The sequence below is a fragment of the Herbidospora mongoliensis genome (genome assembly GCF_001570545.1).
Lineage (GTDB): Bacteria > Actinomycetota > Actinomycetes > Streptosporangiales > Streptosporangiaceae > Herbidospora > Herbidospora mongoliensis.
The window spans coordinates 115,343-173,013 of the sequence record NZ_BBXD01000011.1 but is presented as its reverse complement, the minus strand read 5'-3'; the positions used below and the strand labels follow the sequence as shown (position 1 = coordinate 173,013).

The following is a 57,671-nucleotide window of genomic DNA, read 5'->3' as shown; positions in this document are numbered from 1 at the left end:
CGGGGGCGCGAATCTCCAGGCTGCGGTGAGCGACGGGGAGCTGTGGGCGGGCTGGTTGCGGGTGCTCGGTTATGGGGCGCTCGTGCTGGTCGTGATGCTGGGGCTGGCGTTGTTGTTCGCGTTGTTCCTGGACTCGGCCCACGTCAGGCTGGCGCGGTTCAGCCGGATCGCGATCTTCCTGCCCTACGCCGTGCCGGGGGTGGTGGCCTCGCTGCTGTGGGGGTTCCTCTACCTGCCGAGCCTCACGCCGATCGGCGGGATCGACTTCCTGGGTGCGACCGCGGTGACCTATTCGATGGCCAACGTGGCGGTGTGGGGTGGGACGGGGTTCAACATGCTCGTCCTCTACACGAACCTGCGGGCCATCCCGCGTAGCTACTACGAGGCCGCCCGCATCGACGGGGCCTCCGAACTCGCCATCGCGCTGCGGATCAAGCTGCCGATGCTGGTGCCGGCGATCGTCCTGACCACGGTCTTCTCGCTGATCGCCACCATTCAGGTCTTCACCGAACCGACCACCCTGCGGCCGCTGACCAACACGATCAGCTCGACCTGGAGCCCCTTGATGAAGGTCTATCGGGACGCCTTCGTGACCGGCGACCTCTACTCGGCGGCGGCGACGTCGCTGGTGATCGCGGCGGTGTCGATGGTCGTGTCGTTCGGGTTCCTGCGCGTGGTGCGCGGGCGTGCGTTCGGGGAGGCCTGATGACGCCTCAGCGTCTGATTCCGACCGGGATCCTGCTGATCGGGGCGCTCTACTGTCTGCTGCCGGTGAGCTGGGTGCTGGTCTCGGCGACCAAGTCGCCGGGGGAGTTGTTCACCCTCGGCACCTTCACCCCCGGCACGGGACTGCTCGACAACCTGGCGGAGCTCAATTCGTACAGGAACGGGGTTTTCTGGAAGTGGATGGCCAACACCGCGTTCTACGCGGGCGGTGGCGCGCTGCTGTCGACGGTCGTGTCGGCGGTGGCGGGGTTCGCGCTGGCCAAGTATCGGTTCCGGGGACGGAACCTGATCTTCAACGTGCTGATCGGCGGGGTGCTGGTCCCGTCGGTGGTGCTGGCCGTGCCGCAGTATCTGCTGTTCGCCAAGATCGGGCTCGCCGACACCTACTGGGCCGTGCTGCTGCCGCAGATCCTGCATCCGTACGGCATCTACCTCGCCCGCATCTACGCGGGTGCCGCCGTGCCCGACTCACTGCTCGAAGCCGGCCGGATCGACGGCGGTAGCGAGTGGCGGCTGCTCGGCAGGGTCGGCGTGCCGCTGATGGTGCCGGGGATGGTGACGATCTTCCTGTTCCAGTTCGTCGCCATCTGGAACAATTTCCTGCTGCCGTTCATCATGCTCGGCGACGACGGCAAGTTCCCGCTGACCGTCGGCCTCTACACCCTGCTCGCGGCCGGGGCCAACCAGCCCTCGCTCTACAACCTGATCGTCACCGGCGCGCTGCTGTCGATCATTCCGCTGATCGCGCTGTTCCTGACGATGCAGCGCTACTGGCGGACCGACCTCTCGGGCGGAGCCGTCAAAGGTTAGTGGAGAATAACGGCGTGAAACGGCCCACCATCCACGACGTCGCAGCGGCGGCGGGCGTATCGCGCGGGACCGTCTCCCGGGTGCTCAACGGCGACCGATACGTCAGCACCGCCGCCCGGCTGGCCACAGAAAGGGCCATCGCCGAGACGGGCTACGTGGTGAACCGCAACGCGCGCAGCCTGGTCACCCAGCGCGCCGGTTCGGTGGTCATGGTCCTGTCGGAACCCAACGAGAAGATCTTCGAAGACCCCAACTACAGCACCACCATCCGCACCGCGATCCGCCGCCTGGCCGCCCGCGACCTCTCCCTGGTGATGATGATCGCGGGCGACGCCGGCGACAGAGACCGGGTCCTCCGTTACGTCAAGGGCGGCCACGCCGACGGGGTCCTGCTCCAGTCGACCCACGCCGGAGACCCGCTGGTCGAGGCCCTCGAAGGGCTGCGCATCCCGGCCGTGTCGTGCGGCGCGGTGATCGGCATGGAGAACGTCATCCCCTTCGCCGCCTGCGACGAGCGCGGCGGAGCCCGGCAGATGACCCGCTACCTGGTCGAACAGGGCCGCAAGAAGATCGCCATCATCACCGGTCCGATGGACACCCCCGGCGGCATCCAGCGCCTGGAAGGCTTCACCGACGAACTGGGCCGCCGGGCGTCCAAGAAACTGATCGAACACGGCGACTGGACCCGCCTGTCGGGCGAACAGGCGATGGCCCGCCTCTTGGAGCGCTCCCCTGATCTCGACGCCGTCTTCTGCGCCTCCGACGTCATGGCCGGGGGAGCACTGGCGACCCTGCGCGCCGCCGGCCGGCGGGTCCCCGACGACGTGGCCGTCGGCGGCTTCGACGACTCCGACGTGGCCATGTCGACCCACCCGCCACTGACCACGATCCGCCAGCCACTGGCCGAGATCGCCGAGGAGACGGTGCGGATCCTGCTCGACCTGATCGACGGCGCGGAGCAGGTGGAGTCGGTGACGGTGCCGACCCGGCTGGTGATCCGCGAGTCGGCCTAGAGGGCTAACCCCGTGGCGTGACCATCCCGTTCCGAGGCGCAATGGACCCATGTGGATGTGGGTGTGGCTCGACATGCGACGCCGGGCCCGGACCCTGGTCGCGCTCGCGGTGCTGGTCGCTGTGAGTTCGGCCGCCGTGACCGCCGCCGCGACGGGCGCCCGGCGGGGCGGCTCCGCCGTCGACCGGCTGAGCGCGGTGACCCTGTCCGCGACCGTCCTGGTGCAGCCGAACCGGCCCGGGTTCGACTGGGACACTGTCCGGCGGCTGCCCGGGGTCGAGGCGGTGGCCACGTTCCTGATCAGCGACATCCTGTTCGAGGCGCTCCCCGAGCCGGGGATCAACTACGCCTCACCCGACGGGAACCTCCTCGTCACCGTCGAACGTCCGGTTGTGATCGCGGGCCGCGTCGCCGACGAGAACCGCGTCGACGAGGCCGTCGCGACCTCCGACTTCATGGCGGCCAACCGGCTGCGGGTCGGCGACGTCGTCGTCGCCACCGCCGGTGGGAAGCGGCAGCCGGTGCGGGTCGTCGGCGTCGTCCGCTATCCGTTCGCCCTGATCATCCCCGCGATCACCACGACCCGGGCGTTCGGCGAGCGCTACCGCGCCGACCTGGAGAACCTCTCCGACGGGGCCATCTACAACGCGATCGTCCGCCTGCGCGGCGGGACCGCCGCCATTCCTGAGTTCCAGCGCGCCTTCGCGGCTCTGACCGGTCGCAACGACGTCGAGATCCGCGACCTCCACGAACTCGCCGGCAAGATCGATCAAGGCGCCGAGTTCGAGGCGCTCATCCTGCTCGCCATCGCCGCGGCCGCGCTCGTGACCGTGCTCGCCCTGCTCGGTCAGGCCGTCGCCCGCTACGCGGCGGGCTCGGCCACCGACCTGCGCGTGCTGCGCACGATCGGCATGCGTCCCCGGCAGGCACTGGTCGCCGCCGTCTGCGGCCCGGCGTTCGCGGTGCTCACCGGTGCCCTGACCGGGTCGGGGCTCGCGGTCGCCGCCTCGCCGATCTTCCCGATCGGATCGGCCGCGCGGGCGGAACCGCAACAGGGTGTGTACGTCGACCTCCCGGTCCTCGCCGGAGTCGCCGCCCTCGTGGTGATCGTCCTGACCGTGACGGCTGCCCTGGCGGCCTGGCCCGCCGGAAGGACCACGGGACCGGCCCGGCGATCGGTCGCGGCCGTATGGGTGTACCGATTGGGACTCCCGGTCCCCGCCGTCGTGGGAGTGCGCCTGGCCCTGGAATCCGGCACCGGACGCTCGGTCACCCCCGTGCGCCCCGCTCTCGCGGGGGTCGTGATCGGAACGGCCGGAGTGCTGGCCGCGCTGACCTTCCAGGCCGGAGCCGCCGACGCGGATGCCTCCCGCTTCGGCCAGACCTTCCAGCTCTGGGCCATGACCGGCTTCGACGGCCGCCAGACGACCCCGGTCGCCCTGCCGGGACAATGGGCCGCCGACCCCGACGTGGTCTCGGTGACCGACACCCGGGTCGGTGTGGTGACCATCGGCTCGACCCCCGTCACCGTCTTCACCCGCACTCCGGTGGGCGGCACCCCGCTCCGGCTCGTCGCGACCCGGGGACGCCCGCCGTCGGTCCCCGGCGAGATCGCGCTCGCCCCCGACGCCGCCCGTACGATCGGCGCCGACATCGGCGACACCGTGCGCGCCGCGGCCTACGGATCCGCGGACCTTACGGTGACGGGCATCGCGTTCGTCCCGGAGAACCCTCACAACGGCTACGCCGACGGCGCCTGGCTGACCGAACCCGACTACGCCCGGCTCTTCCCCAACGGCTTCTTCAAGTTCCGGGAGTCCCTGATCGCGCTGCGCCCGGGAGCCGACCCGGCCGGGGTCGCCGCACGGCTCGGCGCGGGATCCATGCCGTCGATGGAACCGGGCGCGCTCGCCCAGATCCGCAACGTCCAGGCGATGCCGCCGATTCTCGGGGGATTCCTCGCCCTGCTGGCCATGGGCGCGATCGGCCACGCCCTGGGCACCGCGACCCGGCGCCGCCGCCACACCGTCGCCGTATTGAGGGCCGTCGGCATGACCCCACGTCAGAGCCGTGCCATCGTTTTCACCCAGGCAGGCACGCTCGCCGCCGTAGGCCTGGTTGTGGGCGTCCCGCTGGGCCTGGCCGCCGGACGGCTGGCCTGGCGGGCGGTCGCCGACCTCACGCCTCTGTTGTATGTGCCGCCGCTCGCCACGCTCGCGCTGGTGCTGGCCGCCCCGGCCGCGCTGCTGGCCGGGGCAATGCTCGCCGTCCTGCCCGCACGCCGGGTGGCCCGGTCGAGGCCGGGTGAGGCACTGCGGGAGGAGTAGCGGCTAGTCGGAGTCGATCGAGTCGGCCAGCTTCACCAGTTCCGCCATCGCCTCGCGGAGATGGTCCATGATGCGCCATACGTCCGGCACCCTGGCCGGACACGCGACGACGCCGAAGTCGAGGCTGCCGTCGTAGGAGAGGCACGTGATGGACAGGCCGCCGGTCACGTCGGTGAGCACCGACATCGGGTAGTAGGCCATCAGACGTGCGCCGCACATGTAGAGCGGCAGCTGCGGGCCCGGTACGTTCGACACGATCAGGTTCACGCCGGGCGTCACCCGGCCGGCCAGCCGGAAGAAGTGGGGCGTGGCCAGGTTCGCGATCGGGGCGGGCAGCACCGAGCAGATGTCGTTCAGCCAGCTCGTGCGTGACTGCGCGAAGCGGCGCTTGGCGGTGGACATCAGGCCGCGGACCGTGGAGAGACGCTCCTCGGGGTCTTCGACGTCGGTGGCCAGCGGGGTGATCATCGCGGAGATCTGGTTGCCGATGGTGTCGGAGCCCTTGCTGGTCCGCACGGCCACCGGCACCGCCGCCACCAGCGGCTGGCCCGGCAGCGCGGCGTGCTCTTCGAGCCATGACCGCAGCGCGCCCGACACGACCGTCATCACGACGTCGTTGACGCTCATGCCGTAAGCGCGGCCGACGTGCTTCACATCGGAGAGTGCCACAGAGCCGTACGCGAAGGTCCGCATCCGGGTGATCGGGCCGTTGAACGGAGTGCGCGGCGCCGCCAGCGAGGGCAGCGGCGGCAGGGGCTTCTCGCCGAGCAGCCGGCGCGCGACCGTGGCCAGGCGATGGGCGCCGGGCAGGCCGCCGGAGACGGGCATCGCGTCGAGGTCGGCGACGGCGCGGGCCAGCGACTTCACCGCGTCACCGGGCTGGGACAGCATGCGCCCGAACGCCCCGGCCAGCATCTCGGCCTGGTTGGGCGCCTTGGCGCGCGGCGCGTCGTCGGCGGGCGGCTCGACCTGCCGCTGTTCGTGGCTGAGGTCGAGGAAGGCACCAAGGATCTCCGACCCCGACACTCCGTCGATGGCGGCATGATGAACCTTGGTGTAAACGGCCACGCGGCCTTCGCCGAGGCCGTGGATCAGGTGCATCTCCCAAAGCGGTTTTCGCCGGTCGAGCCGGCGCGCGTGGAGCCTGGCGACGTGGACGGCGAGTTCGTCTTCGTGCCGCACCGTCGATTCGTGGACATGGTCGGCGACGTCGAAGTCGTCGTCTTCGGTCCAGTAGGGCCGATCGAGCCCGAAGGGCACGTCGGCGAGCCGCATCCGCAGTGGCGGTGCGAGGTGGACCCGTTCGCGCAGCAGCGCGACCAGGCGGTCCCGGGTGACGCTGCCGTCCAGGACGGCGACGCCGGCGACGTGGGTGACCGTAGTGTCGGACTCCGTGCTGAGGAACTGCGCGTCGAGTGCCGTGAGCTGGGCCATGGGCAACCTCCCCTGTCGTTCTCCGCCGGTTTCCGCCCCCATCCTCGCCAGGAGCGGTTACCGGGGCGTTACCAAGACGTCTCCGGGAGCGATTCTGACAGCGCGGAATCGCCTACCCGTACTTCCCCCATAGGCGGCCAGCCCCCCGCGAACCCCCGCGAGCTGCACGAAAAACCGGCGAACCTTCCGCAAAGGTAACACTTCGCTACTCGACGATCACCGGGTGCGCCACGATTGCGGCGTGTTCGATTTCTGACTGCCTGTACCCATTGTGATCTACCGCCCTGGCGAGGAGCACGCCGGGGCCCTTCTCGCGCGGACACCATTCGACGTGCCAGGGCGTCCAGGCCCGGGTGCCCCGCCGGTAGAAGGCCTTCTGCCACGTCTGGCCGCCGTCGGTGCTGACCTCGATCTTCGCGATCCCGGCGGCCCCCGACCAGGAGCGGCCGCGCAGGACATGCCGTCTCCCGAAGGCTACCTTCGCGGGCCAGGGAAGCTCGAACGCGCTCTTGACCGGCGGGGTGGTGACCGCGGTGGCGAACGGGCTGGTGAGAGGCCGGGTGCCGACCTCGATCTCGCCGAGCCACTTGATCGACGCGATCCCCGCCCACCCCGGCACGACGAGCCGCGCCGGATAACCGTGATCCGGGGGAAGCGGAACCCCGTTCATCTCGTACGCGATCAGCGCGTCGTCCAGGGCCTTGGTCAGCGGAATGGAATGCCGCACGCGGCCCCGCCCCTCGACCGGGTCGTCGAGGCCGGTGGCCAGCACGTCGAGGGCGCCCGGCCGGACCCCGGCGAGCGTGAGGACCGCCTTCAGCGGCACCCCGCGCCAGCGCGCGACCCCGATGCCGCCCAGGCCCCACGGAACGCCGTCGGTCCGCTGGGCGGGGAAGAGCGACCGCCCGTTGTCGGCGCACTCGATGGCCACGTCGAGGGTGCGGGCGGGGAGTCTGCGCAGGTCGGTGTACGTGAGCGACCTGGGGCCTTCGAGGCCGTCGCCGTGCAGGCGAAGACGCCAGGAACGGGCGTCGATGAACGGGGTCGCGGTGTGGCTGCTGACGAAGAACCGGTCGTTCGGCGTGTGATAGCCCTGGCCCGCCATGGCCTCCCATCGGGTCTCGGCGCACGTGCCGGTGCCGGTGTCGTGGACGGTGAACAGGTCGCCGGGGAGCGGTTTGACGATGGGGTTGAGGTGCGCGGCGAGGGGGGCGACGTCGCCCAGGGTGCACAGAGCGGTCCGGTTCATGAGGAGCCCCTTCCCTTATGGGTATTTCCTACCAGGAAAGTTGCAAATACTTCAATGGCCCAGGTGGGGACTGCTTGATTTGTCCAAGCGGGCATCCTGGACATCTGGGTTTGTCCAGAACGTGAGCGGTACTCGGGTCGGCCTGATCTCCGGCCGCTACCGATTCTTCAGCGTGGTGGCCCGGGGCACGCGGGGTTCGACCTGATTCGTGCGTATTTGGGGTTGTCCAAAGACTCTGGCCGCACGTCACTCGTGACGGTGGGGGCCGGGAGCGGGTGGCCGGCGCCGGATACGGTGCGGGCCGGAGACGGTGGCCGGTGCCGGCCAGGCGGGAGCCGTAACGGAAGCAAAAAACCATGGCCGGAGATCAACTCATCGGCGGCGCGGAGCTATCGGCGGCCCAGGAAATGGAGCAGTTTGTCGATCGGCCAGGTGTTGATCACGTCGTCGGGGGTCAGCCAGCCGCGTTGGGCGATGCCGACGCCGAACTTCTGGTTGTCCAGATGCGGGATGGCGTGGGAGTCGCTGTCGATGGAGAACTTGACGCCGTGGTGGCGCGCCAGGCGCACGAGATCGGAGGGGAGGTCGGCGCGGTCGGGGTAGGCGTCGATCTCCAGGGCGGTGCCGGTGCGGGCGGCGGCGCGGAAGACCGCGTCCCAGTCGGCGTCGACGCCCGGACGTTTCCCGATTTTCCGGGTGGTCGGGTGGCCGATGATGTCGACCCCGGGGTTCTCGCAGGCCGCGATGAAGCGCCGGGTCATCTCGTCGCGCGACTGGTTGAAGTGGGAGTGGACGCTGGCGACGCAGACGTCGAAACCCGCCAGGATGTCTTCCGGCCAGTCGACGCCGCCGTCGGGCGCGATGTTGAGTTCGCTGCCGTGCAGCAGCCGCATGTTCGGATAGCTCTTCTGCAACTCGTCGAGCCGGGCCCGCTGCGCGAGCGCCTTCTCCAGCGTCATGCGCTGCATGACCAGGTCAGGAGCATGATCAGTGACGGCATAGTAGGCGTAACCGCGCTTGGCGGCGGCGGCCAGCATGTCTTCCAGCGTGGCGATGCCGTCGGTCAGGTCGGTGTGGGTGTGCAGGTCGCCCTTCAGGTCGTCGAGGGTGACCAGCTTCGGGAGTTCGTGCTTGAGTGCGGCCTGGATCTCCCCGCCGTCCTCCCGCAGCGTCGGCGGGATCCACTCCATCCCGAGAGCGGCGTAGATGTCTTCTTCGGTCGCGGCCGCGATGACGTTGTCGTCGGCGTCGAACAGGCCGTATTCGGAGAGCTTCCAGCCCTTCTTCACGCACATCTCGCGAAGGTGGACGTTGTGCTCCTTCGATCCGGTGAAGTAGATCAGCGCGGCGCCCCACGACTCCGCCGGCACCAGCCGGAGGTCGACCTGGATGTTCCGGTCGGTGCGGACGGACGTCTTCTTCTCGCCGCGCGCGATGACCTCGGTGACGAAAGGCTGATGCGCGAAGGTCTCCATCAGCTCCGGCGAGCCGACGGCCAGGATGTCGATGTCGCCGATGGTGTCGCGCATTCTCCGAAGCGACCCGGCGAAGGCGATGCGGTCGGCGTCGATCGAGGCCATGACCTTGTCGGCCAGGTCGGCGGCGATCCCCAGGTGAACGCGGGTCTCGGCCATCTGCGCGATGCCCTTGAGGATGTTCTCCTCGGTCTTGGCGCCGAACCCCTTCAGACCCTGGAGCCGGCCTTCGCCGATGGCCGTCGCCAGGGCGTCGGGGGAGTCGATGCCGAGCTCCTGGAAGAGGAACAGCGCCTTCTTCGGCCCGAGCGTCGGGATCTTCGTCAGTCGCCGCACGCCGTCGGGGACCTTCGACCGCAGGTCGTCGAGCTGGCGGAAGCTGCCCCGCTCCAGGAACTCCTCGACCTTCTTCGCGATGGCCTCGCCCACGCCGGGGATCTCGCGCACCGGTGTCGCGCGCAGGTCCTCCGGGTAGCCGGCGATCGACTTGGCCGCCTTCTGGTAGCTGCGCACGCGGAAGGCGTCGCCGCCGTTCAGCGCGAACAGTTCGGCGTACTCTTCCAGGGCCGCAGCGGCCTCGTCATTCGCCCGTGCCATGTCGATCAGCGTACATAGCGGTGCTTGACGCCGGGCGGGAAGTCGGTGGGGTCGGCGTAGGGGCGCAGGGTGATCAGCGGGAGCTGTTTTCTCTCGGGGACGTAATGGGTGAACTCGCTGTTCAGGCGCCTGAGGTGGATGAGGATCCGGGCGGCGATCTCTTTGGCCAGGTCTTCCGACGGCTCCTGCCGCCGGGCCAACTCGACGGTGACGTGGAGACCCTCGGCGCCTTCTGGTGCCTCCAGGACGAACTTGCCGGTCACGGCCTTGTTGACCTCGGGCTGTTCCAGGCCCACCGAGATGTTCTCGGCGTAGACGTTGGCGCCGTAGAAGGAGACGGCGAAGCGGCTGCGGCCGAAGACGTACACGAAGGGGAGTTCCGGGCCTCGCTGCTTCGGCTGGAAGCCGATCTTCTCCAGCATGTCGGCGTAGGGGATCAGGCCGCCCTCGTCGGCGATGTGGTAGCGGATCAACGGGACGCCGTTGTCGCCCGTGAAGAGCAGGGTGCCGTCGGACTCCTCGAAGTAGCGGACTGCCGGGTCGTATTGGACCAGCGTGGGGAGCCGGTCGGCGCCGAAGAGTTCCCTGGCCTTCTCCGGATGGGCGGCCAGATGCCTTCTGATCTCGATGGACAGCGGCGTCTCGTTGCCCAGGACGCCGGCGTCGGCGGTGCCGTACAAAGATGCGAAGGATGTTTCGGGGTCGGCGATGCCCGCGCGGTCGGCGACGAGCGTGCGCCACTCCTCGGAGAAGACCTCGCCCGCGGTGACGATCTTGATGTTGTACTGGTCCCAGGGGACGTCCGGGGTGTCGATGACGTCCTTGATGAAGGGCGGATATCCGAAGAGGACCGTCTGCTCGGCCAACGGCGCCAGCTTGGGGACGACCCGAAGGATTTCGGCCGGGTTGTTGCCCGGTGCCACGACGGTGATCGGGTAGCCGCGGTCGGCCAGATGCCTGACGCAGGCAAGCGTGAACAGCCCGCCCACCCAGGTGCCGAGCGAGAAGCAGATGACGGCCAACGTGGGTTTGCGGCCGAAACCGTCGAGGACCTGGGCGAAGCGGTCGGCGATGACCTTCTCGTCGTCGGTGGTCCTGGCCCAGAACGACGGTTCGCCGGTCGAGCCCGAACTGACGGCGATCATCCCCTGGAGCGTGCCGTCGCGGCAGAGGTCGTTGAGAGGATGGCGCCTCGTGTAGTTGTCTTTGGTCGTGAAGGGGAGCGTTTCCCAGTCGGCGGCCGTCTGGATGGCGGCGGGGTCGATGCCGTGGTCTCTGAGGAAAGCGGCATAGGCCGGGACGGTTTCCGCGACGCGGTGGAACAGCTCGAGGGGCGCCATGAGGGCGACTTTAGCGGGAGGCTTGCGGTGGGCGTTCGAGGTGTAGTGCGGGAGTGGAACGCCGACGAGGGTTGGGGAGTCATCGACTCACCGGAGACGCCCGGGGGGTGCTGGGCGCACTTCAGCCATATTCGTGCCGAAGGATATCGGGCGTTGAAAGCCGGCCAGGAAGTGGACCTCGAATGGGAGTCGCCGGGTCAGGAAGGATATCCGTTCCGGGCGGTGTCCGTTGTGGAAGCAGGCTGATCCGGCCGGCGTGGTCGCGGATCTCAGGAGAACCGCCGCATGTCCGCGGCATACGGCGGCCCGGTGCATCGCCGGTCAGAAGCGAGCTGACCTGGGCTGATAGGGATCCTGCAGGGTGGCCAGTTCCTTCTCCGACAGGTCGAGGCCGACGGCGGCCAGGGCGTCGGGGATGTGGCTGTCCTTGGTCGCGCCGATGATGGGGGCGACCATGCCGGGCTGGTGGAGCAGCCAGGCCAGGGCCAGTGTGGCGGGGGCGACGCCGCGTTCGTTCGCCAGTTCGGCGACCTTGGCCAGCACGTCCTCGTCGCCGGGGCCGCCGTAGAGGAAGCGCTGGCGGTTGCCGTCGCCGTCCTGGCGGGTGGTGTGCTGGTCCTGTCCGGCGCGGGCGAGGAGGCCCCTGGCCAGAGGGGACCACGGGATGAGGCCCACGCCTTGGTCTGCGCAGAGCGGGATCATCTCGCGCTCCTCCTCGCGGTAGAGGAGGTTGTAGTTGTGCAACTCATGCATGATGAGGCGTATGCAGAAGCTCTCGGTAGCGCTGACCAGCGGGATGATCCCTGTCGTGTCCTACGCTCGCGCCTCTGCCGACATTCGGCGGGATGAGCACAGCGTGGAGGACCAGCACCGCATCAACCACGAGACGGCGAAGAAGAACGGCTGGGTCGTGGTGGCGGAGTTCACCGACAACGACAAGTCGGCCGCGAAGATGGACGTGGTTCGCGACGACTTCGAGCTCCTGCTGAAGGTCCTCAAGGCCGGCGGGCTCTCGGACGGCACATCTGTTAGCGGCCTGGTGGTCGTCGCCGATGACCGATTGGTGCGGCGTCCCGGTGACTATCAGCGGGTCGTGGACGCCTTCACCCACCGGGACGGGCGGGTCTACGCCGACAAGCGGCAGGTCAAGGACCTGTACAGCGAAGACGTGGAGAGCATGGGCCTGTTCGGGGCGGTGATCTCCAAGATGGAGGTCCGCAAGATGCAGCGCCGGATGCGCACCTCTCACCAGTCGCGCGCACAGCGAGGCGTTCCAAGTGGCGGACCTCGGCCGTTCGGGTGGAACGAAGACCGGCGCACCCTCAACACGGCTGAGGCTGACCTGGTGCGTAAGGCGGCTCAGGACTTCATCGGTGGCCGGTCCGTGCATTCGATCGTCATGGAGTGGCAGCGCCTCGGCGTGAAGACCAGCCTCGGCAACGAATGGATCTCGCGGTCTCTCAAGGTGGTGTTGACGAACCCACGTCTCTGCGGGTGGCGGGAGATCGGCGGGGAACTCGTCAGAGGTCCTGACGGCAATCCCGTGACGGGCGTGTGGGAGACGATCATTTTGCCGGAGGAATGGCAGGCCATCCGCGACATGTTCGACGCGCGAAAGGGGCGCTTCGTCCTCCGGAACGGCGAACTGGGCCCGGCGCACTCGCCCGACTATCGGGATGCGCGCTACCTGCTGGTGGGCATCCTGCGGTGCGGGAAGGCCAAGCCGGACGGCGTTCGGTGCAACACCAAACTGCGGGTGACACGGCAGAAGGACGTCGAGCACCACCTGTACTCCTGCCCGTCCAAGTCGGAGGGCGGTTGCGGCGGCGTCGCGCGGCGGGGTGACCTGGTGGACGAGTTCATCTCTGAGGCTCTGCTGGCGAGCCTGGAAGACAAGGAGATGGCCCGGCGGCAGGGAATCCGGTCTCAAGAGTGGACGGGCGAGGAAGAACTGAACGACGCCCAAGGGCGCCTGAAGGCGCTCTCTGTCCAGTGGAGTTCAGGCGGCATGTCCAATGACCTGTTTTTCCAGTTGGCGGGTGATCTGGAAAAGACGATCGCCCGCCTTCGTGGTGAGTCGAAGAAGCACACGGCGGCGGTGGAGCGGGATGCGGCCCGGCAGGTCATCGACGTGGAAGACTTCCGGCGGCGCTGGTACAAGTCGGAGGAGGAAGGCGGTATGCCGCTGTCCACGAAGCGGGCCTATCTTCGCGAGGCGTTTCGAGCGGTGATCGTCTATCCGGGAATCAAGGGGAGCAAGGTGTTCAATCCCGACCTACTGGACCCCATTTGGTCTGAAGGCTGAATCACGTTCGGGAACTGTCGGTGTGGCCTGGTAGTTGTAGATGGCACGGAGACACGCGAGTGGCTCTCAGGCAACTACGAGTCGCATGCCGGGGTGGCGCCTGGCGCGGGGTAGCTCCCCAGCGGGGTATTCGACCGCGAACCGCTGACCTAAGCCAACATACAAAAAATAAAAGATGAGGCTGGGGTGGGCTCTCGGCCGCCGGGTGGCGCCAGTGGAGAACGTTTCCACATCAAATAGCCAATACATGATTGCCTCCAAATAACTCTCGATGAAGCGACTCGTCGGGGCTTGTCGTCGGTGCCGACACTGCTGCGCGCGGCGACGGCCTCACCTGTGAGCTTGCTTTCTGGCGTGCCTCCACTCCTTCGAGAGTTAGGAGGTCACCGCTTGACTATGCGCCCTGCAACCTCAGCTCGTGAGTGGGGCAGGAAGAAAGCCGCCGAACGCCCCCGGTGGTCAGATCAGAAGTGGCAGCGAATTGGCTGCATCCTTGGTGTCGAGATCAGTGGCGACATCGACGAACCCGCCTCCTCGTCTTCTGGAGAGGAGGCGATGGCCTCATGACCGGACGCTTGACCGCCGACATGTACGCCGCTGCCGAACGGGCGGCACTGCCGGACTTTTCTCGCTGGCAGCAGATGGTCAAGGCCACGGGCGGGTGCGCCCAACCGATCCGGCTGCATGGTGAGCGGTACGTCGCCGACGCACAGACCGGCGAGATCGTCGAAACCTACCGGACGGCTGACGAGCCGACCGGCTACCTGCTGACCGCCTGCGGGAACCGGCGGGCCTCCCGGTGCCCGGCCTGCTCGGAGGTGTATCGGGACGATACCTTCCACCTGATCATCTCTGGGCTGCAGGGCGGCAAGGGCGTGCCGGAGGAAGTCAGCGTGCACCCTCGCGTGTTCGCCACCTTCACTGCGCCGTCCTTCGGGGCGGTGCACTCTCGACGTGAGCGGGCAGGCAAGGCCATGTCGTGCCGTCCTCGGCGGGGCGACCCGCTCTGTGTGCACGGACGCCCGGAAGGGTGCCGGGTGCGTCATGGCGAAGATGACACACGGCTGGGGCAGCCCATTTGCCCCGACTGTTTCGACTACTCGGGCGCGGTCCTGTGGAACGCCCACGCCGGGGAGTTGTGGCGGTGCTTCACCCGGGACGTGCTGACCACGCTTGCGCATCAGCGCGGGGTGTCCCGGGCCGAACTGCGGCGGAGCCTGCGTGTCTCCTACGCCAAGGTTGCCGAATACCAGACGCGCGGCCTGGTTCACTTCCACGCCGTGATCCGCCTCGACGGCCCGGCCGGTCCTGGCGACCCTCCGCCGTCGTGGGCAACCGTTCCCTTGCTGGACGAGGCGATCAGACGAACTGCCGAACGGGTGAAGGTGACGGCTTCGACCGGAGTACGGGGCGACGAGGAGCGTCGTGTCGTTCTGCGGTGGGGTAGGCAACTCGACGTGCAGCCGGTCTACGTCGGCGCGGAATTAGGCGGGATGACGGATGGCCGGGTGGCGGCCTACATCGCCAAGTACGCCACCAAGGGTACTGAGTCGGCCGGAACGGTGGACCGGCGGGTGAGACATCCCGAACAGATCGACCACCTCAAGGTGAGTGAGCACGCTCGGAGGATGATCTACACCTGCTGGGCGCTGTCGATGATGCCGGGCTTCGACCACCTGCGACTCAAGCAATGGGCGCACATGCTCGGCTTCCGGGGCCACTTCTCGACCAAGTCACGCCAGTACTCGACGACCCTGGGCGCTCTCCGCCAGGTCCGTGCCGACTATCGGGCGTCGTTGGCTCGCGAGTCCTTGGGACTAGCAGACGACGACCGGGAAACGGTCACCATGTCGCAGTGGCGGTACGGGGGAAGCGGGCATGGCAAGGGCGAACACTTCTGGGCGGAGATCGCTCGGCAACAGGTGTCGACGGCTCGGCGCATCAAGCGGGAGAACGAACGGCGGCAGGCTGCTCAAGGTTGAACGGTGGGAGTGGTGGGCCGGCGGAATGCCGTAGGCACCCGAAGGGGGAGCGAAGCGAGTTCGGACGACGACGTTCGGCGAAGCTCTCTATCCCGGCCGAAACTCCTCCGATGGCACCTGGGCCGCTGGTAAAAATATCCCATGCGCTTTCAGATTGAAGTGGACCACGACATCGTTCTCATGTTTGAGCCGACCGCGCGGGAGTATTCACTCCGCGCAGGCGAAATAATCACGGTGGAATGGTTCGACGGGACCGAACAAGGTATGGTTCGACTGACTGAAGGAGTTATAGAAGTCTGCGCCACGGTGGGCGGATATACGCGAGCTTGGGATTCGCAAGGAGTCGAAATATACGTCGGGCCGGAGTCGGGGGATGAGTCCCGTATTTAGCTGAAAGAGTCGGCGCCCCATGGTCTTACCGGGAGACAGGCCACGCTCGGGCGCGGCAGATCTCCTCCGACAGGTCGAGCAGGCTCCCTGATGGTCCTCCTTGAGGACTTGCCGAGAAGACGAGCCTGACGGCTGTCTTCAACATCACCTCACTGCGAGCCGACACCACTTCGCGGGTGAACTCGGTGACGGTCGCGGCGATCGGCTCGGCATCTGACCACGCCTCGGCCATGGCAAGCGCCAGGAAGAGATGAATCAGATCGTTGTATGCCGCGCGGCCCCATTCTTCGCCGTGCGCTGTGATGCTTGTGCCATTCGCTGGGGCGTAGGGGTCGCGGCGTATCCGGCCGTGCGCGGCGTCGTTCAGGTGGGGCATCGCCGCCGAGTATTCGCCCAACTCCAGATAGAGCAGGCCTCTTTGAACGGCCATTTCCGAGGAGTCCAGCCACCACGTCCAGTGAGGGTCACGTGGATGCACCGAGTCGAGCAACGCGCTCTCGGCCTGGGCGAGAGTTTCGAGTGATCGGCGCCGGTCTCCTGATTGAGCCAGTGCGCGTGCTGCCCGGATCTTGAATAGTGCTCCGAGCCGAGGGGCGACAACTCCCGGATCCATGACGCTCTCGGCAATGCGCAAGGCGTCGCGTGAGTGTCGCTGGTGTAGGTCGATCAGGGCCAGGTGGGAGAGCGAGAAGAGTTCCATGGCCCGATCACCTGCGAGCCTGGACATGAACATCGCCTCGTGGGTGACCGCGCGTGACTCGTCCAGTCGGTCTCCGTCGTACAGGCACCATGCGGCGATCTCGCCGGTTTCGCCTGCGGCGGCCTGGAGATCGGTCTCGCTGGCGTTGTGTGCCCCGGTCGCGATCGTGCGCCTGGCGGAACGGAAGGCTTGAAGCGCGACGTCCGCGATTCCGGTTCCTCCGTACCGTGAGTCGAGAGCGATCAGATGGAGGTTCGTGTCTCGGATCTCTGAGACGTAGTCGGCCGTTCGCGGTGGCTCTGCGGGCACTGGGTAATGCGGTGCAACGGAGATCGATCGGGAGTAGAGCGAGAGTAACTCGCCGTTGGCGGAAAGCGCCTTGTCGAGAGCTGCGGCGACTTGTGCGCTGGGCGCGCGTCGGCCGGTCTCCAAATCGGAAATGTGGCTCTTGGACACGGCGGCCCGGCGGGCGAGTTCGCGAGTCGTGAAGTCACCACGCAGACGGCGTAATGCTGCGCCGAATGTCTCCAAGATCGGCTCCTCGATCGTGGCGGATTTGTTTGTCCGCAGTGTGCGGACGCCATGCGGACAAGAACCCGTGGTCATCCAACTACGAGTCTAGACATGCTTGCCGCAGATCCCGAGTAAGTGGCAGACGATCACTTTCGTCGCAATTGCCGGAAAAGTCGGACCCGCCCAAGTGCGAGCACACAAGGGCGGATCCTTGATCGCACATGTGGAGGTGCGCGACCCGTGCAACATGCTAGAGGCGTACGGTACCGGGACATAAACGGTCCACCGGGAGTAGTGACTGATCTCGGGGAACCCAACTGGGATGCGGCGATGAGGGCGACGGCTGCGGGTCTCGACCTCGTCGAACCGGCCTGGGTGGTCTTCTACGGTGTCGCCAGTCGCCGGTTCTGGGCGTTCGCGGCTTGGCCCGCCGCATGCCCCGTCATCGTCGACTCGGTCAACGTCGATGATCTTCGTAGTCAGATGCGCGCGGCCGAAATGGCTGGGGGCACTTTCACGGGCGGTTTGGTGGCGCGCCGGTGAACGCCCGTACGGCTGGAGAGCGCCTCATTGCCGAACTGGCCAGACGTAACGTGCCCAGCTATCTCGTCGAACTCAACAGTGGCTTGGTGGCGGTGTGTATCTGGCACGGTCTGATCGCGCGTGCCGATGGAGCGGTGATCTGGTGGCAGGCTCCTCGCCTCAGTCGTCGCGGGCATCCTCTTGCCACTTACGCGCACAGCGTCACGGGGGCCGCTCATCGTCTCTGTGACCAATACATCAGGGCACGTGAGAGCCACATCGTTCCGCCGATCTATGGGGACTTCCGCGCGTTCTGGGGACCGCTGAACATGGCTACCGATCAGGTCAATACCGGATGATCGTCGGCGATTGTCTCGGTTATCCCGATGGCAAGTGGACCCGTACCGCAGGGAGCGCCAGCGACTGAGGAACGGAAGCCACGCGGCAGCCAATGCCCGTATGACTCCTCCGGAACGGCATGGCTCCTCGGGGCGCGGACGGGGAGCGCCGGGTGATAGCCCCCGCTTGCTCGGTCCGATTCGGAGGTTCAGAGGGTGGGTCGGATTGAGCACTCGTCCGGTGAGTGTTGTCCGGCCCACCCTCGACTTAGAGCGGCAGTGCTCCGGGGTGCGGCGAGTGTGCGCGGTGTGGCGGCCGGCCGGTGCGGCGAAGCGGCCCAGAGCTGCCGCCGCCGGGACCGGCCCCCAGGCCGCAGCCCGGCGAGTGGCAGAGCGGAGGGCCGCTTACGGCGGCGCGGAGCACTGCCGCTACGCGGGCTGAATCGTCAGTGCCCGACGAGCTTCATGTGTGCCTCGGAGTATCGGTCACCGGCTACGCCTACTCGGGCGGCCAATGCGTCGAGGTCGGCTCGTTCATCGGCGGACAGCCCGATCTCGGTTGCGCCCGCGTTCTCCTGGAGCCGGGACAACTTGCGGGTTCCGGGGATCGGTGCGATCCATGGCGCCTGGGCCAGTAGCCATGCCAGAGCGACTTGTGCCGGAGTGGCACCCTTGCCATCGGCCAAGTCGCGGACGTGGTTGACGAGCGACTGGTTCGCGGAGAGATTCTCAGCCTGGAAACGCGGGATCGTGGCTCGCATGTCGCCCTGCGAGAAGGAGGCGCTTGAGTCGAGGGCTCCGGTGAGGAATCCGCGGCCGAGGGGGCTGAACGGAACGAAGCCGATGCCCAGTTCCGCGCAGGTGGGGAGAATCTCGGGCTCGGGGTCTCGTGTCCACAGCGAATACTCCGACTGCACTGCGGTGACCGGGTACGTCGCGTGCGCCTTGCGGAGTGTGTCGGCTCCTACCTCGGACAAGCCGAAGTGCTTGACCTTGCCCGCCTGGACGAGCTCGCCGATCGTTCCGGCGACGTCTTCGATGGGGACCTTGGGGTCTACCCGGTGCTGATAGAACAGGTCGATCGTCTCGACTCCCAGACGCTGCAAGCAGGCGTCGGCGACCTTCTTGATGTGCTCGGGGCGTGAGTTTAGACCGACGGACTTGCCGTCCTGGATGTCCCAGCCGAACTTGGTTGCCAACTGGACCTGATCACGGATGGGGCCGATGGCCTCACCCACGAGTTCTTCGTTGACGTAGGGGCCGTAGTACACCTCAGCGGTGTCGAGGAACGTCACTCCGACGTCCACGGCGGATCGGATCACGTCCACCATGTCTTCGCGGGAGCCAGGGTTTGGCCCATAGCCCTGAGACATACCCATACAGCCCAGACCGATGGCCGAGACCTGCATGCTCTGCCCGAGTCTCCGGATGTGCACCACTACCTCCGTGCTTGATGGCGACGCCAGTCGGATTTGATAGAGATGTTGAAGATCGATTCGACCTCGCGGTCCATGCAGAATTAACTCTTTCACGTGCATGATCGCGACGCCTAGGCCAGGGTGTCGCACCAGCTTGGGCTCGGGTACGTCGACGATGCGAAGGCGAGCAAAGCGAACTCAATAGATGCTGACGTAGTGAAGAGTCACTTAGGGTCTGGTCCAGAACGGCTGGTATGGGTCGGGCTGAACCGCAGCGTCGGCGTCCATCTGCTCCAGCATGGCTTGCGCCTCCGCCGCATGCACCGGCCCAAGGCATTCGGAGTTGTTCACTGAAAAAATCAGCGCAGCGCGAAGTGCAAGCCTCTTCTCGTCTTCGCCGTTCGCAAGCGTCAACTTGTCCGATAGTTGGGTTAGTGCATCTGCGACCTCCATGCACGGATCAGGGGCTGGCCCGAAGAACGCCTCGAAGTTACGTCCGATTGTGAACGCCCCTCCGACGAGGACTCCGACGAGGACGGCCAAGCCGACGAACCAAGGCCACCTCCGGCGTCGGCGAGCAGACGAAGGCGGCGGGGATTGCACCGTTACTGGTGTGAGGGGGTTTATCATCGGGGTCCACCTGTCAGAGGGCGAAGAGGGGGGCACCAGTGTGACGCCTGAGTCGGGCGAGAGGACGGCACAGGCAGGGGGCACAAGAAGGCTGCCAGGCGGCCCGAGAAGGTGGCGAACGGTTCGGCGGTGAACTGTCCGTGGTCGCCGATGATCGGCAAGCCTGCGCCCTGGCAAGTACGGATAGCATTTGCACAGACCGAGGGCGAGAAAATCGGACGACGGGTCCATCATCACCAGCATGATCAGAAAGTCATCAGAGCCATTCACTGAGGCTGAAGCGCTGCCCTATCGGCCTTCTTCATGAGGCCGAGAGCCGCGCGTTGTCGCCACTCAGGGCGGCGACATACGCCTTGCCCATGATTGCTTTCAGCCGTGGACGTCCATGTAACTCGTCTTTGACAACCCCGAACGCCCTGATGCTCTGCTCCATCAACCGACATCGAGTATGGCAAAACGTGTCGCCCAATTCGGACCATCAGACGCGGCGCGGTTCGGGGTGTGATCTGGCCTGCTCCTGTTGCTACGCTTTGAGGGCACCATCTGAGAGGCTTACTGCAATCCTCCGATACGCGTACTGCGTTACCTGCAGCCGCACTGCAGTCTTGATTGCCGAGTGCCTCCCTCCTGCTAGGGCCTGGGTGGGGTGGGAAAGACGCAGATAGCAACGAAATCTTCATAGGTTGGTCCGCAACGAAACTCAGTCGGATCGAGATCGTGCGACCAGTGGTGCATGAGGCGGGATGGATAGCCATCCCGCCATTTGGTGTTTCTGTCGTATTGCTTTAAATCACACATCATGTACTCGTAATACAGAAATGGAATTTTCGGCATGACCGAAATTTCTACCACGAGTTCTTAGGGTGCCCTAAGGGACCGAAATTGTGACCGAAATTGCTTCATGATGACGGAATGGCATCTGCGAGCACTCGACGTGCCGTGGAGGTCGCTTATGCGCCAATATGAGTGCCGTCCCCGCGAGCGCCGCCGATGCAATGGCCCATCACAGCTCAATGACGTCGGCGGCGCTCACCCACCAAAGGCTTCGTAACCGCCTCTGGCAGGAAGGCAAGTGAGTGACTTGGATCATCCACCTACCAACCCCCATCCTTGCGCATGTGTGCGGGTGAGGGGTATAGGGAAGCAGTTCGGGAGGTGGTGTCGCGCGAAGGTGCGATACCTGATTGGCCTCCCGCTTGCGGCTGCGACTGCCGTCTGCGCGGTGTGCGTTTGGGGTGCAGCCCCGGTCCTTGCGGTTGTCGCGGTCGTCACCCTGGTCTACACGACCTTGAAGGGCGGGAATGACGCAGGGGACGGTGGCGACGGGCCGAATGGCAAGGCCAGGCCGGCAGCTCTCCACGATGGCGGGTCAAACTCGCCCGAAGGTCAGTTGGCTGGCTTCGATGCAGCGCACGACGACCCCCCGCAGCGATAGCAAGATCATCTAGCTGCACAAAGGACGGCACACGGACCGGGCCCGGTACTTGCTGGGCCCCGTCCGTGTGCGTTCACCCTTAGGGAGATCAAGTGCCTGCGTCTGAATTCCTGGATGAGGGCTCGATCTCATTTAGTAATTGGTCAGCCGCCACTTCCGGCATGGCCGAGCGCCTCACTCAGGGTTCGGACCCTACCCGCCAGTACGAGCTCCATCATCAACGAACCGACGAACTATTCCGCCTCAAGCACTACTAGATGACGCAGGCGGTTTGTGCGGCGACCGGCCAAGTACTGGCGGCTGGGCCGCGTCACATAGCGCGCAGCACGCCGGAGGCGGGGTGCCTTGACCGTGTAGAGAAACTCGTCGCCGATCAGTCTTGGCTTGAAAGATCGTTTGGATGAGAATCTTGTGCCAGACGGTATGGCTGGGAGCATTGCAGCAGCTCAACCGGCCTTCGTCGTCTCGTCGAGGCGATCTGGGGCGATGCTATGCGGTCCCGGTTTTCTTCCCGCGACAAGTGAAGTACTTGTTGTAATGGTTCTGCATCGCGACGAACTTGGTCCAGCCGTTCTTCTCCGCTACGTGCTGGGCCTTGGCGAACTGCCACGCCCTCATGCTGGAAGCGCCGATGTATCTCGCCTTGCCGGCCTTCACGACATCATAGAGGGCTTCCATGGTTTCTTCGATGGGGGTTTCGTCGTCCCAGCGGTGGATCTGGTAGAGGTCGACGAAGTCGGTGCCCAGGCGGGTGAGTGAGTCGTCGATGGCGGCCATGATGTGCTTGCGCGACAGGCCCTTGTCGTTGTGGCCCTGGTGGACGGGGAAGAAGACCTTGGTCGCCAGGACGTAGTCGTCGCGCCGCTGGAAGAACTTCCTCAGCAAGTTGCCCGTCACGACTTCGGACGCGCCTGCGGAGTAGACGTCGGCGGTGTCGAAGAAGGTGATGCCGCCTTCGACGGCCTGGCGGACGAGGGGTTCGGCCTGGTCTTCGGGGAGCATCCACTCGGAGCCCTCACGGGGTTGGCCGTAGCTCATCATGCCGAGGCAGAGGCGACTGACCTTCATTCCGGTGGTGCCCAAACGTACATAGTCCATGACCTGCAGACTAAGTCCTGTGCCCGTCCGCGCCCGCTGTGACGGCTTCCTCTGATGTGCGGGGCCGCCACGGGGGCTTCTCGCTGAGGACCTTTTGGCCTGGTCGGGCTGTCGGCACGGGTGGGAATAGGGCGGTGGGCGGATCAGCGGGGGAATTGTCCGGGACTCCGATGGCAATCCCGCCAAGGCGTGCAGGAGACGATCATTTCGCCGGAGGAGTGGCAGACCATCCGTGAATGTTCGACGGGTGACAGGGCCACTTCGTCCGGCTGAACGGCGAACTGGGTACGGCTCATTCGCCGGACTACCGAGGCGCGTGTTACCTACTGGTGGGCGTCCTGCGGTGCGGAAAGCCCGGGCCGGACGGCACAGAGTCGCGAACTGCAAGTAAAGGTATCGGGCTCAGTTGGGCAAGAGTGCGAGCAGCCCCATTTCGAGTAAGTGCAACTGCAGGCTATGAGCATTATTGCCACACGGACGAGATCGGGGAGATTATCTGGAGGGCCTCCCATAATCAATGCAAGGCCCTCCTTCAGGTTGTTCTGATTCGCTTAGCAATTGGCCATTGACAATGCAGGTGGTGGCCAAGACCACCGAGTGGACCTCAGGGTTGGCGCGAGCAAGCGTGCGCCTGACGTCCTTCGAACGCCGCCCGCCGGTGACCGGGCTCGCGCTCGACGTGTGGCGGACTCCTGTCTCCCCTTGCGGCAAGCGGCGTAACCATTTGCCGCGGTGCCCATCGCCGTGGCCGTGACCGCCGGGGTCGAGATGAACCGTCGATTCGACATTCTCGAATGCCGGTGAGGAATCCGTCGATCGGCCGGGAAAGTCCACGAATCGAAACCCTTGACAAGGTGTATCGCATTTATCAAGGCTGTGAGCAGGTACTAAAATCGAAGAGGATTCGAGTTATTCGAATGGTGACGACAGGAATGCCGACGACGAGGAAGTCGCCGAGTGCGATTAAGGGGTTCGAGCTGCCGGAGACGGCGGCGTCCCCCGGCACTGCGGGTGCGAGCCCGTACGATCTGGCGGCCTCGTCCCCTGTCGCGGTCAGCACGGCCCCCCGCTACGCCGCATCCCTGCTTGAGCTCGGCGTCCTGGAGAAGGACGGCGGCGGCCGTTACCGGCTCGTCGACATCACGATGACCAAGAAGGACACGATCGACCACCCCGACCGGCCCAGCCCATTCGCGTACGGGGTCGAAGCCGAGGTTCCTCACACGGTGTTCAAGGACAGCCCGTCCATAGACATGTCCGTGGGCGAGGAGTCGGCCTGGGGTTCGCCTGCGATGGACATCGTCACGGCCGTCGACACCTTCCTCATCTGCCAGGACGTGACGGCCGCCCTGGTCGGCGACTCGACCGGAAGCACGCTGACGAGTGCGACTCACAGGTGACGCGCACGTCTCGCACGAACTCTCGGCACCCGTCGAGTCCGGTGCGACCGCGACGCTCGTGCTCACCGATGGAGGCGGGAAGGAGTTGCTGCGCGCGAGCGTGACCGACGAGTGAACCGAACCAACGCACATCGGCACCCGTGACGGGGGCCGCGCCTCACGCGCGGCTCCGAGGCCCAAAGCGGCACGAACGGACGCCTTGCTCAACGGAGAAGGAAGCGCAATGAGAGCAACAACTCGCAATCTCGGACGTCGCTCGGCTGTGGCGGCCCTGAGCGCGGTCACCCTGGGGGCATCTCTGCTCCTCGGGGCGATACCGGCCGCCGCGGACGGGCCCGTCGCCTCGATCACCTTAGGCGAGGTCAACGAGGAGAACGGTCTCCGCCAGATCGAGCAGGGCGACGGCACGACCGCGCCCGTGACGGTCGGCGGGCTGAGCGCACGCAAGACCGTGCAGACCTCGGCGCCGGCGCAGCACATGTACTTCCAGGTCGACGACGCGGTCGCCTTCGACGGCGCGTACGTCGCGTGCCTGCAGGTCGAGTACTTCGACGAGGGCGGTGCCACCTTCCGCGTCCAGTACGACTCGACCAGCAGCGCGTACGCCGGGACGGGTTCGGTGAACCGCACCGGGTCGAACACGTGGAAGACGGCGGGCTTCGAGCTGATGGACGCCCGGTTCGCCAACCGCGAGAACGGCGGCGCCGACTTCCGCGTCGAGGCGGGCACGACCGGGGTGACCTTCCACAGCGTGAAGCTGACGATCATCCAGGAAGACGACGGCGTGACCCCGCCGTGCGCGGCCGCCGACCCCGACCCGGAACCCACCCCCATCCGCTGGCGGCTCAAGTACGACGAGCCGTTCAACAAGAAGATCCGCACTGAGGCCAGCCCGTGGGTGCTCGACGACTACAGCGAGCCGGTCGACGACTTCAACGACGACAACGGCGACCTCTACCGCCTTCAGCTCGGTCCCGAGTTCGACGCGTCGATGGCGACCATGCGGACCTACCGGCAGGAGACCGAGTTCGGCAATGACGGCTGGCTCACGGCGTCCCTCTCCACGCGCGAGAGCGCTGGGCGGGTCGACGACAGCTACACCGACACCGCCGAACGTCCGTCGATCAAGACGGAGAAGCTGGACACCGTAGGCGCCGTCGCCAACATCACGGTGCCTCACTACACAGGTGGCGCGATCATCCGCAACACCGAGCCACTGCCGAAGTATTACCGCATCGAGTACGAGCTCAAGACACTCGACTTCGGTGGCCTGCGTAACGGCTCGCTGTTCTACGACGGCAAGTACAACGGGTACACCCTCGGGGAGTGCAAGACGTTCTACCCGTGGGTCAGCAACCCGAACGACATCGACCCGGCCGACCCCTGCGCCACCCGCTCGGTGCGGGAGGACAGCAACGAGGCGTACAACGCGTTCCACTTCATGTCGATCCTGGACTTCCCGGCGATGCCCCGGAACCTGGCGATGTACCACTGGCACCGCAAGGTGCTCATGGACCAGTTCAGCCCGGCCCCGTCCCGGAACACCAACGGCTACGACGTCTGCAACTCGCTGACCGGTCAGAAGTACCCCTGGGACACGAGCAACAAGACCACGGTGAACATGCTCTACTTCACGGGTTCGCTCGGCCAGTCGCAGACGTTCGTGACGAGCTGCGACCGCCGGCCGGTTTCCGGCGTGCAGAAGTCGGCCGTGGAGCTGCAGCCCGAGCTGATGCCCCACAAGGACTACGCGTTCGCCATCGAGCGCACCCCGGCGGGTTACACGATGGAGGTCAGCGGCGTCTTCAAGAACGTCGGCAAGCAGACCTACCGGTTCACCCGGGGCTTCATCGACGACGACGCCGGCGTGATCGGGGCGAACGTGCCGATCTTCCACTACAACACGGACGCCGGGGAGTACAACGGCCAGTTCAACACGTCGCACCGCGCCACGGGCGCATTCGGTTCCAAGACGTGGGACAACCAGTGGCCGGCCGGCTCGGCCTACCCGGACTACTTCGTCATCGGTGAGCCGTACACGAACGTCGGCGAGGGCCAGGCCCGCATCGACAACATCCGGCTGTACGTGCCGAAGGAGTAGGCACGAGAAGGTCGCGATCGAACTGACGCAGCCGCGCCCCTGGGATGCACCCAAGGGCGCGGCCTGCCCTCCGGTTTGTCAACCAAGAGGCGACTGACCTTGAATCCGGTGGTGCCCAAACGTACACAGTCCCTGTCCCGACACCAGATCGTGGACGTGAGACGGCGCAGTGGTCTAGCTGAACGACACCGACTGCACGCTGCAGGTGGTGAGCCACGGGCCCGGATAGACCGGAGCCGTCGTGCAGGTCACGCTCGCGGTGATGGCGGTCGTTCCGGCGGGGATGCCGGTGATGCTGGTCGACCCGCTGAAGTCACCGGGTGGGTAGTGGCCGCTGCTGCACAGGGCGGAGATCCCCACGGACGTGGCCCCGTCGGGCAGGGCCTTGGCGAACTGGAACGCGTGCGTGGCGGGGACCGCGACCAGGCTGGGCGCGGACGAGGGCGGCGAGGTGTAGACCTGCACGCTGTAGGGGTACCAGTCGCGGGTGTCTCCCGAGTAGTTGACGTTGAGGCAGTCCACCGTGGCATTCAGCACGGCGACGGTCGCGTTGGCGGGTTGCGCCAGGCCCACGATGCCCAACGTGCCGGTGGTGACCAGTGCGAATCCGAGTGCACATGCTCGGCGGATCTGTGTCGCGGCAAACATCGCCATCCTCCCCAAAGGTGCTGACATCGGCCACCGCGAATTCAGCATCTTCCGCGCACCATGGTCAACAACCGGACACTTTCGACCCGGCCATAACCACCCGGGCGGCGAGATCCGAAGGGCGATTCCGTCCGCCGGCCCATTCGTTGACTTTCGAGGGATCGGCCGCCTGGAGGACCTGTCACCAGCGGCGTCGATGAAATCCTCATCGGATCCGGGGATTCGGGCCGCCGGTTGTGAGCCGCGATGGTCGCGTTGAAAGGTTCAAGCTCCTTCGCCGCGAGGTCGCCGGTGATGACCTTGGATCGGTTCACGTGGCAGGCCTCGCCGCTTGAGGATTCTCCCGCACAGGCGGCCGATCGAAGACCGTTCCTGAGGCCTGTGCGAGTTCGGCCACTATCTCCTTTTCCCGCACCCGCTCGTTGTCGATCCACTTCTTCCCCTCCGCGGCGATCCCTTCAAGGAGATGCAGGGTGTTACCGAGCCCGGCCGAGTCGAGCGTCAGCTCTGACACCTCGGGCAGGTCGTCTTCTTCACCCGACACGGTGAGCTTGATCGGATCGCCGTTCACCAGGGTGAGCTCGAAGGTCTTCCGGCCGAAGACCGGCTCCACCCGCGCGGCCACCACTTTGTCGTACTGGTAGCTCAGACGGGTTCCAGGCCGGATCTCGGTCGTCAGGAAGTCGAGGTTCATGGCCATCTGCCGGACACCTTCACACGTCAGCAGGAGCACCTGGATCCGATAGCGCGAGTAGCGCCACGGGCCGTCATTGACCCGCGCTCTTCTGTACGATTTCGCGGGTCCCTCGATGAAGGCGTGCGCGACGATGTCCCGCGCCGCGAGTTTGTAGCGCGTCATGGCTTCGGCCATCAACGCCTTGCGATCATGATCCAGCCAGTCGGCCATCTCGGTGTCCTGTGGCCGGTCCGAAAGCCTGTGCTTCCACTTCTCGTAGGCGACGAGCCGATCGGCCAGCACGCCCGCGTGTCCCTGCTCTTCGGCCGCGAACCTCCGTCGCTCGGCTCGGATGTATGACCATCTTTCGGCGGCGGTCCAAGCACAGACGAGGATGACCATCGCGGCGAGTGCGCCGGTCACCGGGCGGAGGTGCACTGCGCTCCACGTCATGATCACCGTTCCGGTGAGCAGCGCGACGGCTCCGCCGGCGAACTGCGCCCTCGTGGCGAAGGGAACGGTCAGCGGCTCGCGGGACTCCCACAGCGTGCCCTTCTGCCAGCGCCTCCTGACGTGGGTCACCATGTGCCGGATGAGCCAGGCGACGTCGTCGGCGTTGGTTCTGTCTTCTCGGTAGAGTTCGACGACCTCGTCCCGGAGAATGCGGCGTTCCCCTTCGGTTTCGCTCAGCCAGATGTCCCGGTCGGCGTTCTCAGGCAGATATCTCGCGAAGTATTGGTCGAACTTCCGGTCGACATTGTTGGCGAAACCCCGTGCCGGGGCGGCCGGTCGATGAGCCGAGGTGTGTCGCTCCGAATATCTGGCCTTTCTCCGCGCCTCGAGATGACGCCATTCGAGGCCGTTTCTCACACAGAGATGAGCTCCGGCTGCCAGGAAAAGCAGGCCGGTGACCGTGGCGGACCAGCTGCTCTGCCACGAGGCGACCGTGAGCCAGAACAGTGACCAGGCGCCGACGGCGGTGGACGCCCACGCGCGTGCCTGGTCACCGAAGGTCACCCGGGCCGGGGTGGGCAGGCGGGCCCGAGGGCCGGCTGGTTCCGGGTGGAAGAACTTCCACGCTCGATCGAGGCGGCCGTTCTCGTAGCGCTTCGCATGCGCCGAGTCGAATGCCCGCGCCCAGAGACCGTCGAGGATGGGGCCGTTCAGGAACATGTCCAGGTGGCGGAGGATCTCGTCCCGCTGCTGGGGGTCGATCTTCTTGAGGTGTTCGTCGACGGCCTGTGAATCCAGATCTTCCTTGGCCAGGGCCGCCAGGAGATCGTTGATCGTGCGGATCCCACGCGACCAGGAGTCGTTGGCCTGGTCGTCCAGACGCCTCTGCGCGGAGCGGAGCAGGTTGAACTCCGACTTCGGCACCTGCTGAAGGGTGCGGCCGCTCAGCAGGGCGAGCAGCAGGTAGAAATAGGAGCGACTGCTGATATGGCCATGGAGCACCGCGTGACCGATATGTTCTCTGGCCTTGTCCGGCATTCCTCCGCGCAGATATTTGACGCCTACGTTGAAATGGTCCTGAGAGGTGGGGGCGGCCGGCAGGTGGTAGACGTTGTGGTAGATGTCGCCGTGCACGGCCTCGGCCTGCACGCCTATGGTGGAGTTCTCGGCGTAATTGGTGGCTCTCGGGTCGAAGTCGTTCATAACGTGCCCTTGATCGCGGCGATTATGGCCACCACCCGGGCCGCGAGGTCGGCCACGTCCATGAGCAGGCCGCTCACCTTCTTGAGGGCGAGCAGCGCCGTGTTCCGGCCCTCGGGCGTGCCTTCCGCCAGAGAGTCGGTGGCGACGTCGATCTCCTCGCCTGCCGCGGTGTAGGTCGCCTCGTCGACGGTTCCCGCTCTGCGCGCCGCGCCGAGCAGGCGGCGCAGCTCCGTGAGCGCGACCTCGGGGGCCTGGTGCGCGGTGGGGGTCTGGCCGACGGTCACGCCGCCGTGGATGGTTCCGGCCTGTACGCCCACCTGCGCGCCGCCCTTGGCGATGTTCGTCACGCGGTCACTCATGGCGTCGTCCTTCGTCTCGGTGGTGTGGCCGGCCTCCTTGGCCAGTTCCTCGGTCACCGCGACGGCGAAGGCCGCCGCGTTCGCCGCCGCCTTCGGCTGCCAGCCCGCGCCGTCGGTGGTCGTCTTGGTGCCGTCGGCGCGGTCGCTGATGCCTCTGATCACGACCATCGGGAGCGACCTGTTGAGATGGGCCGCCTGAGCCACGCCGGCGGACTCCATCTCGATGGCCTGGGCGTCGTTGTACGTCTGGCGGACCCACCGCGCGTGGGCGGAGACGGCCGAGTTCTGCACGATCTCGCCCGCGGCGATGGGGGCGAACCGTACCTTCGGTTCCGGCTGGCCCGCCGGGAGGTGGCGTTTCCAGCCGCCGTCGCGGTGCAGGAAGTGGGTCAGCTGCTCCACCTCGTGGGAGGTCTCCCAGGCTCGGGGGCGGGCCTTGAGGCCGTCGTCCTCGCTGGTGCCGCCGTGGTAGGCGTACACGTGGCTGGCGACGACCACGTCACCCAGGTCGATCTGCGGCCACAGGGCGCCGGCGACACCGGCGAAGACGAGCGCGTGGGGCTGGAACTCGGAGATCACGCGTTCGGTGATGACGGCCGACGTGTGGTTCCCCTTGCCGACCTGGGCGAGGACCACCCGGTGGCCGGCCAGGCGGCCGGTCTCGAATCGGGTGCCGGCCGAGTGGCGGTAGGGCTGGAGGTTGGTCAGGTGCGCGCGGACGGCCATGTACTCGAGGTCGAGTGCGGTGAGGATGACGATGGGGCGACGGGTCACGTGCGCGTCTCCTTTACTGGGCGGAGCGGGCCATGGGGGGATAGAGGGTCTGCATCGGGCCCGCTTTGAAGAGCCGGGCCGGGCGGCCGTTCTCGGTGCGTCGCATCGGTCCCGCCGGGACGATGAATCCCTCGGCTTTCTGGACTTTGCGGTAGAAGTTGCGCGGGTCGAGCCGCACGTCCCAGACGGCCTCGTAGACCTGCTGCAACTCGGAGATGGTGAAGGTCTCGCGGCAGAACGCCGTGGCGAGGGCCGAATGCTCCAGCTTCACCCGGGCGCGCTCCACGCCCTCCGCGACCATGCGGCGGTGGTCGAACGCGAGGTGCAGCCGGGCCGACAGGACGTCGTCCACGGGTCTCCACCAGGCCTCGGCCGCGTCTGTGCCGGCCACCGGTTCCGGCAGGCGCGGCGCGACCGCCAGGTAGGCCGCCGAGACCACCCGGCCACGTGGGTCACGCCCCGGTTCGCCGTAGAAACCCAGCGGTTCGAGGTGCGGAACCTCGGACAGTCCCGCCTCTTCCGTCAGTTCCCGCTGGGCCGCCGCGAGGATGTCCTCGTCGAGGTCGCGGAGGAATCCTCCGGGAAGCGCGAGCGCGCCCTGATGGGGCTCGACGCCGCGCTCGATGAGCAGGACGTGCAGCGAGGGCCCGCGCAGAGTAAGGATCACCAGATCCACCGCCAGCAGCACGCGGGGTGCTTCCCAGGAGTCAGTGTTCACTGGGCTCAACGTAGCTTCTTGTCAGATTGACAGGAAGTCGAAAACGTCAGGGGTTACCATCATCTGTCCACGGAGGTTACGCGGCGGTGTCCAGGGTTCCCAGGATGACGTCGGCGGTCTGGATCAGTTGCAGAACATACCCGGCGTTCTCCCCCCGGAGACCGGGATGCAGCGCGCGCAGCTCGTGGGCGCAGCTACTCAGCGTCGCGATACGTCCCACGTCGAGATCCCCCTCGTTCTGGACGTACGCCGACACACACCCCGCGATCACAGCGTCGAGGTAGGCCACCGGTTCACCGGACGCGGTCGCCATGAAGCGCAGCCCAATGGGTAGAGGCGCGGCCAGGTGCTCTCCCCAGAGGTTCGAGACCGCCGCGTAGGCCTCAGATCGTCGGCTCAAGGATGTCGTACTGACGGTAGGGCAAGGGTGTGATCACGGTGAGGGACCCCTTCTCCTTGTGCTTGGCTGCCTTCCATAACGCTCCGAACGTGGCCTTCAGATCACGTAACGGCTCCGGCTCCAGACCGTTGGCGATCGCCAGGCGGTGACACACCACCACGAACGTGTGGATGAAGCGCCAGTCGGGCAGCACGTCCCGCCGTCCTGACAGGTAGTCGGACAGCGTCGAGTCGGGGAGTCGCACCCAGCCGGCGTTCTCCTCCTCGACGCACAGGGCGGCCGCAGCCTTCTCGACCTCTTTGAGTGACGGGTTGCCGGCGTCGACGCGCAGGCCGACGGCCGTGTCGCGGAGCAGGTCTCTGGAGGCCTTTCCGGCGAGCTCATCACGCATGGGGGATCCGTTTCTGGACGCGGTGATAACCGTGACAATTGTGAGAGTAATGCCTGTCGTGATGGCATGCACCATTGATTACTGATTTCCAATCGGCCTGCCGATGTGCGGATATGGCGAGAAAATTCCGATGGAATCCGTAGCTGTCCGGAGGCATCCGGCCACGTCCGGGCAGGCGGAAAATCGCAGGTCCGACGGTATCCGGCGGGGGGTGTGTATAAGTGGATCCGGAAGGGCGTCCCGCCTGGAGAAGGGGAAGCTCACTGTGCGTATCACTGGGCGTATCACTGCGCGTAGCGTCGTGCCGGTCGTGGCGGCTGGCCTGCTGGGAGTCGCGGGTCCCGCCTACGCCGACCACACCACCGACATCCGCGTCTACAACCGGATGGACGGCAGCCGCCTCGCGGTGACCGGGAACAGCACCGCCGAGGGCGCCCGCGTGATCGGCCTGCGGTCGCCGAGCCTGCAGTACACGACGGCGCGCTGGTCGGTCGACGAGCGGCCCGACGGCTACACGGTCTTCAGGAACGAGCTGGCCAACAAGTGCCTCCAGCCGGGCACCGACAACCCCGTCGCGGGGGACCCCCTGGTCATCCGCACCTGCGACGGCTCGAAGCTGCAGGACTGGTCGCGCCGGGCCGAGGAGACTTTCGCCGATTCGCCCACCGGGTGGGGGACCTTCCGGCCCCGGCTGAACTCGGGGCTGGCGATCACGATCGCGACGTGGGAGGGCGGCGGGAGCTGGGACTCGCTCTACCTCGACGCCGACCAGAACTCGACCGACCGCCTCTGGCGCCTGGCCAGGGGAAACAACACCTGGTGGTAGCGGTGAACCGGCCGCGGTGCGGGGGCGGGCCGCGGCCGGTCTCCATCCAGTGAGGCGGGACATCCGCCGTTCCGCGCCCGCAGGGTCACAGGGAACGGTGTGGAACGTGCTGTTTCGCCCTGTCTCGACCCAGGAGTAACATCCGCCAGATGCGTCTCCTGATCCCCGCCGTCCTGCTCGTCTCCGTGCTCCCGGCGGCCCCGGCTCAGGCGGCGGCCGTACAGATCATCGGAACGGGAACCCCCGCCGGCTGCACGTCGCAGGCCGTCGTCCGCGCGGTCGCCAAGGGCGGGACCATCCGCTTCAACTGCGGCCCCCGGCCGGTCACGATCAAGATGGCCGCCACCGCGAAGGTCCGCAACACCAGCCGTGACGTCGTCATCGACGGCGGCGGCAAGGTCACCCTGAGCGGTGTGGGCAAGCGCCGCATCCTCTACATGAACACCTGTGACCGGGCCCAGGTGTGGACCACGTCCCACTGCCAGGACCAGGCCACGCCCCGCCTGACCGTCAAGAACATCGGCTTCGCCGACGGCAACTCCATCGGCCAGGTCACCGAAGGCGGCGGGGGCGGCGCCATCTTCGTCCGCGGCGGGCGTCTCAGCGTTGCCAACGCCACCTTCACCCGCAACCGGTGCGAGGCGAGCGGACCCGATCTCGGCGGCGCGGCCATCCGCGTCCTCGACCAGTACAGGGACCTGCCCGTCACCGTCGTGAAGAGCAGGTTCACGAACGGGACCTGCGCCAACGGCGGCGCGCTGAGCAGCATCGGCGTCTCGTGGGTGATCCAGAACAGCGTGTTCAGCGGCAACCGGGCGACCGGCTCGGGCGCGAACCCGGCCCGCAGCGGCAAACCGGGCGGCGGCAGCGGCGGCGCGCTCTACATGGACGGCAACTACTTCACCGTAAAGATCACCGGCTCGACGATCCAGAACAACCGCGCCAACGAGGGCGGCGGCGCCATCTTCTTCGTCAGCAACGACAACTCCGGCACACTGCACATCACCCGGTCGAAACTCCGCAACAACCCGAGCCTGAAGTTCGAGACCGCGGGCTTCCCCGGCATCTTCTTCAAGGGCAGGGGCAAGCCCCAGATCACCAGATAGAAGCCTCTCTTCCGTTACGGCTCCGCCTACCCCGGCACCGCCCGCCGCCCCCGGCCGGCACCGTAACCTGCGCCAACCGGCCGCGCACACCGCGCGCCGCAACGAGCCAGAAGACGCGAAGATGGCCGGGCCCCCCCGAGGCCCGGCCACCCCTTCACTCCCCATTCAGATGGCTATGCGTTCCACTTCTGGTTGGCCGCGCCGGTGCAGGTCCAGATCTGCAGCCTGGTGGCGTCGGCGCTGGAGTTGCCCGTCACGTCGAGACACTTGCCGGAGGCGGGGTTCACCAGATCCCGGCCCGTCGTGTACGTCCACTGCTGGTTGGCGGTGCCACCGCAGTCCCACAGCTGGAGCTGGGCTCCGTTGGCGGTGCTCTGGCCGGTCACGTCCAGGCACTTGCCGAAGGCGCGGACCGTGCCGTCACCCGGGCGGGACCACTGCTGCGCGGTGGTGCCGTTGCAGGTGTAGAGCTGCACGGCCGCGCCGTTCGCGGTGGAGGCCCCGGCCACGTCGATGCACTTCCCGGCCAGGCCGGTGATCGCGCCGGCGCCGGGGTTGCCGGTGCCGCCGCCACTCTGCGTGCCCGTCCACGTGAAGGTCGCGGTCGTGCGCGCGGGCAGGGTGTAGGTGAAGGCCTGGTTGCCCCAGTTCACCCGTACCGACTGGGACGATGTGGTGCCGTTGTGGGCGATCAGGGCCTTGGTGCCGTCGGTGTTCTTCCAGGCGACGTTCTGGACGGTTCCGTTGGCGCTTGACTCGATGCGGGCCGCACCCGGCTTGACGAACTTGGTCAGATGGCCTGTCGTGTAGTACTCGATGGTGTTGTCCACCTGACCCGCCCGCGCGCCGCCCTCCTGGACGGTGACGAGGCCGGTGCAGACGTCGCAGCCGCCGTTGTGCGGGCCCATCGACTGGTTGAGCGCGAGCGACCACTTGACGATGCTCTTCGACCAGTTCCGGGTGTAGTTCACGATGTCGGACATGTCTTCGTTGTGCTGGTTGCCGATCCAGGTGCCGCCCGAGTGCTCCGTCGAGAACTGGTTCACGTTCGGATACTGGTTGTGGACCTGGGTGCCGACGTTCACGTCACCGAAGTAGCCGTGCCAGGCGATGCCGCCGAACAGCGGATCGTTGCGGACCGCGGCGTCGGCGATGATGCCCGAGCCGATCTGGGCGTAGTCGCCGTAGTTCCAGTCGTGGACGAGCACCTTGGTGGTGATGCCCGCCGCCCGCAGCGCCGGGTAGAGGTGGTTCTTGGTGAGCTCGGTCAGGCCGGAGGCGTTCCAGCTCATGCCGGGATAGTTCATCGCGGTCGGGTTGCCCGCCTGGCAGCAGTTGGGCTCGTTCTGCACCGAGATGTAGTCGACCGGCACGCCGATGGCCTGGTAGCTCTGGATGTATTTCACCAGGTACTGGGCGTACATCGGGTAGTACTGCGACTGCAGCCAGCCCATCTGGTCCATCCGGCCGTTGTCCTTCATCCAGCCGGGGGCGCTCCACGGCACGCCCTTCACCCGCAGTTGCGGGTTGAGCTGCTTGGCCTGCTGGGTGAGCAGCCGCACGTTGGTGTCGTAGCCGTTCGACCCGAAGTCGTTGAGGTTGCAGCAGGTGTCGTCGAGCGAGACGTGGCCGGGCCGGGACAGGTCAGATGCCCCGATCGGGTTGCGCACGAACGACAGGCCGATGCCGTCGACCGGGTGGAACAGGCGGCGCATCACCGCGTCCCGCGTCGCGGCGCTGATCGCGCCGCCGCGGAACAGATGGGCGGTGGTGTCGGTGATCGACGCGCCGCCGCCCTCGAAGGTCTGGTAGGTCGTGTTCTCGTTCACCGTGATCGTGTGGGTGGCCCCACCGGCGGTGGTGCTGAAGTTGACGGGGGACTGCTGCTGAAGGCCGCGCGTGACGTTCCGGCCGCCGCCGTCGGAGGTGGTGGTGAGCCAGATGTTGACGGTCTCGTTGGCGGCGTAGGCGGGGGCCGTCAGCAGCGCCGCGGTGGTGATGAGGGCGGCGCCTGACGCGACGGCCCGGCGAAAGCGAGGTAACACCGTGATTCCTCTCGCGGTCCGCGGGACGCCGGCTGGCGGACCTGTAACAAATGAAACAGGAAAGAAACCTTGCTGTGCGCCACAGCACAACATGCTCGGGAAAACCTGTCAAGGTCAGTGTGAAACAAGTGGAACAGCAGGGACCGGTCCAGTGGATTCCCGGATGACGAGCTGACTGCCCAGGGAGACGTGCAGCGCCTCGACGGCCTGTTTGCCCAGGATCCGCATCAGCAGGGTGACCGCTGTGCGGCCCATCTCCTGCAGAGGTTGACGGACCGTGGTCAGGGCCGGGCTGGTCGCGCGGCTCACGTCGATGTCGTCGAACCCGGCGATGGAGAGGTCACGCGGGATCGACAGGCCGCGCTCGGCGGCGGCCCACATGGCCCCGACGGCCATCTTGTCGTTGAACGCCACCAGCGCCGTCGGCCGCTCGGGCAGGTCGAGCAACTCGGCCGCCGCGCGGTAGCCGTTCCCGGTGTTCGGCTCGACGACGGCTCTGGTCAGTTCCGGCAGGGGCAGCACGCCCGCCCCCGCGAGAGCCGAGGCGTAACCGGCGAGCCGGGCCTCGGCGGCCAGCCAGTCGACCGGACCGCCGATGATGCCGACCCGGCGGTGCCCCAGGCCGACCAGGTGCGCCATCACGGCCCGCCCGCCGGCGAAGTGGGCGGCTGACACGGCCGCCATGTCCTTGGCGGGTGGGGTGCGGGGATCGACGACCACGAAGGGGAAGGACTGGTCGCGAAGTCGTACAAGATCAATGGGCTCTTCGGGAGGCAGGATCAGGATCGCGCCCGCGATCCCTGAGCGGCCCGGAAGGGTCTTCAGGATCTCGGCCGACTGGGCCGTCTCGCCCGCGTTGAGGATCATCTGACGCCCGTGCAGATCGATGGTCTCCGCCACCGACGACACGATCAGCCCGAAGTAGTCGGTCAGCAGGTAGGGGCAGCGGACGTAGACCGCCCCCGCCGCCGGTTCTGCGCGCGGCCGGGGGGCCTGGTCGCCGAGGCGGCCGACGGCGGCGAGCACCAGCTCACGCGTGTGCGGCGCGACGTTGGCCTGCCCGTTGAGCACCCGGGAGACGGTCGCGATCGACAGCCCGGTCGCCGCCGCGACATCACGCACCGTCGCCCTGTCTCTGGCCAACGCACCTCCAACAAATCCTCAAGCCGCCACCAAGCCGGTCATCATACAAAAGAGGCATGGAACTGACGCGCCCCAAACCGGCGGACGCCCAGGCGATCTACGACCTGATCGCCGACCTCGACACGATCGTGGTCGGACAGCCCGACTCCACCCTCGACGACATCGCCGACCTGCTCGCCGACCCCGACTTCGACCCGGCGACCGACGGCTGGCTCTGTTTCGAGGACGGCCGCCTGACGGGCTTCGGCCAGGCGCTGCGCAAGGGCCGCACCGACGAGATCATGGTCGATGTCCGTGCCCGCAGTGTCGCCGCGGCCGAGGTGCTGTGGGAACAGGTTCTCGGCCGCTTCAGCGACGTCACCGCCGAAATCGGGGTGTACGCCCAGGACACCGTCCAGCGGGCAGCCGTCGAGTCACGTGGTTTCGCCTATGCGACCAGCTTCCACCGCATGCGCATCGACCACGCCGCGCAGCCCGAGGTGGAGTTCCTGCCCGGCGTGACCGTGGAGGCCGGCGCCTTCGACAAGGACTCGATGCTCCGCGACGTCCACCGCGTGCTGGAGATCGGCTTCGCCGAGCACTTCGGCGCCTACGAGCGCACCTACGACGAGTGGTACGAGTCGCGCGAGGCCTCCAGCTCCAACGACTGGGGCCAGATGCTGCTCGCCCGCGTCCACGGCAAGCCCGCCGCCGCCCTGATCGGAACCGACAACTTCGTCCCCGACGAGAACTGCGGGTACGTGCTGCGCCTGGCCGTGCTGCCGGAGTATCGCGGCCGCGGCCTGGGCGGACTGCTGCTCAGCCGGGCCTTCGCCGCCGACTTCCGGCGCGGCCGGGTCGGCACGATCCTGGACGTCGACTCGAACAACGTGACTCCCGCGCTCGGTTTGTACACGTCGATGGGGATGCGGCCGTACATGACCCTGGACATCTGGAAGAAGCGCCTCTAAAGCCACCTGGCCGCGACCGCGGACGCGACCGCCGTCGCGGCCAGGCACACCATCGTGATCGCGATCGACCCGCTCGACAGGAACAACGTCCCGAACGCGGCGACCCCCACCACTTGGCCCAGTTGCAACATCATCGCGAGCAGCCCGCTGGCGTCCGGCGCGTCGGCCGGCGCCACCCGGGCGAGCGCGACCGTCATCAGCGGACTGAACGCCCCCGCCATCCCGGCCCCGATCACGGCCAGCACGACCAGCAGGTACGGCATGCCGTGCCCGCCCCCGGAGAGCACCCCCGCCAGTGCGACCAGCCCGGCGGCCACGACGACGGAGGCCGAGACGATCAGGCGCCGGTGCAGCCGGGCGGGGACCCGCTTCCAGTTGAGGCTCACCAGCGCGAAGGCGGCGGCCATCGGAACGAAGGTCAGCCCCGCGCGGAGCGGGGAGTCGTGGAGGTCGTTCTGCAGGTGCAGGGCGTTGGAGAACAGGAACCCGCCATACACGGCCATCACCCCGAAGATCGCGACCCCGGCGGCCACGAGCCCGGGAACCCTGAGCAGATGACCGGGGATGAGCGGATGCGCGACCCGTCGCTGAATCAGGACGAACCCGGCGAAGACCAGTGCCCCCGCGATCATGAACAGCCATCCGCGCTCCAGCACGAGCGGCACCACGACGAGGCTCGTCGCCAGTGACAGGGTGAGGAGCCCCGGGAGGTCGAGCCCTCTTCCCGGCTTCGGCTCGTCGGCGGGCAGGTTCCTGGCGCCGAGCCAGAGGAGCACCAGCCCGATGGGAACGTTGACCAGGAAGATCGGCCGCCACGAGGCGCCGAACAGGTCGAGCGTGACGAGCAGCCCACCGAGGATCTGCCCGCCGACCGCCGCGAGAGAGATGACGGCGGCGTAGATGCCGAGCGCCCTGGCCCGGCCGGCCTGCGGAACGCTGACCTGGATGAGACTGAGCACCTGCGGCACCATCAGGGCGGCTCCCGCGCCCTGGAGCAGCCGGAAGACGATCAGCGTGGCGGCGTCGGGGGCGATCCCGCAGAGCAGCGAGGCGGCGGTGAACACGGCGAGCCCGGCGAGGAACCACCGGCGATATCCCGACCGCCCGCCGAGCCTGGCACCGGTGATGAGCAGCATCGCGTAGGCGATCGTGTAACCGGCGACGATCAGCTGGAGCTCGGCTCCCGACGCCGCGAGATCGGCCTGGATGGTGGGGGCGGCGACGTTGACGATCGAGACGTCGAGGATCGCCATGAACTGGCCGGTCAGGATGAGGCCCAGGAGAGGGCGGGACCGGGTTTCGACGAGGGGCATGGTTGTATGGTGGCGGTGCGCTTATCCAGTTACTAAGAGCCTGCTTATCCTGGTATTGGGGCTACCACCATGGTCCGTGGAGAACTCGCCGCCTTCCTGAAGAACCGCCGCGCCCGCGTGTCGCCCGAAGACGTCGGGCTGCCGCCCGGAAGCCGCCGCCGCACACCCGGCCTGCGCCGGGAGGAGCTCGCCCAGCTCGCCGGGGTCGGGGTGACCTGGTACACGTGGCTGGAGCAGGGCCGTCCGATCAACGTGTCCGGGCAGGTCCTCGACGCGGTGGCCCGCACCCTGAAGCTTGACGCCACCGAACGGGAGCACCTCTACCGGCTGGCCGACGTGCCCGGGGGAGTGGCAGGGGATTCGGGCGACACGGAACTCGACCCGGCGGTGCGGGTCATCCTCGACGGCCTCGACCCGCTGCCCGCCGCCGTCTACAACGCCCGCTACGACCTGCTGGCCTGGAACGAGACCTACGCGGCGCTCTTCTGCCGGTTGGTGACCGTGCCGCGGTGCGAGCGGAACGCGCTGTGGCAGATGCTCAACGGGCCCTCCTGCTGCGCGGTCATGGTGAACCGCGACGAGGAGCTGCCGCAGATGGTGGCGACGTTCCGGGCGGCGTACGGGCGGCATCTGGGCGAACCGGCGTGGACGGCCTTCATCGACCGGCTGACGGTGGAGAGCGCCGACTTCGCCCGGATGTGGGCGGCACATGACGTGGCCCGGTCGTGGACGCGGAACAAAATCATGAGGCATCCGTCGGTGGGGCTGCTGAATCTGATTAGCACCAGCCTGACGCTGGCGGCGCCGGGGGAGTCGCGGATCGTGGTGTACACACCGGCCGACGAGACGAGCCGGGCCAACGTGGAGTGGCTCCACGCGAACAAGCCGGGCCTCGACCACGATCACTGAACCCCGGTAAGGGATGACCGGCGTCAGTGCGTACACAAACACCGGCCCGCCGTCCGAAGGAGTGGACGGCGGGCCGGCTGGTGAGTTAGCGGCCGATGGCCAGGCAGGTCGCCGTGGCCTTCTTGGTCGGGTCGCTCTCCGAGACCGCGGTCAGCTTGATCGTGGCCAGGAGGCTGCCGCCCTTGGCGCGGATCGCGTGGACCGGGACCGTCACCGTCTTGCCGAACTCGGCCGAGGTCAGGAAGTTCGGCACGTTCGCCGACCAGCCCTTCCCGTTCACCGTCGTCGACACGCGGTACACGTCACTCTTGGTGTAGGCCGAGACGTCCTCGGGGTGAGCCGCGGTGGAGGTTGCGGCCTTGCCGGTGTTGGTCAGCGGGAACTTGCAGGTCGCCATGCCGTCGCCCAGGGTGATCCCGGCGGCGGGCAGCACGCGGACGCCGCGCTTCTGCGGGCCCGAGCCGTCGAGGGACCGAACGGCCACCTTGTACGACAGGGTCCCGTCCTTGGCCCGCTTCAGGTCCAGGACGTAGAAGTGCAGGCGGTTGGCCTCGTCGGTGAACTCGTACTCCGAGCCCGAGTCGGCGCCGGCCTTGAACAGGGCGTCCGACAGCTGGCGGTAGTCGCCGATCGTGATGGGCACGGCGGTGCCGTCGGGCAGGACGTAGTCGGTCATGCCGATGTCCTGCGGGTTGGCGTCGACGACCCACTCGAACGGAGCCTGGTCCTGGTCCTTGGTCTTGGCCAGCAGGACGCCCGAGTCGGGGGTGAACGAGTCGGCGCCGACGCGGTCGACGACCTCGAGCGTGTAGTTGTTGTAGTTGCCGCCGTCGCACAGCGGGTTGGTCTGCCACTGGCAGGCGGGGGACTTGTCGCCGGTCTGGAAGGCGATGTTGAGGCCCGACAGGCCCTTGGCGCCGGGCTGGATCGCGCGGGCGGTCACGTCGGCCACCACGAGGCCCGACTCGTCGAGCTGGTCGCGGTTGAGGCGCAGGACGTTCTGCTCGTCGACCATGTTGAGCACCATCTTGTTGCGCAGCATGTGCTGGGCGCCCATCGAACCGCCACCGGTCGGCGGGATCAGCCAGCGGCTGTGCGGGCCGCCGGGGCCGTTGAAGCTACCGCGGCTGAGCATCTCCCAGATGCCGGTGTACGCACGGCGTACCGGAACCCCATAAGGGTTGTTGTAGTTGTCGGCGATGCCGAAGATGTGGGACAGCTCGTGGGCGTAGACGCCCATGCCGGAGCTCTCGGCCTGGACCGAGTCGACGCCGAAGCGGGCGTTGGGCCAGAAGGTGGAGCCGGCCTGCCAGGAGGTCCACTCGACGTAGCGGGTGGCCGACCAGTTGGGCAGGGCGGGGTCTTCGGGACCGAACTCGTCGGTCACGTCCTCCTTGGTCGGGAACTTCATCATCCCGAACTCCTGCCAGGTGGACGACTCGTCCTGACCGGCGCTGAGGAAGAACACGAAGTCGTACTGGTCGAGGACCTCCTGGCCGACGGCGGCCAGCCACGCGGCGTTGCCGTCGTTGCGCAGGTTGCGGTTGCAGGTGTCGCCGGCCGGGCACGCGTTGCGCTGGTACTCCAGCGCGTACTCGTGGTCCTTGCCCGGCATCAGGTACGGGCCGAAGCCGGTCAGGTCGACGCCGATGCGGCCGCCCGAGTCCTCCATCCAGTATTCGTGGATGGTGTGGCCCTTGTTCAGGTCGTTCGGGGTGTTCAGGAAGTCCTGGTAGAACTTCGCGACCTGGTCACGCGGCACGTCGTGGGCCTGGGCGGACGGGTTCTTGAAGACCGTCGAGCCCTGCGGCTGCGTCACGACGAACGGCTGGTTCGCGTAGTCCAGCAGGACCAGGGCGCCCTTGAAGGTACGGTCGCTGCCCTTGACGCTGGGGTCGTTCCACTTGGTGCCCGGGGGCTTCTTGTAGTCCGACCACGTCATGTTGTCGGGGTTTTCCCAGTTCTGCGGGTCGACCGGCTTCGGCATGTCCGAGTGGCCGCCGAGGGTGCGCAGCTGGGCCGTCGGCTCGTCCTGCTGCCAGGGCTGGGTCTGGGGCCAGTGGTTGTACCGCCACGGGGTCTCCGGGTCCGGCAGGGGTTCAGCGGCGAACGCTTGGGTGGCGTTCGCTAAGGCGAGGGGTGCGAGCAGTGCTGCCGCGACCAGCAGCCTGAGAGGGCGTTTCATAAAATGTCACGTTATACATCCCTGTTTGGGGGATCAACAGTCACTCTGTTATGACTGGTGTCATGTTCACCCCTCCCAGGGAACTACCAGACGATCTTCTCCGTACCGTGATCGCGGAGACATGGAATCTGGACCCGGGAGGTCTTGACTACCTCCCCCTGGGCTTCGGCAGCCACCACTGGAAGATCGGCGACGCGTGGTTCGTGACCGCCGACGACAAGCCGTTCGACGCGCTGGCGTCGGCCCTCAGCGCCGTGCCCCCCTCGGTCGGGATCGCGCCGATCGGCCCTCTGGTGGCTGTCGGGCGGTGGACGGTCGCGCTCTATCCGTACAAGACCGGAGAGACTTTCGAATGGGGTGAGTTCAGCTCGCCCGAACACCGGGCGCAGACCCTCCGCATGGTCCGTGAGGTGCACCGATCGCCGTTCTGTCAGGCCCGGTTTGACACGTTCCAAGTCCCCGGCCGCGCCGCGACACTGGCCTTCACCCCAGGTGCGGGCCCGTTCGGGGCCCGCGCCGCCGATCTGCTCGCGCACGGTCAAGACAAGATCAAAAGACTCTGGGTCCGGTACGACCATCTCGTGCGCGACGCCCTGAACCTGCGTGACCGGATGGTGCTCACGCACGGCGAGCCCCACCCCGGCAACACGATGCGCACCGACGACGGCTGGCGGCTCATCGACTGGGACACCGCCCTGATCAGCCACCCCGAACGCGACCTGTGGCTGCTCGGCGAGACCGAGGGGACGCTCCCGTGGCTGCTCGACCTCTACCGGCTGCGCCGGCGGCTCAACGACATCGCCGAAGAGGCGAAACGATTCACGATGCCCCACACGGGCAGCGAAGACGACGAGTTCGGGTGGACGATCCTCCGCGACAACGTGAATGATCTCTGAGATGGACCGAACCTTCGACCTCGACGAGGCCGACGCACTGATGCCCGAGGTGCTGGCCCGCACCGCCGTCCTCGTCGACCTGCGGGCCGACCTGGCCGAGCTCACCCACGACCTGCGCGCCACCGGCCACTCCCGGCTGGGCGGGGTGGCCGAGGCGAAGGGCCTGGAGGCGCGGCTGTCGGAGTCGTTCGGCTGGTTCACCGAGACCGGCATCGAGGTGAAGGGCATCGCCCCGTTCCTCATCGACTTCCCGTCGGTCCTCGACGGCGAGTCGGTCCGGCTGTGCTGGCTGGAGGGCGAGTCGTCACTGGCCTGGTATCACCTGACGACCCTGGGCTTCCCCGGCCGCCGCAGGATCCCGTAGCCGCCCTCAGCGCTCTTCTTCGCCGGTGTATTCCTCGTCGTAGTCGGGGTCGAGGCTGCCCCAGACGGTTCCGTAGCGCAGGGTCACCAGGCGGCCGACGGCCTCGTGGGCGCCCAGGGGCGCGGAGCAGTTGTAGTTCTCCGTGAGAGCGCTCACCCGCTCGGCGTCGGCTTCCGGGCCGATGATGAACGGGGCCAGGGCGATGCGGGAGGCGCCGATGTTGCGCAGCCGCTCGGCCGCGTCGGCCACCGTGGGACGGCCGTCAAAAGCCGCAGGAACGACGGGAAGGGCCAGACGGGCGGCCAGCAGGACGGCGGTCGCGTCGGCGCCACGGGCCGACTCGTCGCCGCCCACGGTGGCCACGATGATGCCGTCGACCGGTGAGGTCACGTTGAACAGGCGTATGCGGTCGGCGCGGGCCAGGCCGCGTTCGGCCAGGCGCACGTGCAGCGCCTCGGCGAGGAGGGGGTGCGGGCCGAGCGGGTCGGTGACCACGACGGCGGCCTCGCTCTCGCGGGCGGCCTCGCGGACCGCGCGGACGACGCGCGGGTGGGGGCCGGTGACCAGCGGCACCACGACGGCGGCGTGGCCTTCGGCGGAGCGGGCGTTGCCGATGGCGGCGAACTCCTTGGCCGCGTCGGCGCCGCCGTCGCTGAGCGAGATCAGGCGCAGGTCCAGCGTCGGGTTGTCGACGCGGATCGTGTTCGCCAGTTCGGTCACGACGTCGTCTACCGCACCCGGGACCGCGAGCACCAGAACGGGCGCGTCGGGGGGCAGCGTGACGGGCAGCGGGCGCCGATGGCGGCCGCCTCCACCCGGGCGGGACGAGCGTTCCCGCGTGGGGAGCTTCGCCGGAACGTCATGACCTTCGTTCACACCGGCGGATTCTAGGACCAAGCAGGCGATTTCGTGGAGTCGACGGGCCGAGTCGTTCACAGAGAGGACCATTGATCCCATGATCACAGTGTTCGGCAGCGCCAATATGGATCTTGTCGCGTACGTGGAAAAGGCTCCTGAGCTGGGAGAGACCGTATCAGGCCGGGAATTCCGCACGATCTGCGGGGGTAAGGGAGCCAACCAAGCAATTGCCGCTGCACGTGCGGGGGGAAACGTCCGTTTCGTCGGAGCGGTCGGCGACGACGCCTTCGGCCGCGAGCTCCGCGACGCCCTCGACCGGTCAGGTGTGGACACCCACGACCTCCGGACCGTCGAGGGACCCTCGGGCATCGCCCACATCGTCGTCGAGGACGGCGGGGCCAACTCGATCATCGTCGTGCCCGGCGCCAACGGGAAGGTGACCGAGCGGGACGCGGCCGACCTGTCAGGCGACGCGCTGCTGCTCCAGCTCGAACTGCCGATGGAGGCCGTGGTCGCGGCGGCCCGGAACTTCTCCGGTCTGGTGGTGCTGACGCCCGCGCCGGTGGCTCCCTTGCCGCGGGAGCTTCTGGACGCTGTGGGGCTTCTCCTGCCCAATGAGCATGAAGCAGCCGCCATCACCGGTCTCACAACGCCCGGGGAGGCGCTGGAAGCCCTTCTGGAGCTGGTTCCCGAAGCGGTGGTCACAATTGGTGCCGACGGGGCGATCTACGGCTCACGGGACGGCTCACGCCTCCGCGTGTCCGGTCGGCCGGTCAACGCGATCGACACGACGGCGGCGGGGGACACGTTCGCGGGGGCGTTCGTGGTCGCGCGGACCGAAGGACGTACCGCGCAGGAGGCTCTGGAGTTCGCCACGGCGGCCGCCGCGCTGTCGGTGCGGCGGCCCGGCGCGTCGACCTCCATGCCTACAAGAGCGGAAATCGACGCCGAAGTAGGGTGAGGGGCATGCCCGGTGCGGAGATCGTGGAAGCCGGCGGGCGCGAGGTGACGATCACCAATCCCGATCGGGTGGTCTTCCCGAGCACCGGCCACACCAAGCTCGACCTGGTCCGCTACTACCTTGCGGTCGGCGGGGGAGCCCTGCGCGGGGTCGCCGACCGGCCGACCGTGCTCAAGCGGTTCGTGCACGGCGTCGACGAGGAGCCCTTCTTCCAGAAGCGGGCGCCGGCCAAACGGCCCGACTGGATCGAGGTCGCCGAGTTCCGCTACCCCAGCGGGCGCAGCGCGGAAGAGGTGATCGGGCGCGACCTGGCGACCATCGCCTGGTGCGTCAACCTGGGCTGCGTCGACCTGAACCCGCATTCTGTACGTTTTCCCGACATCGACCACCCCGACGAGCTGCGCGTGGATCTCGACCCGGTCCCGGGCGTGCCGTGGGAGGAGATCATCGAGGTCGCGCTCCAGGCCCGCGACGTGCTCACCGAACACGGGCTGACGCCCTTCCCGAAGACCTCCGGATCGCGCGGATTCCACGTCTACGCGCCGATCACGCCCGGCTGGACCTATCCGCAGGTGCGCAAGGCCGCCGAGGCGGTGGCCCGCGAGGTCGAGAGCCGGGCGCCCGGGATCGCCACCTCCCACTGGTGGAAGGAGGAGCGCCAGGGCGTCTTCGTCGACTTCAACCAGAACGCCCGCGACCGCACCACCGTCAGCGCCTACTCCGTCCGCCCGACCGGCCGGGTGTCGACCCCGCTGGCGTGGGACGAGGTGCCGGGGTGCGATCCCGAGACGTACACGATGGAAGTGGTGACGGCCCGCTTCGAGGAGCGGGGCGACCCCTGGGCGGCCATGGACGGCGTCGAGGGCTCGCTCGATTCGCTTCTGGCACTGTCCAAAGCGCAGGGACCGCGCCCGAAGAACCCGAAGGGCGCCGGCCGTCGAGAGCCGACGATGCCGCTCATCGAGATCGCCCGCGCGGAGAAGAAGGACGACGCGGTGAAGGCCCTGGACAACTGGAAGGGCAGGCATCCGGAAGCGGCCGCGCTGCTCGAACCCGCCGACGTCCTCGTCGACTCCATGCGCGGCCGCTCGTCCACCTGGACCCGGATCCGGATCAATCTCCAGCACGTGCCGGAAGACCTGAGGCCCCCGCAGGAACCCCTGGAAGTCGATTTCGACCCGTGGGCGGGGCTGCGCCCCGGGTCGTAGGAGCGGTCCGGGACGCGGTCCCCTTAAAACGCCCGCGCCCCGGCCGCGGCCTAGCGCCCAGGGCCGTAGATGTCCCAGAGCTCGCCGAGGAAGAAGCTGCCGAAGCGGGCCAGTGTCGCCAGGCCGTTCGGGCCGGTGGTCTTGAACGTCGTCAGCATGCGTGCCAGATCTGACGGCGAGATGTGCATCGTGCCCGAGCCGAGCGGCTTGGCCGGGTCGTCTTCCTGTACGTGGCCTTCGAGCAGCCTCGTGTGCAGGGTAGAGGTGTCGAGCCAGAGCCGCGTGGGCGGGCCGTGCTCGACGTGTTTGACGCCCGCCAGTGTGCGGGGCTGGCCCTCGCCGTCGTGGAAGTGCAGCAGATACCGCATCTCCCGCCGATCGGTGGCCTCTCCGGGTGCGAAGAGGTTGAACCAGCCCCGCTCGATGGGACGCCGGCCCCCGCAGACAGCGGCGTCTATCCATCCCTCGACCGTGGCCGTGTGGTCCGGTTCGCCGAGGAAGCGGTCGACGTCGTCGGCCGTGATGGTGATCCGGAAGCTGATCGGGTCGCTGCCGTCGAGCGACCCGCGCATCTCCTCGGTGAAGGAGAGCGAGGTGACTGTGCGGATTCCCATCAGACGTGCCTTCTTGGTCGTGTTCATTCGGTCTGCCAGCCGGATGGCCAGCCGGTCGGCCATGGCCGCGATGGTCAGGGCCGGGTTGGCCCCCACCGGGCCGGGCATGGCGGCGCCGTCGGCGACGTACAGGCCCTCGTGGCCGAAGACCTGGCCGTCGCCGTCGATGACGCCCTCGCCGATGTGGCGGCCCATCGGCGCGCCGCCGAGCGGGTGGACGGTGACCACCCGCTTCAGCGGCGCGTCGGAGTAGTCGGCGCCCAGCACATCGCCGATCCGGCGGATCGCGCCGCGCACCTGGTCGAAATATGCGTCGCTGGTCTCGGCCGTCCAGTCGAGAACCAGCCGGTCGCCCGAGAGCCGCAGAATGCCGTCGGGCACGTCGCGGCCCATCGCCAGCATCGGCAGGGACCGGTCCGAGAGCTCGCCTCTCCCCATGAGGCGGGCCATCTCGGCCGACAGATTGTGGTCGCGGGTGACCAGGCCCCGTACGCGCTCCAGCGCGAACCTGACCGCCCGCTTGAACTCGTCGCCGACGTCGGCGGCCTCCGCTATCCAGTCGACGAAGGCGGGGAAGCCGCCCTCCTGGATGTACGCCGACCCCGGCAACTTGACCACACTCGTGATGACCGGCCCCCTCGACGCCGCGACCGGACGGTCCTTGGTCCGCAGCAGGAACGCGATCAGATCGCCGTTGCCGGAGAACCGGGTGCCCAGCATGTGGCTCATGCCGGGCAGTTCGTGCCGGTTCGACAGCAGCAGCTTGACCGTCCCGTAGGTGCCGGCCGCCAGGATCAGCGCGTCGCAGCTGATCGTGTGCGGGCCGGTCGCCGGGTCGTGCTGTACGTAGCCGATGTCATAGCCGCCCCCCGTGCGCGGCTTGATCGACTTCACCTCGTGCAACGTCCGGATGTCGGCGCCCTTGTGGCGCGCGGCGGCCAGATAGTTGTGGTCGAGGCTGTTCTTGGCGCCCACGTTGCAGCCGATGTTGCACTCGCCGCACAGGACGCAGGTCTTGCGGCCGGTGGCGTGCAGGCTGCCGTATTCGGGCTCGATGATCGGGAGGCCCAGGCCCGGCTCGGCGCCGGGCTTGGGGGCGAAGCTGACCGCCAGCGGCGGCAGCGAGAAGTCGAGGCCCAGCTCGGCCGCGGCGTCCTGGATGACCCGCGTCTTCAGCGTGTCGCGGTAGGCCGGGCGGTCGAGCGGGTAGGTGGTGGCGCCGAGCATCCGCTCGACCTCGTCGTAGTGGGGCTCCAGGTCGTCCCGGCAGATCGGCCAGTGCTCGTAGCCGCCGCCGGGCAGCGGCGACTCGTGCACGAACGCCTTCTCGTCCTTGCGCAGCAGCACGTTGGCGTAGATGAGCGAGCCGCCGCCGAGGCCGCTGGAGACGATCGAGTCGCACGCGCCGAAGCTCCACACGTCGTACATGCCGTGCAGGCCCTCGGCCGGGTCCCAGAACGCCCGGCCCATCTGGGCGGGGCTGCGGGGGAAGTCGCCGGGAGCGTAAGGGCGGCCGCGTTCGAGCACGACCGTCGACAGGCCCGCCTCGGCCAGCCGGTAGGCCGCCACCGCGCCGCCGAAGCCGGAGCCGACGACGACCGCGTCAACGTGCTCCACGGGCGCTCCCGTGCTTCTGGATGAACTCGAGGATGTGCGGGAAGACGTCGCGGTGGGCGTTCTTGCCGATGATCGGGTCGACGTGGCCGTAGCCGGGGAGGATCTGGAGTTCGTGCAGGCCCGGGTTCTGCTTCGACATGACGTCGTGGCAGACGATGTTGGAGTCGGTGAAGACGTGGTTGCGGTCGCCGGTGAGGAACAGCACCGGCACGTCGATGTCGGACGCCGCCTTCAGATAGTCCTCGGGTAGCTCGCGGAACCTGTCGTCGTGCCTGACGGCGTGGCCGGCGCGGGACATCCTCCGCATGTGGCGGTAGTAGTGGACGCCGTTGGCGCCGAACAGGTCGGCCACCCGGTGGTGGGTCTCCTCGGCCAGGTTCTCGTGGCTCCACAGCCCGGGGTTCCCCGCGCCCCACATGAAGCTGATCATGTGGCAGGAGCGCACGTCGCACTCGCGGTGGAACAGCGACACCATCCGGGAGATCATCCAGCCGCGCGTCATGACCGGCGCGTCGCCGAACCGGGGGTCGAGGAACGGCACCCCGGCGATGTAGTCGAAGAAGCCCGGCCCGAACGCCAGCTTCAGCTTCGACCAGGTCGGCACCCGGATCGACAGGGCGACGCTGTTGGAGGTGACGCTGCTGATCCCGTCGACCAGGCCGGCGGCCAGGCTCATCATGAACGACACCGACCCGAGGCACTGCGCGATGACGTGGATGCGCTTGTGCGGCCCGATGTGCCGGCGCAGCTCGGCCAGCCCGGCCGGGTGGTCGAACAGCGCGATGTCGTCGAGGGTGAAGCGGTGGGTCTCGGTGTCGTACGGGTGGCGGCAGCTCATCCGGAAGTCGAGTGACCAGACGTCGGTCAGCCCGTTGTTGAGCAGGTAGGTCACCAGGTTCGTGTGCTCCGGCATGATGAACATGTCGGTGGAGGCGGGCAGACCGTGCAGCAGCAGCACGACGTCGTCGGAATCGGCCCGGAAGAACCTCGTCAGTTCCAGGCCCAGACCGTCGTCGGTCGGGAACGGGTACATGCTGATCTCGGCGTCGCTGACGCCGTCGTTGGTGAACCGGGCTATGCGCATGAGTCCGCCTCCTCTCGGAACCACAATGCCAATAGGGGGCACACCCCTACATCGTGGAAAACTCGTACATTCAGCCGAGCTGTGCGAGCGTGGCCGTGAGACTGCCGCGAGAGCTCACGCCGAGCTTCTCGAACGCCCTGGTCAGATGGGTTTCCACGGTGCGTACCGAGATGTGCAGGCGGTCGGCGATCTGCTGGTTGCCGCACCCCTCCGCGACCAGGCGGGCGATCTCCAGCTCGCGCCCGGTCAGCCCGTGGGCCCCGGCGGCCCGCGCCGCCGCCACCCGTTTGCCGGCCCGGCGCTGCTCCCTGATCGTCGTGGCGGCCAGGCCGCGCGCGCCGCACGTGGTGAAGATGTCGCACGCCGCCTCCAGGTAGGGCAGCGCGGCGCGTTTCCTGCCGCCGTCGACGCAGGCCGTGCCCGCCCGCAGCAGGGCCCGCCCGGCGTCGTAGCGGCGGCCGGCTTTGGTCAGGATCTCGGCGGCGGTGACGGCCAGCTCCTCGGCCTCGGTGTCGAGCGTCGCGTGGGCGCGGGCGAGGCGGGCCAGGCCGTCGGTGAACTCGAGCTCGGGGCGGACCATCCCGGCCGCCCGCTCGGCCCAGTCGGCCGCCTCCTTCGCCTCGCTCCTGGCGGCGTGGGCGGCCGCCATCGTCTCGCAGAAGGCCAGCATGCTGAACTCCTCGAGCCGGTCGCCGGTGTACGCCTCCTCGACCGCCGCGATGGCCTGCTCGTCGAGCCGCCCGGCGCGGGCCAGCGCGGTGGCGTAGGCGTAGCGGGCCTGGGCGCCGTGCCACTCGGTGGTGCTGAAGCCCGACGTGGCTGCGGCGTGGCCGAGGCGGATGGCGTCCTCCTCGTCGCCGGCGGCGCCGGCCAGCAGGCTCTGCTGGGCCAGGGCGACGACGCTGGCGTACCCGGAGTTGAGCAGCAGGGCGATCTCGGCCGACTCCTCGGCGGCGACCTGGCCCTCGGGGATGCTGCCGAACACGCCGTGCAGGTTGCCCAGCCCGGCCAGCATGTTGGTCAGGATGAACGTCTGGCCGGTCGCCTTCACCGCCGCGATGGCGCGCTCCAGCCTGGCCAGCGCCGGGCGGTGGTGGCCGAGCCAGATCTCCGACCAGCTCATCCAGGCGACCGTGTCCATCCAGGCGAGCTGGTGGATCTCCGGGGTCGCGTCGGCCAGCGCCTGCGCGGCGGCGACGTGCCGCAGCGCCTCCTCGACGCGGTGCCCGGCGTAGGCCGTCATCGGGCGCAGCATCGCGATGGCCAGCCGCAGGCCGGGGTCGTCGGTGTCTTCAGGCATGAAGTCGAGCACCGCCTGGGCGGCCCGGTGGTCGCCGCGCATGAGGCTCTCTGCGACCAGGCGCAGGCGCATCGGCAGCGCCGCGGGGAGGCGCGGCTCGGGGATCTCGCGCAGTTCGGAGACCAGCACGGCCCGGCCCTCGCCCGGCCGGTCGAGCAGCCGCTCCACGAGGGCGCAGAACCGGGCGGCCTGGGCCCGGCGGGCGTAGTCGTCGCGCGGCAGCAGCCGCAGGACCTCGTAGGCGGTCGTCCGGGCCTCGGTGAGCTGGCCGCTCACGGTCTGGTTGCGGGCCAGTTCCAGCAGCAGGTCGAGCCGGTCGGTGGAGTCGGGCAGCAGCCCGAGGGCCACCTGCAGCCAGTGGGCCGAGGTCGCCGGGGCGGTGGTGGAGACCTGGCGGGCGGCGTTGACCAGGACGTCCACCGCGTCGCGGTCGCCGAAGGAGGCAGAGCGTTCCACATGGTGGGCACGCAGCGGCGCGGGCGCGTCAACGGCGGCCAGGCGCTCGGCGATCCGCTGGTGGGCCGACAGCCGCCAGCCGGGTTTGGTCGATTCGTACACGGCCTGGCGGACGAGCGGGTGCCGGAACCGGAACCGGCCGCCGACGGGGCGGACCAGGTCGCGGTCGGCGAGTTCGTCGAGGGCGTCGAGCGCGGTGGCGATCGGCACCTTGGCGGCCACGGCGGCCAGTTCGGCCTCGAACTCGTCGGCGGCCACCGCCGCGCCCTGGGCGACCTTCAGGGCGTCGCCGGACAGGTCGCGCAGCTCCAGGGCGAGCGCGTCGTTCTTGGAGCCGGGCAGGTCGCCCGCCTCGACTCGCGCCAGGGCCTGTAAATAGAAGGGGTAGCCCTCGCTGGCGTCGTACAGGGCCTTCTTGCGGCTCCGGCTCACGCCGGGGCCGAGCAGTTCGCCCGCCTCCTCCTCCGAGAGCGGCCCGATGGGGACGCGGGACCCGCCGACGGCCAGCTTGGGCGGCGCCTGCTTCGGCCGGTACGCCACCACGACCATCAGCCGCGCCTTGGGGGAGTGGCGGCTGACGTGGTCGAGGAACTCGATCGTGGCCTCGTCGGCCCAGTGGACGTCGTCGAGCACCAGCACCAGCCCCGCCGGGCGGGCGATGCGCGTCAGCAACTGGGCGACGGAGCGGTAGAGGCGGTAGCGGACCAGCGCCGAGACGTCGTCGGAGGGCTCGGCCGTCGCGCCGAGCGCGGGGAACACCGAGGCCAGCAGCGGGTCGTCGTTCTCGATGGACTCCAGGTGGCCGTCGAGCGCGTCGACCAGCGCGGAGAACGGCATGACCTGCTCGAACTCGGCGGCCCTGCCCCACAGCGTGAGGCAGCCCTGAGCGTCGGCCAGTCTCTCCAGCTCGGCCAGCAGCCGGGTCTTCCCGGCGCCGGGCTCGCCGACGAGCGCGAGCAGCCGGAACTGCCCGCTCACGATTGCGTCCAGCGACCCCCGAAGATCATTCAGCACGTCCCGCCGGCCGACCAGGGGGGCAGAATGATCATTCATCGGCGGCACCATGATCACTTGCCTGCTATCTCACAGCGACTGTACAGCTACCACGAAAACGATGCCCGGCAATATCTCGCATCACCGATACTTTCGACGCATAGTCATGCAAATCGTGACGGCCTGACGTGCGGTTCTTGCGGTCCGCCGTCAGGGTTGGCGCATTTGGGCAATGCGATTCTGATCTGGGACGTCTTTCCGCTGTCGTCCCGGCCCGGCGGTCGTCATACGCCGCGTCATCAGAAACCCGCGGCTTGCGTGCGGATGCCGAAACGGCCCCTCCGCGTGGAGGGGCCGTGTTCATGACTGCGGGGTGGTGACTACACCAGGCCCTTGGCCTCCAGGACCGAGCAGCAGGTGTTGGTGATCAGGCGGGTGACGATGTAGGGGTCGATGTTGGCGTTGGGACGCCGGTCTTCGATGTAGCCCTTCTTGTCGACCTCGACCTGCCACGGGATGCGCACCGAGGCGCCCCGGTTCGACACGCCGTAGCTGTAGACGTTGTAGGGCGCGGTCTCGTGGAGACCGGTGAGGCGCTGCTCGATGCCGAAGCCGTAGCCCGCGATGTGCTCCTCGACCTTGCCCTCGGCGCCGAGCGCCTCGCACGCCGCGATGATCGCGTCGTAGCCCTCGCGCATGGCCTTGGTGGAGAAGTTGGTGTGGGCGCCGGCGCCGTTCCAGTCACCCTTGGCGGGCTTGGCGTCGAGCGTGGCCGACACGCCGTAGTCTTCGGCGATGCGGTAGAGCAGGTAGCGCGCCATCCACATGTGGTCGGAGCACTCGAGCGGGCCGGCCGGGCCGATCTGGAACTCCCACTGACCGGGCATGACCTCGGCGTTGATGCCGGAGATCTTCAGGCCGGCCTCGATGCAGGCGTCGAGGTGGGCCTCGACGATGTCACGGCCGACGACCTCGTCGGCGCCGATGCCGCAGTAGTAAGGGCCCTGCGGGCCGGGGAAGCCGCCGACCGGGAAGCCGTAGGGGCGGCCGTCCTTGAAGAAGGTGTATTCCTGCTCGATGCCGAACCAGGACTCCTGCGCCTCGAACTGCTCGGCGATCGGGGTCAGCAGCGCGCGGTGGTTGCTCGGGTGGGCCGAGCCGTCGACGTTGTAGACCTCACACAGCACCAGCACGTTGTCGCCGCCCCGGATGGGGTCGGGACACGAGAAGACCGGCTTCAGCACGCGGTCGGAGTCGTGACCCTCGGCCTGGTTGGTGCTCGAACCGTCAAAGCCCCAGGTGGGGAGGTCGGCACCGTCGGCCAGCACCCGGGTCTTGGACCGGAGCTTCGCGACCGGCTCGGTGCCGTCTATCCAGATGTACTCGGCCTTGAACGCCACGTCTTTTCCTTCCCTGGAGGCGGACCGGGGTCGATGGCCGCCACGCCGAGATTCCCAAGAAGCCATTTCATGTCCATTGCCCGTTTGTGAACACGATGTGAAACGGGAGGTCCGTGTGTTAAATCATCTGGCTCAAACGCTGGTGATCACGGCGAAGCGGGCGCCGAACTGGTCGGCCAGCACGGCGAACCGGCCTACGGTCTCGACCGAGACGGGCGGGTCGAGGATGGTGCCGCCCTCGGTGACGGTCGCCTCGACGGCCGCGTCGACGTCTCTGACCTCGAAATAGGGCAGCCAGAACGGCTTGGTGCCCGGGTTGAGGGTGATCACGCCGCCGATCGTCGGGCGGTCGCCGCCGGGCAGCCGGATCGTGGTGTAGCCGACCCCGGCGACGGTGGCCTCGATCGACTGGTGGTCGAGGGCCGCCGCGTAGAACGGCGCCACGGAGGGCGGGCTGGCGACATAGAGCTCGGTCCAGCCGAGGCTGCCGGGCTCGGTCACGGCGTCGAGGCCCTTGCGGCCCCGGCCCTGCCAGATAGCGAAGTCGGCCCCGGCCGGGTCGGTCAGCGCGGCGGCGCGGCCCTGGTCGAACACGTCGTAGGGGGCCACCCGGACGGTGCCGCCGGCCTTCTCGGCGCGGGCGGCCGCGTCGTCGGCGTCGGGGGTGGCGAAATAGATCGTCCAGGCGGAGCCCGCGCCTTCTTCGGTCAGCGGGCCGACCGCGGCGACGATCTTGCCGTCGTGGAGGAAGAAGCCGTAGCCGCCCGCGTCGGGCCCGGCCGACCGGAACTCCCAGTCGAGCACGGCGGCGTAGAACGTGGCCGAGGCGCCGGTGCCGGGCGAACCCAGGTCGACCCAGCAGGGGGCGCCCGGCAGGTAGTCGGTCGTGAGCATGTGAGCTCCTTCGAACAGATTTTCGGTGACGACAACTCTGGCACGTCCTGCCGACATTTTTTCCAGCGCCGACCCCGCGCAGCGGTTCCCCCAGGAGCCTTTCCGGCGAAATGGGACGTACGTGACCCCGGCCGTAGTAGTGCCTGCGATCATGAGAAAGCTCCCCCGGCGTCGGACGAAGGGGTGGCCGTGACCCTGCGGGGGTGGCTCCTGAACGGGCTCACGGCCGATCGGGGGCAGCTGGAGCACGGCCCGGAGGCGAAGCACGCCTGGTGGCGGGTCATGTGCCTGACCGGCGTCGACTACTACTCCACGCTCGGCTACCAGCCGGGCATCGCCGCGCTCGCGGCCGGCGCGCTGTCACCGGTCGCGACGCTGTTCCTTGTCGCGCTGACCCTGTTCGGCGCGCTGCCGGTCTATCGGTACGTCGCCGGACAGAGCCCCCACGGCGCGGGCTCCATCGCGATGCTGGAGCGGCTCGTCCCGGCCTGGCAGGGGAAGCTCTTCGTGCTCTGCCTCCTCGGCTTCGCGGGCACCGACTTCGTCATCACGATGACCCTGTCGGCCGCCGACGCGACCGCCCACATCATCGAGAACCCGTTCGCGCCCGATTGGCTCGACGGCCAGGAGATCCCGATCACCCTGGTGCTGCTGGCCGCGCTCGGCGCGATCTTCATGGCCGGGTTCACCGAGGCCGTCGGCGTGGCGACGGTGCTGGTCGTGGCCTATCTGGCACTGAACGCGGTGGTCGTGGCGGTGGGCATCGAGCACGTCGTCGCCAACCCGGCCGTGTTCGGCGAGTGGGACCGGCTGCTGGAGGCCCGGCACGCCTCACCGCTGGCCATGATCGGGCTGGCGCTGCTGGTGATGCCCCGCCTGGCGCTGGGCCTGTCCGGGTTCGAGACCGGGGTCGCGGTGATGCCGGTGATCAGGGGCGACATCCCGCGCCGGATCAGGTCGGCCAGGAAGATGCTCACCACGGCCGCGCTGATCATGAGCGTGTTCCTGATCCTCAGCAGCTTCGTCACGACGCTGCTCATCCCGGCGCCCGAGTTCCAGGAGGGCGGCAAGGCCAACGGCCGGGCGCTCGCCTATCTCGCGCACGCCTATCTCGGCGAGTGGTTCGGCACCCTGTACGACGTCAGCACCATCGCCATCCTCTGGTTCGCCGGCGCCTCGGCGATGGCCGGGCTGATCAACCTGGTGCCCAGATTCCTGCCCAGGTACGGCATGGCCCCCGAGTGGGCCTCCGCCGTCCGGCCGCTGGTGCTGATCCTCATCGCCATCGCGTTCGTGATCACGTTCCTCTTCGACGCGAGCGTCGACCAGCAGGCGGGCGCGTACGCCACCGGCGTGCTGGTGCTGATGCTGTCGGCCGCCGTCGCGAGCGCGCTGTCGACCCGGGCGAAGGGGCGGCGCCGGGCGTCGTGGATCTTCGGGATCATCAGCGCGGTGCTCACGTACACCCTGGTCGACAACGTCATCGAGCGGCCCGACGGGGTGAAGATCGCCGGCTTCTTCATCGTGGCCATCGTGGTCACCTCGCTGATCTCGCGGGCCACCCGGTCGACCGAACTGCGGGTGACGCGGGTGCGGCTCGACTCGCTGGCCGAGCAGTTCGTCAACGAGTGCTGCTCCGGTGAGCTGCACCTCATCGCCAACGAGCCGCAGCGCCGCGACCAGGCCGAATACAACGACAAGCTGCGCGAGAACTGGTTCATGCACCGGCTGCGCGCCTCCGAGCAGGCGATCTTCGTCGAGGTCACGATCAACGACGCGTCGGAGTTCGAGACCGAACTCTACGTGCGCGGCGAGGAGCGGTACGGGAACAAGGTGCTGGTCGTGGTGAGCGCGACCGTGCCCAACGCGCTGGCCGCGCTGCTGCTCTACCTGCGCGACCGGACCGGCCGGGTGCCCAACATCTACTTCCACTGGACCGAGGGCAACCCGATCACCCAGATGCTCCGCTATCTGATCTTCGGCGGCGGCGACGTGCCTCCGCTGACCCGCGAGGTGCTCCGGCTGGCCGAGCCCGATCCGCTGAGGAGGCCACACGTCCATGTGGGGTGACCTGAGAACATCGGGAGGTGAACGTCGAATGCGCCCGACAGCGACCGAGCGTGAGCGCCGGCCTCCGGGCCGTCCGCGCCGGGAGGGAACGCGACCGCCCGGCCGGGGAGGTCCGCGCCGCTTTCCGCCGCCGTACTGGCGTCCGAGCAGGTGACTTCGGCGGATGACGGTCCGGGGACGGCTCCGCGTCTACCTGGGTGCGGCGCCGGGCGTCGGCAAGACCTTCGCGATGCTCGGCGAGGGCCGCCGCGCCCTCGAACGGGGCCGTGACGTCGTCGTGGGCCTGGTCGAGACGCACGCCCGGCCGAAGACGGCCGCGCTGCTGGCCGACTTGGAGACGGTGCCGCGCCGTGAACTCGTCCATCGGGGCGCGGTCTTCGCCGAGATGGACGTCGACGCCGTGCTGGCCCGCCGTCCGAAGGTGGCCCTGGTCGACGAACTCGCCCACACCAACGTGCCGGGTTCCCGCAACGCCAAGCGGTGGCAGGACGTCGAGGAGCTGCTCGACGCCGGCATCGACGTCGTCACCACGGTGAACGTGCAGCATCTGGAGTCGCTCAACGACGTCGTCGAGGAGATCACCGGCGTGCCGCAGCGGGAGACGGTGCCCGACGAGGTGGTCCGCAGGGCCGACCAGATCGAGCTGGTCGACATGTCGCCCGAGGCGCTGCGCCGCCGGATGGCCCACGGCAACGTCTACGCGCCCGAGAAGGTCGACGCGGCGCTGTCCAACTACTTCCGCGTCGGCAACCTGACCGCGCTGCGGGAACTGGCGCTGCTCTGGGTCGCCGGGCGGGTCGACGACCAGCTCGACCGCTACCGCGCCGAACACGGCATCGCCACCACGTGGGAGGCGCGCGAACGCGTCGTCGTGGCGCTGACCGGCGGCCCCGAGGGCGACACGCTGATCCGCCGCGCCGCCAGGGTGACCGCCCGCACCAAGGGGGCCGACCTGCTGGGCGTCCACGTCACCCGGGGCGACGGCCTGATCGGCGGAGACCCCGCCCACCTGGCCCGGCAGCGGGCCCTGGTCGAATCGCTGGGCGGGACCTATC

47 protein-coding genes (2 of these 47 running past the window's edge) are annotated in these 57,671 nt (G+C 67.9%); 22 read left to right on the top strand and 25 right to left on the bottom strand.

Features of this window, described 5'->3' with window-relative positions:
- The 4 genes in view from AW272_RS12445 to AW272_RS12430 are tightly spaced (at most 49 nt apart) and all read left to right on the top strand, a layout consistent with a single transcriptional unit that may run on beyond the window.
- Positions 1–706, top strand: the 3' portion of a protein-coding gene (locus AW272_RS12445; protein WP_083958246.1) for a carbohydrate ABC transporter permease. Its footprint begins 248 nt before the window's first position; only the last 706 of its 954 coding nucleotides appear in the window; its start codon lies off the left edge, out of view; its stop codon occupies positions 704–706.
- A complete protein-coding gene (locus tag AW272_RS12440) occupies positions 706–1,536 on the top strand; it encodes a carbohydrate ABC transporter permease (protein WP_066363945.1) in 831 nt (276 codons plus the stop codon). The genes AW272_RS12445 and AW272_RS12440 overlap by 1 nt, the downstream gene beginning before the upstream one ends.
- Before the next feature lie 14 nt (positions 1,537–1,550).
- A complete protein-coding gene (locus AW272_RS12435) occupies positions 1,551–2,549 on the top strand; it encodes a LacI family DNA-binding transcriptional regulator (protein ID WP_218010871.1) in 999 nt (332 codons plus the stop codon).
- 49 nt (positions 2,550–2,598) lie between these two features.
- On the top strand, positions 2,599–4,875 hold the full coding sequence (locus AW272_RS12430) for an ABC transporter permease (protein ID WP_066363942.1): 2,277 nt from the start codon (positions 2,599–2,601) through the stop codon (positions 4,873–4,875).
- 3 nt (positions 4,876–4,878) lie between these two features.
- On the opposite strand, the gene AW272_RS12425 is transcribed toward AW272_RS12430, so the two are convergent.
- The 4 genes from AW272_RS12425 to AW272_RS12410 all read right to left on the bottom strand — a co-directional run bounded on the left by AW272_RS12425 (position 4,879) and on the right by AW272_RS12410 (position 10,970).
- Entirely contained in the window at positions 4,879–6,309 is a 1,431-nt protein-coding gene (locus AW272_RS12425) for a WS/DGAT/MGAT family O-acyltransferase (RefSeq protein WP_066363940.1), read from the bottom strand.
- A gap of 205 nt (positions 6,310–6,514) precedes the next feature.
- The gene (locus AW272_RS12420; RefSeq protein ID WP_066363938.1) at positions 6,515–7,558 is read right to left on the bottom strand and encodes a sulfite oxidase; all 1,044 of its coding nucleotides are present in this window, start codon (positions 7,556–7,558) and stop codon (positions 6,515–6,517) included.
- Positions 7,559–7,947: 389 nt separating this feature from the next.
- Positions 7,948–9,630: a DNA polymerase/3'-5' exonuclease PolX gene (gene polX, locus AW272_RS12415; RefSeq protein WP_066363936.1), complete on the bottom strand. Its 1,683-nt coding sequence runs from the start codon at positions 9,628–9,630 to the stop codon at positions 7,948–7,950.
- A 5-nt stretch (positions 9,631–9,635) separates the two neighbouring features.
- A complete protein-coding gene (locus AW272_RS12410) occupies positions 9,636–10,970 on the bottom strand; it encodes a phenylacetate--CoA ligase family protein (RefSeq protein WP_066363935.1) in 1,335 nt (444 codons plus the stop codon).
- On the opposite strand from AW272_RS12410, the gene AW272_RS45990 reads away from it, so the two are divergent.
- A complete protein-coding gene (locus AW272_RS45990) occupies positions 10,899–11,216 on the top strand; it encodes a cold shock domain-containing protein (RefSeq protein ID WP_369408731.1) in 318 nt (105 codons plus the stop codon). The genes AW272_RS12410 and AW272_RS45990 overlap by 72 nt on opposite strands.
- 75 nt (positions 11,217–11,291) lie before the next feature.
- On the opposite strand, the gene AW272_RS12405 is transcribed toward AW272_RS45990, so the two are convergent.
- A complete protein-coding gene (locus AW272_RS12405; RefSeq protein WP_083958243.1) occupies positions 11,292–11,723 on the bottom strand; it encodes an aldo/keto reductase in 432 nt (143 codons plus the stop codon).
- 10 nt (positions 11,724–11,733) lie between these two features.
- On the opposite strand from AW272_RS12405, the gene AW272_RS12400 reads away from it, so the two are divergent.
- Positions 11,734–13,275: a recombinase family protein gene (locus AW272_RS12400; protein ID WP_169807537.1), complete on the top strand. Its 1,542-nt coding sequence runs from the start codon at positions 11,734–11,736 to the stop codon at positions 13,273–13,275.
- Positions 13,276–13,850: 575 nt separating this feature from the next.
- Positions 13,851–15,257 carry a replication initiator gene (locus AW272_RS12395; RefSeq protein WP_174551811.1) on the top strand — a complete coding sequence of 469 codons (1,407 nt, stop codon included), beginning with the start codon at positions 13,851–13,853 and terminating at the stop codon, positions 15,255–15,257.
- Positions 15,258–15,672: 415 nt separating this feature from the next.
- On the opposite strand, the gene AW272_RS12390 is transcribed toward AW272_RS12395, so the two are convergent.
- Positions 15,673–16,878: a helix-turn-helix domain-containing protein gene (locus tag AW272_RS12390; RefSeq protein WP_169807536.1), complete on the bottom strand. Its 1,206-nt coding sequence runs from the start codon at positions 16,876–16,878 to the stop codon at positions 15,673–15,675.
- A 276-nt stretch (positions 16,879–17,154) separates the two neighbouring features.
- Between AW272_RS12390 and AW272_RS12385 the strand changes: the two genes are divergently transcribed.
- Together AW272_RS12385 and AW272_RS41970 are read left to right on the top strand one after the other, a co-directional pair.
- Positions 17,155–17,403 carry a hypothetical protein gene (locus AW272_RS12385; protein ID WP_066363922.1) on the top strand — a complete coding sequence of 83 codons (249 nt, stop codon included), beginning with the start codon at positions 17,155–17,157 and terminating at the stop codon, positions 17,401–17,403.
- On the top strand, positions 17,400–17,741 hold the full coding sequence (locus tag AW272_RS41970) for a hypothetical protein (protein ID WP_157518506.1): 342 nt from the start codon (positions 17,400–17,402) through the stop codon (positions 17,739–17,741). The genes AW272_RS12385 and AW272_RS41970 overlap by 4 nt, the downstream gene beginning before the upstream one ends.
- 425 nt (positions 17,742–18,166) lie before the next feature.
- Here the strand turns inward: AW272_RS41970 and AW272_RS12380 are convergent, their stop codons facing one another.
- The 3 genes from AW272_RS12380 to AW272_RS12370 form a co-directional block, all read right to left on the bottom strand.
- A complete protein-coding gene (locus AW272_RS12380) occupies positions 18,167–19,156 on the bottom strand; it encodes an aldo/keto reductase (RefSeq protein WP_066363921.1) in 990 nt (329 codons plus the stop codon).
- Between the two features lie 210 nt (positions 19,157–19,366).
- A complete protein-coding gene (locus AW272_RS12375; RefSeq protein ID WP_066363920.1) occupies positions 19,367–19,681 on the bottom strand; it encodes a hypothetical protein in 315 nt (104 codons plus the stop codon).
- 2,011 nt (positions 19,682–21,692) lie between these two features.
- On the bottom strand, positions 21,693–22,301 hold the full coding sequence (locus AW272_RS12370; RefSeq protein WP_083958239.1) for an aldo/keto reductase: 609 nt from the start codon (positions 22,299–22,301) through the stop codon (positions 21,693–21,695).
- A 932-nt stretch (positions 22,302–23,233) separates the two neighbouring features.
- Here AW272_RS12370 and AW272_RS12365 point away from each other — a divergent pair.
- The 3 genes from AW272_RS12365 to AW272_RS12360 all read left to right on the top strand — a co-directional run bounded on the left by AW272_RS12365 (position 23,234) and on the right by AW272_RS12360 (position 25,802).
- A complete protein-coding gene (locus tag AW272_RS12365) occupies positions 23,234–23,701 on the top strand; it encodes an IclR family transcriptional regulator (RefSeq protein ID WP_066363917.1) in 468 nt (155 codons plus the stop codon).
- Complete coding sequence (locus AW272_RS45560; protein WP_275527294.1) at positions 23,685–23,816, top strand: hypothetical protein; 132 nt, start codon at positions 23,685–23,687, stop codon at positions 23,814–23,816. The genes AW272_RS12365 and AW272_RS45560 overlap by 17 nt, the downstream gene beginning before the upstream one ends.
- 108 nt (positions 23,817–23,924) lie before the next feature.
- On the top strand, positions 23,925–25,802 hold the full coding sequence (locus AW272_RS12360; RefSeq protein WP_157518505.1) for a hypothetical protein: 1,878 nt from the start codon (positions 23,925–23,927) through the stop codon (positions 25,800–25,802).
- Positions 25,803–25,976: 174 nt separating this feature from the next.
- On the opposite strand, the gene AW272_RS12355 is transcribed toward AW272_RS12360, so the two are convergent.
- The 6 genes from AW272_RS12355 to AW272_RS12330 all read right to left on the bottom strand — a co-directional run bounded on the left by AW272_RS12355 (position 25,977) and on the right by AW272_RS12330 (position 31,424).
- Positions 25,977–26,450, bottom strand: a complete 474-nt coding sequence (locus AW272_RS12355; RefSeq protein WP_157518504.1) for a hypothetical protein — start codon at positions 26,448–26,450, stop codon at positions 25,977–25,979.
- A 310-nt stretch (positions 26,451–26,760) separates the two neighbouring features.
- Complete coding sequence (locus AW272_RS12350) at positions 26,761–28,782, bottom strand: hypothetical protein (protein ID WP_066363912.1); 2,022 nt, start codon at positions 28,780–28,782, stop codon at positions 26,761–26,763.
- Entirely contained in the window at positions 28,779–29,915 is a 1,137-nt protein-coding gene (locus AW272_RS12345; protein ID WP_083958238.1) for a 5'-methylthioadenosine/S-adenosylhomocysteine nucleosidase family protein, read from the bottom strand. The genes AW272_RS12350 and AW272_RS12345 overlap by 4 nt, the downstream gene beginning before the upstream one ends.
- 13 nt (positions 29,916–29,928) lie before the next feature.
- Positions 29,929–30,633, bottom strand: a complete 705-nt coding sequence (locus AW272_RS12340) for an NUDIX hydrolase (RefSeq protein ID WP_066363910.1) — start codon at positions 30,631–30,633, stop codon at positions 29,929–29,931.
- 76 nt (positions 30,634–30,709) lie between these two features.
- Positions 30,710–31,033 carry a hypothetical protein gene (locus AW272_RS12335; RefSeq protein ID WP_157518503.1) on the bottom strand — a complete coding sequence of 108 codons (324 nt, stop codon included), beginning with the start codon at positions 31,031–31,033 and terminating at the stop codon, positions 30,710–30,712.
- Positions 31,017–31,424, bottom strand: coding sequence for a hypothetical protein (locus tag AW272_RS12330; protein ID WP_066363907.1), 408 nt, complete (start codon positions 31,422–31,424; stop codon positions 31,017–31,019). Before AW272_RS12330 ends, AW272_RS12335 begins: the two co-directional genes overlap by 17 nt.
- 310 nt (positions 31,425–31,734) lie before the next feature.
- Here AW272_RS12330 and AW272_RS12325 point away from each other — a divergent pair, with 310 nt between their 5' ends.
- Positions 31,735–32,250, top strand: a complete 516-nt coding sequence (locus tag AW272_RS12325; RefSeq protein ID WP_157518502.1) for an RICIN domain-containing protein — start codon at positions 31,735–31,737, stop codon at positions 32,248–32,250.
- Between the two features lie 149 nt (positions 32,251–32,399).
- Positions 32,400–33,356 carry a hypothetical protein gene (locus AW272_RS12320; protein ID WP_066363903.1) on the top strand — a complete coding sequence of 319 codons (957 nt, stop codon included), beginning with the start codon at positions 32,400–32,402 and terminating at the stop codon, positions 33,354–33,356.
- A 173-nt stretch (positions 33,357–33,529) separates the two neighbouring features.
- Here AW272_RS12320 and AW272_RS12315 read toward each other — a convergent pair whose 3' ends face one another.
- The gene (locus AW272_RS12315; RefSeq protein WP_218010869.1) at positions 33,530–35,401 is read right to left on the bottom strand and encodes an RICIN domain-containing protein; all 1,872 of its coding nucleotides are present in this window, start codon (positions 35,399–35,401) and stop codon (positions 33,530–33,532) included.
- A gap of 114 nt (positions 35,402–35,515) precedes the next feature.
- Positions 35,516–36,544 carry a LacI family DNA-binding transcriptional regulator gene (locus tag AW272_RS12310; RefSeq protein WP_218010868.1) on the bottom strand — a complete coding sequence of 343 codons (1,029 nt, stop codon included), beginning with the start codon at positions 36,542–36,544 and terminating at the stop codon, positions 35,516–35,518.
- A 56-nt stretch (positions 36,545–36,600) separates the two neighbouring features.
- Here AW272_RS12310 and AW272_RS12305 point away from each other — a divergent pair, with 56 nt between their 5' ends.
- The gene (locus AW272_RS12305; RefSeq protein WP_066363901.1) at positions 36,601–37,494 is read left to right on the top strand and encodes a GNAT family N-acetyltransferase; all 894 of its coding nucleotides are present in this window, start codon (positions 36,601–36,603) and stop codon (positions 37,492–37,494) included.
- Here the strand turns inward: AW272_RS12305 and AW272_RS12300 are convergent.
- A complete protein-coding gene (locus AW272_RS12300; RefSeq protein WP_066363899.1) occupies positions 37,491–38,807 on the bottom strand; it encodes an MFS transporter in 1,317 nt (438 codons plus the stop codon). The genes AW272_RS12305 and AW272_RS12300 overlap by 4 nt on opposite strands.
- 69 nt (positions 38,808–38,876) lie before the next feature.
- Here AW272_RS12300 and AW272_RS12295 point away from each other — a divergent pair, with 69 nt between their 5' ends.
- A complete protein-coding gene (locus tag AW272_RS12295) occupies positions 38,877–39,716 on the top strand; it encodes a helix-turn-helix transcriptional regulator (RefSeq protein WP_066363898.1) in 840 nt (279 codons plus the stop codon).
- A gap of 85 nt (positions 39,717–39,801) precedes the next feature.
- Here AW272_RS12295 and AW272_RS12290 read toward each other — a convergent pair whose 3' ends face one another.
- Complete coding sequence (locus AW272_RS12290) at positions 39,802–41,901, bottom strand: M6 family metalloprotease domain-containing protein (protein ID WP_066363897.1); 2,100 nt, start codon at positions 41,899–41,901, stop codon at positions 39,802–39,804.
- A gap of 107 nt (positions 41,902–42,008) precedes the next feature.
- On the opposite strand from AW272_RS12290, the gene AW272_RS12285 reads away from it, so the two are divergent.
- Both AW272_RS12285 and AW272_RS12280 read left to right on the top strand, forming a co-directional pair.
- Entirely contained in the window at positions 42,009–42,797 is a 789-nt protein-coding gene (locus AW272_RS12285; RefSeq protein ID WP_066363895.1) for a phosphotransferase, read from the top strand.
- Position 42,798: 1 nt separating this feature from the next.
- Positions 42,799–43,161: a DUF2203 domain-containing protein gene (locus AW272_RS12280; protein ID WP_083958234.1), complete on the top strand. Its 363-nt coding sequence runs from the start codon at positions 42,799–42,801 to the stop codon at positions 43,159–43,161.
- Between the two features lie 6 nt (positions 43,162–43,167).
- Here the strand turns inward: AW272_RS12280 and AW272_RS12275 are convergent, their stop codons facing one another.
- Positions 43,168–44,037 (bottom strand): sirohydrochlorin chelatase, encoded by an 870-nt coding sequence (locus tag AW272_RS12275; RefSeq protein ID WP_066364676.1) that lies wholly within the window; start codon positions 44,035–44,037, stop codon positions 43,168–43,170.
- 79 nt (positions 44,038–44,116) lie between these two features.
- Here AW272_RS12275 and AW272_RS12270 point away from each other — a divergent pair, with 79 nt between their 5' ends.
- Positions 44,117–44,980, top strand: a complete 864-nt coding sequence (locus AW272_RS12270; RefSeq protein WP_083958233.1) for a ribokinase — start codon at positions 44,117–44,119, stop codon at positions 44,978–44,980.
- Positions 44,981–44,985: 5 nt separating this feature from the next.
- Entirely contained in the window at positions 44,986–46,188 is a 1,203-nt protein-coding gene (locus tag AW272_RS12265) for a DNA polymerase domain-containing protein (RefSeq protein WP_066363893.1), read from the top strand.
- Positions 46,189–46,238: 50 nt separating this feature from the next.
- On the opposite strand, the gene AW272_RS12260 is transcribed toward AW272_RS12265, so the two are convergent.
- From AW272_RS12260 to AW272_RS12240, 5 genes are all read right to left on the bottom strand, one after another.
- Positions 46,239–48,419: a GMC oxidoreductase gene (locus AW272_RS12260; protein ID WP_066363891.1), complete on the bottom strand. Its 2,181-nt coding sequence runs from the start codon at positions 48,417–48,419 to the stop codon at positions 46,239–46,241.
- Entirely contained in the window at positions 48,406–49,503 is a 1,098-nt protein-coding gene (locus AW272_RS12255) for an alpha/beta fold hydrolase (protein ID WP_066363889.1), read from the bottom strand. Before AW272_RS12255 ends, AW272_RS12260 begins: the two co-directional genes overlap by 14 nt.
- 70 nt (positions 49,504–49,573) lie before the next feature.
- Entirely contained in the window at positions 49,574–52,312 is a 2,739-nt protein-coding gene (locus tag AW272_RS12250; protein ID WP_157518501.1) for a helix-turn-helix transcriptional regulator, read from the bottom strand.
- Positions 52,313–52,632: 320 nt separating this feature from the next.
- Positions 52,633–53,652: a glutamine synthetase GlnII gene (gene glnII, locus AW272_RS12245; protein ID WP_066363888.1), complete on the bottom strand. Its 1,020-nt coding sequence runs from the start codon at positions 53,650–53,652 to the stop codon at positions 52,633–52,635.
- Between the two features lie 132 nt (positions 53,653–53,784).
- Complete coding sequence (locus AW272_RS12240) at positions 53,785–54,546, bottom strand: VOC family protein (protein ID WP_066363886.1); 762 nt, start codon at positions 54,544–54,546, stop codon at positions 53,785–53,787.
- A gap of 189 nt (positions 54,547–54,735) precedes the next feature.
- Between AW272_RS12240 and AW272_RS12235 the strand changes: the two genes are divergently transcribed.
- Complete coding sequence (locus tag AW272_RS12235; RefSeq protein WP_245657467.1) at positions 54,736–56,616, top strand: APC family permease; 1,881 nt, start codon at positions 54,736–54,738, stop codon at positions 56,614–56,616.
- Between the two features lie 163 nt (positions 56,617–56,779).
- On the top strand, positions 56,780–57,671 hold the 5' portion of the coding sequence (locus AW272_RS12230) for a DUF4118 domain-containing protein (protein ID WP_066363883.1). 1,616 nt of this gene lie beyond the right edge of the window; only the first 892 of its 2,508 coding nucleotides appear in the window; it begins with the start codon at positions 56,780–56,782; the stop codon falls past the right edge of the window.

What these genes read in the sequence shown, in the direction of transcription:
- AW272_RS12280 (WP_083958234.1), top strand. Translation starts at nt 42,799, where the DNA reads ATGGACCGAACCTTCGACCTCGACGAGGCCGACGCACTGATGCCCGAG.
- AW272_RS12270 (WP_083958233.1), top strand. Translation starts at nt 44,117, where the DNA reads ATGATCACAGTGTTCGGCAGCGCCAATATGGATCTTGTCGCGTACGTG.
- AW272_RS12365 (WP_066363917.1), top strand. Translation starts at nt 23,234, where the DNA reads ATGCCGACGACGAGGAAGTCGCCGAGTGCGATTAAGGGGTTCGAGCTG.
- AW272_RS12350 (WP_066363912.1), bottom strand. Translation starts at nt 28,782, where the DNA reads ATGAACGACTTCGACCCGAGAGCCACCAATTACGCCGAGAACTCCACC.
- AW272_RS12265 (WP_066363893.1), top strand. Translation starts at nt 44,986, where the DNA reads ATGCCCGGTGCGGAGATCGTGGAAGCCGGCGGGCGCGAGGTGACGATC.
- AW272_RS12410 (WP_066363935.1), bottom strand. Translation starts at nt 10,970, where the DNA reads ATGGCGCCCCTCGAGCTGTTCCACCGCGTCGCGGAAACCGTCCCGGCC.
- AW272_RS12255 (WP_066363889.1), bottom strand. Translation starts at nt 49,503, where the DNA reads ATGCGCATAGCCCGGTTCACCAACGACGGCGTCAGCGACGCCGAGATC.
- AW272_RS12355 (WP_157518504.1), bottom strand. Translation starts at nt 26,450, where the DNA reads ATGTTTGCCGCGACACAGATCCGCCGAGCATGTGCACTCGGATTCGCA.
- AW272_RS12240 (WP_066363886.1), bottom strand. Translation starts at nt 54,546, where the DNA reads ATGCTCACGACCGACTACCTGCCGGGCGCCCCCTGCTGGGTCGACCTG.
- AW272_RS12295 (WP_066363898.1), top strand. Translation starts at nt 38,877, where the DNA reads ATGGTCCGTGGAGAACTCGCCGCCTTCCTGAAGAACCGCCGCGCCCGC.
- AW272_RS12370 (WP_083958239.1), bottom strand. Translation starts at nt 22,301, where the DNA reads ATGGACTATGTACGTTTGGGCACCACCGGAATGAAGGTCAGTCGCCTC.
- AW272_RS12420 (WP_066363938.1), bottom strand. Translation starts at nt 7,558, where the DNA reads ATGAACCGGACCGCTCTGTGCACCCTGGGCGACGTCGCCCCCCTCGCC.
- AW272_RS12425 (WP_066363940.1), bottom strand. Translation starts at nt 6,309, where the DNA reads ATGGCCCAGCTCACGGCACTCGACGCGCAGTTCCTCAGCACGGAGTCC.
- AW272_RS12440 (WP_066363945.1), top strand. Translation starts at nt 706, where the DNA reads ATGACGCCTCAGCGTCTGATTCCGACCGGGATCCTGCTGATCGGGGCG.
- AW272_RS12320 (WP_066363903.1), top strand. Translation starts at nt 32,400, where the DNA reads ATGCGTCTCCTGATCCCCGCCGTCCTGCTCGTCTCCGTGCTCCCGGCG.
- AW272_RS12400 (WP_169807537.1), top strand. Translation starts at nt 11,734, where the DNA reads ATGCAGAAGCTCTCGGTAGCGCTGACCAGCGGGATGATCCCTGTCGTG.
- AW272_RS12360 (WP_157518505.1), top strand. Translation starts at nt 23,925, where the DNA reads ATGAGAGCAACAACTCGCAATCTCGGACGTCGCTCGGCTGTGGCGGCC.
- AW272_RS12330 (WP_066363907.1), bottom strand. Translation starts at nt 31,424, where the DNA reads ATGCGTGATGAGCTCGCCGGAAAGGCCTCCAGAGACCTGCTCCGCGAC.
- AW272_RS12405 (WP_083958243.1), bottom strand. Translation starts at nt 11,723, where the DNA reads ATGCATGAGTTGCACAACTACAACCTCCTCTACCGCGAGGAGGAGCGC.
- polX (WP_066363936.1), bottom strand. Translation starts at nt 9,630, where the DNA reads ATGGCACGGGCGAATGACGAGGCCGCTGCGGCCCTGGAAGAGTACGCC.
- AW272_RS12430 (WP_066363942.1), top strand. Translation starts at nt 2,599, where the DNA reads ATGTGGATGTGGGTGTGGCTCGACATGCGACGCCGGGCCCGGACCCTG.
- AW272_RS12305 (WP_066363901.1), top strand. Translation starts at nt 36,601, where the DNA reads ATGGAACTGACGCGCCCCAAACCGGCGGACGCCCAGGCGATCTACGAC.
- AW272_RS12250 (WP_157518501.1), bottom strand. Translation starts at nt 52,312, where the DNA reads ATGAATGATCATTCTGCCCCCCTGGTCGGCCGGCGGGACGTGCTGAAT.
- AW272_RS12290 (WP_066363897.1), bottom strand. Translation starts at nt 41,901, where the DNA reads ATGAAACGCCCTCTCAGGCTGCTGGTCGCGGCAGCACTGCTCGCACCC.
- AW272_RS12300 (WP_066363899.1), bottom strand. Translation starts at nt 38,807, where the DNA reads ATGCCCCTCGTCGAAACCCGGTCCCGCCCTCTCCTGGGCCTCATCCTG.